Here is a 54,589-nt window from a genome sequence, read left to right as displayed (position 1 = left end):
AGAACAGGGGCTGACCGATCAGGTGCTGGACGATCCGCAACACGCCTATACCCAGCTGCTGGTCTCCTCTGTTTTGCAGGTGTAAGCGATGCTGTTTGCCTTTCGTCCCGAAGCGGGAAAGCTGACCCGACTGGCCGTTGACGCCGATCTGTCGGCGGCGATCTGGATTGATCTTTACCGCCCGCAGCCCGAACAGACCCAAGCGGTCGCGGATCTGGGGCTGGTGGTGCCCTCGCTGGCCGATATGGAAGAGATCGAGCTGTCGAACCGGCTTTATCGCGAGGGCGGGGTCGATTACATGACGGTGGTTTTGCCGGGGCTTTCTGCCACCAAAACCCCGATTTCCGGGCCCGTGTGCTTTATCGTCACGCCAGATCGTCTGCTGACGGTGCGCCACCATGCGCCGCGCCCCTTTGACACCTACCCCGAGCGTGCCGAAAAGGTGGGCGCGGGCTGCGATCGGCCCGAGAAGCTGTTTTTGGGCCTGATCGAGGAAATCACCGGACGCATGGCCGATATCCTTGAAGGCATCGGTCGCGGTCTGGATGAGGTCGCGGCTGGCATCTATCAGGGCGGCGCGCAGGGGCTGGGCGGCGAGATGCTGCAAGAGGCGCTGGCGCGGGTGGGCCGCGAGGGCGATCTGTTGGGGCGGGTGCGCCTTGGCCTGCTGACGGTAGAGCGCGCGCTGAGCTTCTTTGGTCAAACGCTGGCAGACCGCGACAATGCCACAACCCTGCGGCCCTTGGTCAAAGGCCTGATGCGCGATCTGCAAGCGCTTGAGGTGCATGCAGATTTTCTGGCCTCGCGCTTGGCGCTGACCTCTGATGCGACGCTGGGCATGATCAATCTGGCGCAGAATGCCACCGTGCGGATTGTCTCTGTGGTGGCGGCCCTGTTTCTGCCGCCAACGCTGATCGCCAGCATTTACGGCATGAATTTCGTCGCGATGCCAGAACTGCAATCGCCTTGGGGCTATCCTGCGGCGCTTGTCTTGATGCTTGCCTCGGCGGTGGGCACCTATCTTTTCTTCAAATGGAAGCGCTGGCTATGATCGAAATTGGCAATCTTTGCAAAAGCTTTACCCTGCACAACCAAGGCTCGGCGGTTATTCCGGTGATGCAAAACGCCCAGCTTTCGGTGGCGGCTGGCGAATGCGTCGGGCTGATCGGCGCCTCGGGGGCGGGGAAATCGACGCTGATGCGGATGGTTTGGGGCAATTATCTGGCCTCTTCGGGCTTTATTCGGGTTGGCGATCTGGATGTGGCCCAAGCAGCGCCGCGCCAGATCATCGCCCTGCGGCGCGAGACTTTGGGCTATGTCAGCCAGTTTTTGCGGGTGGTGCCACGGGTGGCGACGCTGGATGTGGTGGCAGAACCCTTGCTGGCGCTGGGCGTTTCTGCCGATGCAGCGCGCGCGCGCGCGGCAGAGTTGCTGGCGCGGCTGAACATCCCGCAGCGGCTTTGGGCGCTGTCGCCCACCACTTTTTCGGGCGGCGAGCAGCAGCGCGTCAATATCGCGCGCGGCTTTGCCCATAGCTATCCGGCGCTGTTGCTGGACGAGCCCACCGCCAGCCTTGATGCGGCCAACCGCGAGGTGGTGCTGGCGCTGATCGAAGAGGCCAAGGCGCGCGGTGCTGCGATCTTGGGGATTTTCCACGACGAGGCCGCGCGCGACCGCGTCTGCGACCGCGTTGCCGATGTGCGCGACTTTGCGGTGCAGGCGGCATGACGGGGCAGCTTTTTGTCGTGGTTGGGCCTTCGGGCGCGGGCAAAGACACGCTGATTGCGGGGGCTATGGCTGCCAACCCCGCGCTGCATTGGGCGCGCCGGGTAATCACCCGCCCCGAGTCGGCGGGAGGCGAACCCTTTGAAGGTGTGACAGAAACCGAGTTTGATCAGCGCTTGGCGCGCGGCGATTTTGCGCTGCACTGGCAGGCGCATGGGCTGCACTATGGCGTGCCCTTGGCCGAGCTTGCGCCCTTGCACCACGGGCGGTCTGTGGTGCTGAACGGCTCGCGTGGGGCTTTGGCGCAGGGGCTTGCTGCCTATCCTGACTTGATCGTTTTGCACATCACCGTGCCGCTGCCGCTTTTGGCGCAGCGTCTGGCCGCGCGCGGCCGCGAAAGCCTGGCCGAAATCACCGACCGTCTGGCGCGCGCCGATACTGCGCTGCCGCAGGGGCTGCGGGCAGTCGAGATTGCCAATGACACCACCCCCGAAGCAGGCATCGCGCGGCTGTCTCAGGCGCTTAGGGGATAGCGGTGCAGCAGATGAAACCGCCCCGTGGCATCCTCGCCGCACAGGCACAGATCCTGCACCTCAAAGGGCTGCGGGATCAGGCCCGTGAAGTGGGCGCGCGCGGCAGGGATCAAAGCTTCGGCTTGCGGCGGCGTCAGCGCGCCCGAAAGCGTCAGATGGAACTGAAACTCTTCCATCACAAAGGGATAGCCATAGGTATCGAGCAATTCGCGCTGCCGATGGCTCAGGCTTTCGGGGCGGCGGCGGGCGTATTCGGCGGGCGTCAGTGCGGCGCGGTAAGGCTCGAGCGCGCGCACAACCTCGCTTGCCAGCGCTTGCAACTGATCTTGCGCCCCCAGCGGCGTCAGCGCCAGAAAGCCGTGGCGGTCGCTCAGTTCCAACCCAGCCATTCTCAGTGGCGCCAGTTGCCCCGCAAGCGCGCGCAGACCTTGGGTCAGATCTTGCAACTCCAGCCCCTCGGTCAGCCGAAACGGCGCTTTCAGCGTGCCGTGAAAGCCGTATTTGCGCGGATCGTCGGTCAGCTTGGCCAAAGCGGCGGGCAAAGCCTGCGCAACCTCTTGACCGCGCGGCATGTCCCAGCCCAGCCAAGCCGCGGCGGCCTCGGCAAAAGCGCCCTCGCGCGGGGCGTAATAGATCGCATAGCGTTTCATCTGGTCCATAACCTGCCCTTTAAACCGCTTTTGTCACATTCCTGTGACGCTTCTATGCCCATTTGCGCCGATGCGCGACCACCTCAAGGAAAGCTTCTGACATGACCGAAACCATCCTCGCCAATGCCAAACTGATTTTGCCGACCGAGGTGGTCCATGGCAGTCTGCGCATCCAAGCGGGTGTGATCACCGCGATAGATCAGGGCGCTGGCGTGCCTATCGGCGCGATTGATTGTGAAGGCGATTTCATCAGCCCTGGCCTGATCGAGCTGCACACCGACAATCTGGAACGCCATATCGAGCCGCGCCCCAAGGTCAGCTGGCCCCATGCAAGCGCCATCATCGCCCATGATGCCGAACTTGCAAGTGTCGGGATTACCACGGTTTATGACGCGCTGCGGGTGGGGTCGGTGGTGTCAAACACCAAGGCCAACTACGGCGAATATGCCCGCCTGCTGGCCGATGAGATCTTGGATCTGCGCCACAAAGGCGCGCTGCGCATCAGCCATTTTCTGCATCTGCGCGCCGAGGTCTGCTCGGAAACCCTGACGGCAGAGCTGGCGAAATTTGGCCCCGAAGACCGCATCGGCATCGTCAGCCTGATGGATCACACCCCCGGCCAGCGGCAGTTTCGCGACATGACCCAGCTGCGCGCCTATGTCTGCGGCAAACACGGCCTGTCCGAGCATGAATTCGAAGACCATGTCGCGGGGCAAATCGCGCTGACCCAAAGGCTTGGGGTCGAACACGAGGCCGCAGCCGTGCAAGCGGCGCGCCGCTTTGGTGCGGTGCTGGCCAGCCATGATGACACCACCGCAGAGCACGTCGCAACCTCGGCCCGCCACGGCGCGGGCTTTGCCGAATTCCCCACCAGCCTCGAGGCCGCAAGCGCCTGTCGTGATGCCGGCATCGCTGTGATGATGGGCGCGCCCAACCTGATCCGCGGCGGCTCGCATTCGGGCAATGTCGCGGCTCAAGATTTGGCCAAGGCTGATCTGCTGGATATTGTCTCGTCGGATTATGTGCCCTCGGCGCTGTTGTCGGCGGCGCTGCGCCTGGGCGATATCTGGGGCGATCTGGCGCGGGGGATCCGCACGGTGACGGCGGCACCGGCAGCGGCCACAGGCCTGAGCGACCGCGGTGCGCTTGGTCTTGGCCAACGCGGCGATGTGATCCGCATCAAACCTTTTGCCGACAGCGCCCGCCTGCTGGGCACCTGGGTGCAGGGCCAGCGCGTCGGCTGATGGCAATGCCTGGACCCGCGGGGCTGGTGCTGCCGCCAGAGACGCGTGTCAGCCCTGTGCAAGCCTGTCGCTGATCCTGCCGATCACCTCGTCTTGTTCGGCTTCGCTCATGTCGCTGCCCGAGGGCAAGCACAGCCCCTTGGCAAACAACGCCTCATCCACCCCCGCGCCGTGATAGGGCGCGCCTGCATAAAGCGGTTGCAGGTGCATGGGCTTCCACAGCGGGCGGGTTTCGATCTGATGCGCCAGCAGCATCAGGCGGATGTCTTCGCGGTTAACACCCGTTTGCGCCGGATCAAGCGTCAGCGTCGTCAGCCAGCGGCTTGAGTGCTGGCCCTCTGGCTCGGGCATTAAGCAAAGGCCGGGGCGGGCAAGAGCCGCGTGATAGCGGGTAAAAATCTCGCGCCTGCGGGCGACGCGGGCCTCTAGCACTTGCATCTGCCCCAAGCCGATGGCGGCGCAGATATTGGAGAGGCGGTAGTTATAGCCAAGGCTGGAGTGCTGGTAATGCGGGGCAGGGTCGCGGGCTTGGGTCGCCAGAAAACGCGCTTGCTCGGCCCAAGACCGATGGCGCGTCACCAGCATGCCGCCGCCCGAGGTTGTGATGATTTTATTGCCGTTAAAAGACAGGATCGCTGCATCGCCGCCCGTGCCAGCCTTGCGCCCCGCGCGGTAGCTTGCGCCAAGACTTTCGGCGCTGTCCACGATCACCGGCACGCCATAATCTGCGCCCAGCCGCTCGATCGGGTCAAGATCAACGGATTGGCCGTAAAGATCGGTTGGCACGATCGCCTTGGGCAGGCGATTTTGCCGCGCGGCTGCGGCCAGTTCATCGGCCAAGCGCGAGGTGTCGATGCTCCAGCTGAGGGGATCAAGGTCGAAAAAACGCGGACTTGCGCCAAGGTAGCTGACCGCAAAGATGCCGCCCGCAAAGGTCATCGAGGAAATCCACACCTCATCGCCAGCACCTACCCCTGCGATGCGCAACGCAAGATGCAGCGCGGCAGAGCCCGAGGTAAGCGCCACGCAGTGCAGCTCTGCGCCCGGACTGCCTGACAGATAGGCTGCGACTGCCGCTTCAAAGCCATCCAGCTGCGGGCCAACGGGGGCTATAAACTTCGAGGCGAAAGCCTTGGCCACCTGCTTTTCTTCATGGCCAGACATATGTGGGCGTGATAGAAAAATCCGCATTTTTATATTTTTATCAAGGGTTTGGCGGGGTTTCCTGCCACGGTTTCTCCCGCTGGCACATCGCGCGTCACCACCGCGCCCATGCCAATAATGGCGCCTGCACCAATCGCAATGCCTTGACGCAGCACGGCGCCTGCGCCGATATAGGCCTGATCGCCAATGCTGATATTGCCGTTCACCTTGGCTGCGGGGGCAAGGGTGACATAGTCGCCAAGGTGACAATCATGCTCGACATAGGCGTAAAGATTGGCATGAAAACAGCGGCCGATGCGGATGTTGCTGGTCAGGCTGACAAAGGGCGACAGGCAGGCGCCGACGCCAATCTCGACTGCATCCATCTGCACAACCGAGCCGGCACGGGCCTCGATCAAGCTGATATTGGCTGTGGCAGCCTTTTCCGCCAGCCTTTGCCGCCGCTTTGGCGCGGCGACCGCGATGCTGACAGCTTTCTCGCCCGCCTCTTGTTGCAAAAACGCGGCCCAATTCAGCACCCTATGGCCGTTGATCGTTTGACCACAAAGCGTGTCATCGATGAACACCAAGCGGTCTTTTGGATATTGCGCGCGCAACAAAGGCAGGATGCCGCGGCCACAGCCTGACGCGCCATAGACGCCGATCAGCCGCGTCACGGCGGGTTGCCGGTGAACTTTGCCATCGCAGCCTCGCCCGGGGCCAGGATGCCTTGGCGTTGCACCACCCGCCAGAGCGTCAGTGCAATGATCTTCAGATCCAGCCAGAGGCTGTGATTGTCGATATACCATAGATCGAGCGCAAATTTCTGCGGCCAAGACAGCATATTGCGCCCGTTGATTTGCGCCCAGCCGGTTAGTCCGGGGCGCAGCGCATGGCGGCGGGCCTGTTCGGGAGAATAAAGCGACAAATATTCCATCAGCAGGGGGCGCGGGCCGACAAGACTCATCTCGCCTTTCAGCACGCACCACAGCTCGGGCAACTCATCCAGCGAGCTTGCCCGCAAAAACCGGCCCAAGCCCGTGAGGCGCTGCGCGTCCGGCAGCAGATGTCCGGCAGCATCCACCGCAGTGGTCATACTGCGAAATTTGATAAGCTTGAACGGCTTGCCCATCAGCCCGGGCCTGCTTTGCTGAAACAACACCGGCGATCCCAAGCGCCACCAGATCAGCAAAGCCAAAACCGCCAGCAGCGGTGACAGCAGCAAAAGCCCAAGACCCGCTGCCACACAATCAAACACCCGTTTTCGCACCTGATCCGCTCCTTTGACAGGGCAGAGAGCCCCGCGCTGCGCCAAACTCTGCTCTGCCCTCACGGCTAGTGGCAAAAGGTAAAAAATATCTGCATGGCCGCAAAAAAATTGCCTTAGGTCGTGGGGCTGAAAACAGAATAAATCTTCCCCTGCTGAGGCAGGTTCAGCGGCTTGTCGAGGACTTGCAGGCTGGCGATCGGGTGATTCCCCGCGACAATGGCTTCCAGGAAATCGCTTGGGTTGGCAGCAAGACCGTGTCCAGCTTGGACTTCGCGCGCGATCCGAAGCCGGTCTTTGTCAAAGCGGGATTCTTGGGCAATGGTCTGCCAGAGCGGGATATGCTGCTGTCGCCCAGACGAGCTATATCCACTTTAGGGTCGAACGTCCTGAAGTGGTGTTCTCGGATCGGGCCTAGACCGAAAGCTTCCATATTGGGGTTTATTCGATCACCGGCATCAACAAAGACGCCGGCGCTTTGGTGCGCTGACCGCCCCCGAGCCAAAGGCAGCCGCCGCCCTTTGGCTGTGGCGGCTTTGTGCTGCGATCAGGCTTTGGTAAAGGGTTTAAAACATATCATTCTCGCTATCTAAATATGCATATTTGCCATTTGACGGCCATATTTCGGCATTGCAAAGATAGGCCCACGCTGGCTCGAAACAGGTGGATTTCGGGCAGAGCCGGGATATGAGCCGTCGCTGCTGACGGCACAAAGGGAGGATAAAATATGCAAATTTCTAGACGGGCGCTTTTGGCGCTTGGAACGGCGTCTGTGTTCGCTTCGGCTGTCGGCTCTCCTGTTTTCGCGGGCGAGAAGGGCACCATTGGCATTGCGATGCCGACGCAATCTTCGGCCCGCTGGATCTCGGACGGCGCTTCGATGGTCGAGCAGTTTACCGCCGCGGGCTATGATACCGATCTGCAATATGCCGAGGATGATATTCCTAACCAATTGGCGCAGATCGAGAATATGATCACCAAGGGTGTCAAGGTTCTGGTCATTGCTGCGATCGACGGCACCACGCTGTCCAATGCTTTGGACAATGCTGCGGCTGCGGGCATCAAGGTTATCGCCTATGACCGGCTGATCCGCGAAAGCGGCTCGGTTGATTACTACGCCACCTTTGACAACTTTAAAGTCGGCGTGCAGCAGGCGAATTCGCTGGTTGCCGGTCTGAAGGAACGGTTTGCCGACGCTAAGCCTTGGAATGTCGAGCTGTTTGGCGGCTCGCCAGACGATAATAACGCCTTCTTCTTCTACAACGGTGCGATGTCGGTGCTTCAGCCGATGATCGATTCTGGCGATATCGTGATCCCTTCGGGTCAAATGGGCATGGAAGTGGTTGGTACCCTGCGCTGGGATGGCGCTGTGGCGCAGGCGCGCATGGACAACCTTCTTTCGTCGAACTACGCCGACAAGGCGCTGCACGGCGCACTCTCGCCTTATGACGGGCTGTCGATCGGCATTCTGTCTTCGGTCAAAGGCGTAGGCTATGGCTCGGGCGATCTGAAGATGCCAATCGTGACCGGCCAAGACTGCGAAGTGCCGTCGATCAAATCCATCATTGCGGGCGAGCAATATTCCTCGATCTTCAAGGACACCCGCGAGCTTGCAAAAGTGACCGTGAAGATGGTCGATGCGATCCTTTCGGGCGGCACGCCAGAGATCAATGACACCGCCACCTATGACAATGGCGTTAAGGTTGTGCCCTCGTATCTGCTGGAATCGCAGCCGGTTGATGGCGCAAACTACGAGGCCGTTCTGGTCGGTTCGGGCTATTACAGCGCTGACCAACTGAAGTAAGCGATAGAAAGGCTGCGCCCGTTGCTTCCAAAGCTGGAGGGGCGGGCGCAGTCGTCTTGGGAGGAAAATCATGTCAGCGCTGTTGGAAATGCGGGAGATCAGCAAGGTCTTTCCGGGGGTGCGCGCGCTTGACCGTGTGAATCTGGATGTGAAATCTGGCGAGATCCACGCGATCTGCGGTGAAAATGGCGCTGGAAAGTCAACGCTTATGAAGGTCTTGTCGGGGATTTACCCGCATGGCAGTTACGAGGGTGAGATCATTTTTGACGGCAAGCCGCTGGCCTGCCGTGGCATTCGTGACAGCGAAGATCTGGGCATTATTATCATCCATCAGGAATTGGCTTTGGTGCCGCTGCTTTCGATCGCGGAAAATCTGTTTTTGGGCAATGAAGTGGCCAAGAATGGCGTGATCAACTGGCCGGCCGCCTATCAAAAAACCGAAGATCTGCTGCGCAAGGTCGGTCTGGTCGAAGCTCCGACCACCAAGGTGGAAAAGTTGGGCGTGGGCAAGCAACAGCTGATCGAAATCGCCAAGGCCTTGGCCAAGGATGTGCGATTGTTGATCCTTGACGAGCCAACCGCGGCCTTGCAGGAAAACGATAGCCAAAAGCTATTGGACCTGCTGCTCGAACTGAAAGCGCAGGGCATTACCTCGATACTGATTAGCCATAAGCTGAATGAAATCAGCAAGGTGGCAGATCGTATTACCATTATTCGGGATGGGGCGACGGTCTCGACGCTGACAGCGGAGCAGATCTCGGAAGAGCGGATTATTCGCGATATGGTCGGGCGTGATATGGCGCAGCGCTACCCAGCGCGCAGTCCGCAAATTGGCGAAGTGCTGATGCAAGTTGCCGATTGGAATGTTTGGCACCCCGAGCGCAAAGACCGCCAGATCATCCGAAACGCGGGCTTTACGGTGCGCAGGGGCGAAATTGTCGGCATTGCTGGGCTGATGGGGGCAGGGCGGACCGAACTTGCGATGAGCCTTTTTGGCAAAAGCTATGGTCAGGGCATCACTGGCTCGGTGCAGATCGGTGGCAAGCTTGTCGATGTCTCGACGGTGGATCGGGCAATTGCGGCGGGGCTGGCCTATGTCACCGAAGACCGCAAAACGCTTGGGCTTATTTTGGACGAGCCGATTTCGCGCAACATCACGCTGGCCAATCTGCTGGGGGTATCAAAGCGGGGGGTGCTGAACCATCAACGCGAGCAGCAGGTGGCCGAGGAATACCGCCGCGCTATGAACATTCGCACCCCCAATGTCGCGCAAAGGGTGGTCAACCTTTCGGGTGGCAATCAGCAAAAGGTGGTGCTGTCGAAATGGCTGTTTACAGATCCGCAGGTTTTGATTTTGGACGAGCCAACACGCGGCATTGATGTCGGGGCCAAGTTCGAGATCTACGGCATTATGAACGAGCTTGCCGCGCAGGGGCGTGGGGTGGTGATGATCAGCTCGGAGATGCCCGAGCTATTGGGCATGTGCGACCGGATCTATGTGATGAACGAGGGCAAAATAGTGGGCGAATTGAGCAAGGCCGAGGCCGATCAAGAGCGTATTATGGGGCTTATCCTGAAAAACGAAGGAACATTGCCATGAGCGGCGCAGAGAAAAAGGGCTTGGGCGCGCATCTGGGGGGGCATCTGCGCGAAAACGGCATGTTGATGGCTTTGGTGACCATCGTGCTGTTTTTTGTCGTGGTGGTGCGGGTCTTCGAGGGGGTAGATTTCCTGTCGGCACAAAACATTACCAACCTATTTTTGCAAAACTCCTATGTCATCATCATGGCTTTGGGGATGTTGCTGGTGATTGTGGCCGGCCATATTGACCTCTCGGTAGGCTCGGTCGTGGGTTTTACGGGGGCCGTGGCGGCGGTTTTAACGGTCAATCTGCATTGGCCGGTCTATGCGGTGGTGCCTGCGGTTTTGCTGGTTGGCATGCTGATCGGGGCGGCTCAGGGCTATTGGATCGCCTATTGGCGGGTGCCGTCGTTTATCGTGACGCTGGCGGGGATGCTGGTGTTTCGCGGCCTGACGCTGTGGCTGTTGCGCGGCCAGAACATCGGCCCCTTTCCCAAGGCGTTTCAGTCGCTTTCGACCGGATTTATCCCCGACATCTTTGGCGTCGGCAAACCGAATATGACCGCCTTGGTGCTGGTCTGCATCTCGGCTTTGGCCATTGCGTGGCTGGGCTGGCGGGCGCGGGCGCGGGATGTGGAGTTTGGCGTAACCCCCGAGCCTGTTGTGATTTTCGCTATTCGCAACCTTATTGTCTCGGTTGCGCTGATCTTTGTGGGCTACAAGCTGGCAAGCTTTCGCGGCCTGCCAAATGTGGTGCTGATCCTCACGGTGTTGACGGTGCTTTATGGCTTTTTCACTGAAAACATGACGATGGGCCGGCGGATCTACGCGCTTGGCGGCAATGAAAAAGCGGCCAAGCTGTCTGGGATCAAGACCGAGCGGCTGGTGTTTTTGACCTTTGTGAACATGGGGGTTCTGGCGGCCTTGGCGGGGATGATTGTGGCGGCACGGCTGAACTCGGCCACCCCCAAGGCGGGCGGCGGTTTCGAGCTTGATGTGATCGCGGCGGTTTTTATCGGCGGCGCATCGATGTCAGGGGGCGTGGGCAAGATCTTGGGCGCAGTCGTTGGCGCTTTGATCATGGGCGTGATGAACAATGGCATGTCGATCATGGGGATCGGCATTGATTATCAACAAGTTATCAAAGGTCTTGTGCTGTTGTCGGCAGTGATTTTTGACGTATACAATAAGAACAAGTGAGGAAAACAATGCTGTTGTCGCAAATCATCCGCCCGAATGGCGAGGTTGCTGTGGTCGCGCGTGAAGGCACAGAGGCTGCCATCGTGCGCGGGGCGGCAAGCACCTATGCGCTGGCGCAAGAGGCGGTGATCTCGGGGCGCAGTCTGGCGGCGGTGGTGGCTGAACACGGTTTGGGCGAGGCAGTTGATTTGTTGGCTTTGGCCGCCGCAGGGCAGCTTGCCTTGCCGATCAGCCATCCCGATCCGGCGCATATGCATCTGACCGGCACGGGGCTGACGCATCTGGGTTCGGCCGCGACGCGGGATGCAATGCACACCAAGTTGGATGGCAGCGAAAGTCTGACCGACAGCATGAAGATGTTCCGCATGGGGCTGGAAGCTGGCCGCCCTGCCGCAGGCGAGGTGGGCGTGCAGCCCGAATGGTTCTACAAAGGCAATGGCAGCACCGCCATCGCGCCAGGCAAGCCGCTGACCAGCCCCGGTTTTGCGCTGGATGGTGGCGAAGAGCCTGAACTTGCCGGCATCTATCTGATTGCCCCCGATGGCACGCCCGCACGGGTGGGCTGGGCCTTGGCCAATGAGTTTTCAGACCATGTGACCGAGCGGATCAACTATCTGTATCTGGCGCATTCCAAGCTGCGCGAAGCCTCTTTTGGCCCCGAACTTCTGGTTGGCGATCTGCCGCTGGATGTGCGCGGCAGCTCGCGCATTCGCCGTGGCGATACGGTGATTTTTGAAAAGCCTTTCCTGTCGGGCGAAGCCAATATGTCGCATACTCTGGCCAACCTTGAACATCATCACTTCAAATATGCACTGTTCCGCCAAGCGGGCGATCTGCATGTGCATATGTTTGGTACCGCGACCCTGTCCTTTGCTGATGGCATTGCCGCACAAGCCGGTGATGTCTTTGAAATCGAAGCGGCCCCCTTTGGGCTGCCCCTGAAAAACCCGCTGGCGGTGGCCGTTGCCCAAAAGGGCGCGGTGACGGTTCGGCAATTATAAGAGGTCTGCCATGACATTCAAACCCGCCGCCTGGCCCCGCAAACTGCGCTCGCAAGAGTGGTTTGGCGGCACCAGCAAGGACTCGATTTACCACCGCGGCTGGATGAAGAACCAAGGCTTCCCGCCAGACCTGTTTGATGGTCGCCCCGTGATCGGCATTTTGAACACCTGGTCCGAGCTGACCCCCTGCAACGCGCATCTGCGTGATTTGGCCGAGCGGGTAAAGCATGGCATCTATGAAGCCGGCGGCTTTCCGGTAGAGGTTCCGGTGTTCAGCGCCTCGGAATCGGCGTTCCGTCCGACGGCGATGATGTTTCGCAACCTTGCCGCGATGGCGGTAGAGGAGGCGATGCGCGGCCAGCCGATGGATGGCTGCGTGCTGATGGTGGGCTGTGACAAGACCACCCCGTCGCTGCTGATGGCCGCGGCCTCGACCGATATTCCCTCGATCGTGGTGACGGGCGGGCCGATGCTGAACGGCTATTACAAGAACGAACGCGTCGGCTCTGGCACGCATCTGTGGAAATTCTCGGCAGCGGTGGCGGCGGGCACCATGAGCAAGGAAGAATTTGTTGATGCCGAAGCCTCGATGAGCCGCAGCCCGGGGTCGTGTAACACCATGGGCACGGCCTCGACGATGGCCTCGATGGCCGAAGCCTTGGGCATGGCGCTGTCGGGCAATGCCGCCATTCCTGCGGTGGACAGCCGCCGGCGGGTGATGGCGCAAATGACCGGCCGCCGCATCGTGCAGATGGTGAAGGACGATCTGAAACCCTCTGATATCCTTAAGAAAGAAGCCTTCGAGAACGCGATCCGTACCAATGGCGCGATTGGCGGATCGACCAATGCGGTGATCCATCTGCTGGCGATTGCCGGTCGGGTCGGGGTGGATCTGACGCTGGAGGATTGGGATCGGTGCGGCCGTGATGTGCCCACAATCGTGAACCTGATGCCTTCGGGCAAATATCTGATGGAAGAGTTCTTTTACGCCGGTGGTCTGCCGGTTGTGATCAAGCGGCTGGGCGAGGCGGGGCTGTTGCACAAAGAGGCGCTGACGGTCTCGGGCGAGACGATGTGGGAGCAGGTCAAGGATGTGATCAACCACAATGAAGATGTGATCTTGCCCACCGATAAGGCGCTGACCCAATCGGGCGGGGTCGTGGTGGTCAAGGGCAATCTGGCGCCCAATGGCGCGGTACTGAAGCCTTCGGCAGCAACGCCTGCGCTGATGACCCATCGCGGCCGTGCGGTGGTGTTTGAAGATATTGATGACTACAAGGCCAAGATCAACGACGACGCGCTGGATATTGATGCAAGCTGCGTGATGGTGCTGAAGAACTGCGGCCCCAAAGGCTATCCCGGCATGGCAGAGGTCGGCAATATGGGCCTGCCGCCCAAGCTGTTGAAGCAGGGCGTTACCGATATGGTGCGGATCTCGGATGCGCGGATGTCGGGCACGGCCTATGGCACAGTGGTGCTGCATACCTCGCCCGAAGCGGCGGCGGGGGGGCCATTGGCGGTGGTGCAAAATGGCGATTTCATTGAATTGGATGTGCCAAACCGCCGCTTGCATCTGGATATCTCGGAAGCCGAGCTGGCCGCGCGTCTGGCGAAATGGCAGCCAAGCCATCTTCGGGCTGAAAGCGGCTATGCTTGGCTGCACCAGCAGCATGTGCAGGGGGCCGATACCGGCGCCGACCTTGATTTCCTGAAGGGCTGTCGCGGCAACCCTGTGGGCAAGGATTCGCATTGATGCAGATCGCGCTTGTTGGCATCGGTAAGATCGCGCGGGATCAGCATATCCCCGCGCTGGCGGCCAGCCCGGATTGGCAGCTTGCAGCCACGGTGTCGCAAAGCGGCGCGGGTGTTGACGGCGTGGAAAGCTTTGACGATTTCGCGCAGATGCTGGCACAGCGTCCACAGATCAAGGTGGTGTCCTTGTGCATGCCGCCGGTGCCGCGCTTTGCCTATGCCCAGGCCGCGCTTTTGGCGGGGCGGCATGTGATGTTGGAAAAGCCACCCGGTGCCACTCTGGCAGAGGTGCATGCCTTGCAGGCCTTGGCCGCCGCGCGCGGTCTAAGCCTTTACACCACTTGGCACAGCCGCATGGCGCTGGCTGTGGCGCAGGCCAAGGCTTGGCTGGCGGACAAACAGGTGCTGCGCGGCCATATCTCGTGGCGCGAGGATGTGCGTAAATGGCATCCGGGCCAGGATTGGGTGTTTGAACCGGGCGGCATGGGGGTGTTTGATCCTGGCATCAACGCGCTGTCGATCCTGACAGAGATTTTGCCAAATCCGGTGCATCTGACCGCAGCCACGCTGACCTTTCCCGCCAATCGCCAGACCCCTATTGCGGCGGATCTGTATTTTTCGGGCGGGCTCACCGCCGCATTCGATTGGCGTCAGCTTGGCCCGCAAACTTGGGACATCGAGATCGACACCGATGCGGGGGCGATGGCGCTGCGTTTGGGCGGCAATCGGTTGGAAATCAACGGCGTCGAGGTGGCCGGAGAGGCGTCGATCATGGGCGAATATCCGGCGCTTTACGCAAGGATGGCTGATCTGGTGGCGCGCGGGCAAAGCGATGTCGATCTTGCGCCAATGGTGCATGTGGCGGATGCGATGACACTGGGGCGCCGTCTTGAGACGGAAGCCTTTCATTTCTAAGGATACCTCGATGCTGCATGGCAAACATCTGATCGCCGGAACGTGGGTTTCGGGCAAAACCAGCTTTCTGTCCTCTCCGGCAAGCGGCGAGGCGCAGCGCTTTGCGGTTGGCACGCCGCAAGACGTTGCCGCGGCTTGCGAGGCCGCAGAAGCCGCCTTTCCAGCCTATTGCGCCACATCGCGCGAGGCGCGCGCGGTTTTCCTTGAGCAGATCGCTGAAGAGATCGATGCCCGCGGCGCCGAGATCACCGCGATTGGCGCCGCCGAAACCGGCCTGCCTGCCGCGCGTCTCGAGGGGGAGCGTGGCCGCACCACGGGCCAGTTGCGGCTGTTTGCCAGCCATATTCGCAAGGGGGATTATCTGGACCGCCGGGTCGATGCCGCCTTGCCCGAGCGCAAACCCCTGGTGCGCCCCGAAATCCGCATGATGCAGCGCCCAATCGGGCCGGTGGCGGTGTTTGGGGCCTCGAACTTCCCCTTGGCGTTTTCGGTGGCGGGGGGCGATACGGCCTCGGCGCTGGCGGCGGGCTGTCCGGTGGTGGTCAAGGGCCATTCCGCCCATCCCGGCACGGGCGAGATCGTGGCGCAAGCGATTGATGCGGCGATCAAGGCCTGTGGGATGCCGGCAGGGGTGTTCAGCCTAGTGCAGGGCGGCAATCGCGAGGTCGGCGAGGCGCTGGTGCAGCATCGCTTTATCCGCGCGGTTGGCTTTACCGGCTCTTTGGGCGGTGGTCGGGCGCTGTTTGATCTTTGCACTGCGCGCCCCGATCCGATCCCGTTTTTTGGCGAGTTGGGCTCGGTCAATCCGATGTTTTTGCTGCCCGAAGCCTTGGCCGCACGCGGGGCCGAGATTGCCGCAGGCTGGGCAGCCAGTCTGACCATGGGGGCAGGCCAGTTTTGCACCAATCCAGGCCTTGCGATCGTGATCGAGGGGCCCGAGGCCGATGGCTTTGTCGCAGCGGCCAAAGCCGCAGTGGCGCAGGTGGGGGCGCAGATGATGCTGACTGACGGCATTGCCGCCGCCTATCGGCAGGGGCGCGACCGCATCGCGGCCACCGTCGGCGTGCAAGAGGTGCTGACCTCGGTCTGCGATCAGCGCCATGCCACGCCCTATCTCTTTGCGGTCTCGGGCGCGGATTGGCTGGCCAATCATCAGCTGGGCGAAGAGGTCTTTGGCCCGCTGGGGCTGATCGTCAAGGTGGCTGACGCCGCGCAAATGCTGGCGATTGCGCAAAGCCTTGAAGGGCAGCTGACCTGCACCCTACATCTGGAGGCGGGCGATTATCCGGCGGCTGCGGTTTTGCTGCCGGTGCTAGAGCGCAAGGCCGGACGGCTGCTGGCAAACGGCTTTCCCACCGGCGTCGAGGTCTGTGACGCGATGGTGCATGGCGGGCCCTATCCAGCATCGACCAACTTTGGCGCAACCTCGGTTGGGTCGCTGTCTATCCGGCGCTGGCTGCGGCCGGTGTCTTATCAAAACCTGCCGCTGGGGCTTTTGCCCGAAGATCTGGCGGCGGTTTAGCCCTTTTGCGCCAGCCTTTGGGCAAAGCGGCGGGCTTCTGCGGGGGCTTGGCCCAGACTTGCCGCCTTGATTGCGGCCCAATCCAGACTGGGGGTCTCGGCGCAGGCAAGCGTTGCAAGGCTTTGGCGCTGCGCTGCTGCCTTGGCCAAAAGCGCCTTGACCTGCGCTTCGGCCTGCGGGCGTGGCATCTGGCGGGCCAGCGCAAAGGTCAGCGCCTCGGCCATCAGACTGCCCTGCGAAGTCTCCATCTGCGCCTGCATCGCCTCGGGTTCGGGGCGCAGCGCATTCAGGCAATCTTGTGCCAAACCCAGCATCCGCCCCAGACCAGCGCAGCATTGCGGCAGCGTCAGCCATTCGGTGAACCAAGCCGCACCATCGCGTTGCTGACGGTGCAGTCCCGCGCCTTGCAAGATTGCCGCCTGCCCAATCACCATCCGCGCCAAAGCAACCAGCGCCGAGGCCGCCACGGGGTTTTGCTTTTGTGGCATGGTCGAAGAGCTGCCGCCGCCGCCCAATGACACCTCGGCCAGACCTGACTGACTGAGCAAAATCAGATCCTCGCCAAGCTTGCCTAAACTGCCCGCCAACGATGCCGCAAAGCCCGCCAGCGCCGTAATCCCCGAGCGATCCGCATGCCAGCTGTGGTCTGGGTCGGCAAGGTCTAGGGTTGCGGCCAGACCCGCGCGCACCTCGGGGCCACGCGGCCCCATTGCCGCAAGCGTGCCGGCCGCACCCGAAAGCGAGACTTGCAGCACCAAGGGCCGCAGCTCGGCCAGCCTTGTGCGCGCCGCGATCAGTGGCCAGCCCCAGCCCGCCGCCACCGCGCCAAAGCTGGTGGGCGTGGCGATCTGGCCATAGGTGCGCGCGGCCATCGGCAGCTCGGCATGGGCTTCGGCCAGCTGGGCCAAACGCGCCAGCACCGCCTGTATCCGGCTCTCCCAAAGCGCCAGCAACGGGCGCAGGCGCAGCGCGAGGCCGGTGTCCATGATGTCCTGACTGGTCGCTCCCCAATGCAGATAGTGCATCTGCGCGGGGGCCTGAGCGGTGGCGCGCAGCGCGGCCAGCAGGGCCGGCACCGGCACACCATTGCGCGCGGTCTCGGAGGCCAAAGCGGCCGGGTCAAGTGGTAGGGTTGCGGTTGCCTGCGCGATAAATCCGGCGGCCTCGGCGGGGATCAGACCCAGATTGGCTTGTACCTGCGCCAAAGCGGCTTCGACCTTCAGCATCGCGGCCATTTCGGCGCTGTCGCTGAACAGCGCCTCGATCTCGGGGTCGCCAAACAATTGGCCATAGATCTGCGACTGGGCAAGGCTGAGGGGCACGCTGGATCCTATCGCAATTGCGGCATGGGCAGGCCAAGCAGCGTGCGGGATTGCTGCCATGTGGCCACGGGACGAGACGCGCGGTCGCAAAGATCGACCACCCGCTGTACCAAGGCAGCATTTGAAGGCGCAAGCCGGTCGCGGTCAAGCCTTACGTTATCCTCGAGCCCCGTGCGGGCATGGCCGCCCGCTGCAATCGCCCATTCATTCAGCACAATCTGCGCCGGACCAATGCCCGCCGCACACCAAGGCGCATCGGGTCCAAACAGGCGTTTGACAGTGGCGATATAGATATCGAACACCGCGCGATCGGCGGGCATCGCGTTCTTGACCCCCATGACAAATTGCACATAGGGCAGGGCGCGGATCTGACCTGCCTGCCACATCTGATGCGCTTTCAGAATATGGCTTAGGTCAAAGGCCTCGATCTCGGGTTTGACGTCATAGCGCAGCATCTCGGCCGCCAGCCAATCGACCAAATCTGGCGGATTTTCATAGACCCGCGTCGGGAAATTGTTGGAGCCCACCGACAGGCTGGCCATATCGGGGCGCAACGGCAGCATGCCGCCGCGCGCCTGCCCGGCGCCCGAGCGCCCCCCCGTCGAGAGCTGTACAATCATGCCCGGGCAATGCTGCTCGAGCCCCGCTTTCAAGCGGGCAAAGCGATCAGGGTCCGAGCTGGGCAGCCCCTGATCGTCGCGCACATGGCAATGCGCGATGCTGGCGCCGGCCTCAAAGGCGGCATGGGTGCTTTCGATTTGCTCGGAAATCGTGATCGGAACCGCAGGGTTATTTGCCTTGGTCGGCAAAGATCCGGTGATGGCGACGCAGATGATGCAGGGGGTCATATGTCGATAAACACTGTCTCGGCAGCGCCCTGCAAATGGATGTCAAAGCGGTAGCTGTCTGGTCCTGTGGCCACAGCAATCAGTGTGGCAGCGCGCGCGCGCTGTTCGATGCTGGCCAAGACCGGATCGGTGGCATGGGCGTCTTGATCTTCGGGGAAATACATCCGCGTGTTCAGCCCGATGTTGATCCCGCGTGAGACCAGCCACAGGTTCAAATGCGGTGCCTGCATGCGGCCGGCGCGCCCTGCAACCGCCCCCGGTCTTAGGGTTTCAAAGCAAAATTGGCCGCTGTCAAAATCCGAGATCACCCGCCCCCAGCCGCGAAATCCGGCGGTACATTGTGCAAAACGCGGATCCTCGGGATGTGGATAGATGCCCTGCGGATCGGCCTGCCAAACTTCGATCAAAATATCCTTCACCGGTGCGCCCAAACCGTCATAGACGCAGCCCTCGATCGTCACGCGCGGCCCTGCGACCCCAGCGGGGGCAAGGGCTTGGCCCAGCTCGGTTTCAAAGGTGTGAAAGCCCGCAGCCCCCGGCGCAAGGCCGATGTGAACATAAGGGCCCGCCGTCTGCGAAGCGGTTTCGCGCAAATAGGGCAGATCTTGCACCATCTCAGTTCCCCTCCAGCCGATTTTCAAACAAGGTCGAGCGCCGCCCGCGCAGCACGATGTCAAACTTATAGGCCAGACAATCCATCGGTACCGCGCTGTTTAGATCCAGTGCTGCAATCAGCTGCTGGATCGCGTCAGGGTCGGGAATGGTCTGCACGATGGGGCATTTCGGGATCAAGGGATCGCCTTCAAAATACAGCTGGGTGATCAGACGCTGGCTGAACGAGGTGCCAAAGACCGAAACATGGATATGGGCGGGGCGCCAAGAATTGACGTAATTCAGCCAAGGGTAGGGGCCGGGTTTGATGGTGCGAAACACATAGCGCCCCTCGGCATCGGTCAGGGTGCGTCCGCAGCCGCCAAAGTTGGGGTCCAGGGCCCCTAGATAGGCGTCTTTCTTGTGTCGATAGCGCCCCGAAGCATTGGCCTGCCAAATCTCGACCAATGTATTGGGCACTGGGCGATTGTTTTCATCCAAAACCCGCCCCGACAGCAGGATTCGTTCGCCCACAGGCAGGCCGCCGTGAGCAAAGTTCAGGGTCAGATCATTGTCCAAAGCGTCAATGTCGCCATGGCCAAAGGTCGGTCCAGTGATCTCTGAAACCGTCTGTTGCAGGGTGAGCAAAGCATGGCGCGGAGAGCGTGGCAGGCTGGTCTTATAGCCAGGATGCAGCGCAGGCGGCTGCAAGCTGCGGTCGCGCATATAGAATTCGGCGGGTTTCATGGGGCATCCCTTTCTGCGTCTGCCATTTCAGCAAACACCTGTTTGGCGATGGAAATGGCGTGATTGGCGCGCGGCACGCCGGCATAGATGGCGACATGCAACAGCGCCTCCATCACATCGGCCTCGCTGGCACCCGTGTTGCGGGTGGCGCGCAGATGCAGCGCCAGCTCGTGATCATTGCCAAGCCCTGCCAGCAGCGCGATGGTCAGCATCGAGCGTTCACGCAGGCTTATCGTCTCGCGCGCCCAGACATGGCCCCAGGCGGCATCGGTGATCAGCGCCTGAAACGGCGCGTCAAAAGCCGACTTTGCCGCTTCGGCACGGTCGACATGGGCTTGGCCCAGCACGGTTTTTCGAATGGCCATGCCTTTGGCCGCAGGTTCAGTCATGGCAATGCCTTTGCAAAAAGGGCGAAACAACAGCGGCCCAAGCCTGCGGGGTCTCGACGCAGGGCAGGTGGCCAGCATCGGGCAAAAGCTGATACTCTGCCCCCGATATCAATGCGGCGGTGGCCTGCACCAGATCGGGCGGGCTTGCGCCATCCTGCGCGCCTGCGATCACAAGGCAGGGCAAAGCTAACTTGGCCGTGGCCGCGGTTTGATCAGCACCTGCCAGCGCGCGGGCTGCGGCAATATAGCCCTCGGGGGGGGTGCGCAGCAGCATGTTGCGCCAAAGTGCCAGCTCGGGCTTGGCCAGAAAGGCTGGCGCAAACCAGCGCTGCATCACGCCCTCGGCCAAGGCCTCAAGCCCTTGGCTTTGCACCGCCTCGATCCGCGCCTGCCAGCTTTCAGCGGTTCCAAGCCGTGCGGCCGTGTTCGATAACACCAGTCCGCGCAGCAAATCTGGCCGCTTGCTGGCAAGCCTTTGCCCGATCAGCCCGCCAATCGACAGGCCTACAAAAACCACCGGCCCGCAGTTCAGCGCTTCGATCAGCGCAATCGCATCCTCGGCGTGATCGTCAATCTGATTGCCCCCGCCCAGATCGGACAGCCCATGCCCGCGCTTGTCATAGCGCGCAAAACGCAGCCCCTGCGGCAGCAAGGGCAAGACCTGATCCCAAAGCCGCAGGTCCGTGCCAAGCGAATTGGCAAAGACCACCGTCGGCGTGGTGTTGGGTCCGTCAATCTGGACATGAAGTTGGCCAAACGGCCGCGTCAGGCTTTGCATGAAATTCTCTCCTGTCCATAAGATATGCGATAGGTTTTCAGCTGTAAAATGCATAAACCGCGCGAGATTATACCGATAAGATTATGAATTCAGCAGGTTTGGCGCCTAACTTTGCCTAGCCGCCCTTCAAAAGACCCAATTTGGTGAGCCGGTAATCCAGCTTTGCCCGACTAAGCCCAAGCGCGCGGGCGGCGGCCGAGATATTGCCATTGGCCGTGGCGAGGGCGGCGCGATAAGTGTCGCTTTCCAGCTCGTCAAAGCTGCGGGGGGGCAAGGAGGCCGAGCGCCCGTCTTGCGCGCGACGCCGCACGATCCGCCCCGAGGCATGCAGCCCATCGACAAATTCCGGCATCTGTTCCATCCCGGTGAACATATGCGAGATCTCGAGATCGCCCCCCGGTTCGGCATAGATCACGCCGCGCTCGATCATATTGGACAATTCGCGGACATTGCCGGGGAAGTCATAGCGCATCAGCAGATCACGGGCCGCAACCGTGACATGGCGCAGGGGTTTACGGTGGGTGGTGCTGTGCAGATGCAAAAAGTGGTCAATCAGCATCGGCAGATCGTCGCGCCGGTCCCGCAGCGCGGGGATCACGATCGGCAAAAGCGAGAGGCGGAAGTAAAGATCGGCGCGAAAGGCGCCCTTGGCCACTCCGGCATCCGGTGTGGTGCTGGTGGCCGACATTACCCGAATGGCGTTGGGGCCTTTTGTTGCGTTGCCCAGATAGGTGGCTAGCTGCGATTGCAATGCGCGCGGCAGGCTGAACAGATCGTTCAGAAACAGCGTGCCGCCCTGCGCGCGCTCGATCGCGCCGTCGCTGCCAAACAGTGCCAAATCCGAGCCGCCAGTGGCATAGGCATCGCAGTTCACTGTGACAAAGGCGGCTTTTGGGGTGCGGCCGATCTCGTGCAGGCGGCGGGCAAAGAACTCTTTGCCGGTGCCCGGCTCGCCCAGAAAAATCACCGGCTCGTCATAGCCTGCAACCCTCTCTAGCAGCCGTCTGGCCCGCTCGATGCCAAGGGTCTTGCCGATGATTGCCAGCGGCACTTCTGGCTTGCGCGGGCGCGGCTCGGTGCTGGCGGGGGACCAAGGCTTGCTGCGTGGGCGTGGCGCGGCGCTGGTGAATTCGTGCAGCTCTGGCACATCGCTGCCCCAAGCGGCGGCGTTGCGCCCGATTACCACGCAGCGCTCGGCCCCCATGCCCATGCATTCCACCTCCCGAAAGATCACCGGCTGACCCAAAAGCGCCGTGGTGAAGCCCGCAGGCACGCCGACTTGCATCCAGCAGGTCGGGCAATCCGAGACGCCAAAGGCGCGCAGATGCTCGACCGCTTCGGTGCTGTCGTGCCAGTGAAATTCGCCGTGATAATGCCCACGCTTGATGTCAAATTCAAAGCGCTTGGTGGTGACTTTAACAAAACCCTGCATCGTGTGCAGCCGTGGCCCTGCGGCCAATGCAGCGGTAAGGTCGTCTTGCTGAAAGCGTTTGGTGACCAGATCGGCATAAAGTTTACCCTGTTGCCAGCCGGTGCGATAGAACATGCTACGCGCGGTATCGATGCCGACGGTCTTGATCAGATCGCTGCGCAACCGGCCCAAAACCTGCGTCTGCATCATCACCATGCGCGCTTCACTAAGCCAGATGCGGCCATCGCCAAGCGCGAATTGCAGCGCACCAGCCAGATCAGCCAGCGTTGGGGCGGCCCCCTCTTCCAATAGGGCGCTGTCCCCCCGCGCCGTGATTCGTGGCGCTCTGCGCGAGGCCTCGGTCAATGAGATGCGTTCGACCATTTTTCACCATTTCATGAAGCATCAACCCTGTTTCATCTGTTTCATGAAATTGGTGTTTTGGCAAGTACTTCAGTGTAAATATCTGTTATATATTAGTTTTTTGCTTAATATGAGTAATTTATAATTATTTATTGCCAAGCATATTTTTTGAACATTTACATAGTTCAAAGCGCTCGAGGAGGAGTGTTTCCGATCGCAAAGCTTGCGTTGCAACAGATGCGGATCGGATCAAGTTTGGTGATATTGGGAGGTTTGCATGGACGGAGCGGCACCGGTTTTTCTTGCACAAGAGGCTTGGGCAGGGATGATTTTCTCGAGTGGTTGGGGCAAGGCCGCAGGCGGGGCCTATGAGGTCACAGCCCCAGCTGACGGTAGCCTTGTGGGCTTGGTTGGCAATGGCAATGCGGCAGATGTTGCGCTTGCCGCAGCCGTCGCCGCCGCCGCCCAGCCCGCTTGGGAGGCAACCGCCCCCGAGCGCCGCGCCGCGATCTTAAGCCTTGCGGCAGATGCTTTGGAGCAGCATCGCGAAGAGCTGATCCCCTGGATCATCCGCGAGTCTGGTTCGATCTATCCCAAGGCCGCAATCGAAATCGAACATTCAGCGGGGTTTTTGCGCGCAGCAGCCGAGGCCGCGATGGAGCCAACCCGCCGCCTTGTCGCCTCACTTGACGGGCGCGATGAAGAGGTGATCCGCGTTGCGCATGGGGTTGTTGGCGTGATCTCGCCGTTTAACTTTCCGCTGATCCTGTCTATCCGCGCAATTGCAGCGGCCTTGGCCACCGGCAATGCGGTGGTCCACAAGCCCGACCCGCGCACCCCGATCAGTGGCGGCATCATCATCGCCCGCATCTTCGAAGCAGCGGGTCTGCCCGAGGGCATTTTGCACATCATCCCGGGTGGGGCCGAGGCGGGCACGGCGCTGTGCGAAGATCGCAATATCGCTATGGTGTCCTTTACAGGATCGCCCAATGTCGGGGCCAAAGTGGGTGAGATTTGCGGCCGTAACCTGAAAAAGGTGCAGCTGGAGCTTGGTGGCAAGAATGCGCTTATCATCCAAGACGATGCCGATTTCGCGCTGGCTGCGGCCAATGCGGCTTGGGGCACTTGGCTGCATCAGGGCCAGATTTGCATGGCGACGGGGCTGATCCTTGCGCCAGCTGCAACCGCTGAGGCCTTTGCAGCCGAGCTTGCCGTTAAGGCCGCGCGTCTGCCGGTGGGCAACCCTGCCACCGAGCAATGCGCGCTGGGGCCGCTGATTTCTGACGGTCAAGTGGCGCTGGTCAAAGCAATTGTTGATGAGGCCGTGGCCAAGGGTGCCAAGCTTTTGGCAGGCGGCACGCCGGTGGGACGGATGTTTCCGGCAACGGTGCTTTCGGGGGTCAAACCCAGCATGCGCGCCTTTGAGGAAGAGATCTTTGGCCCTGTTGCGGTGGTGGTGGCCTATGACAGCGACGATCACGCGGTCGAACTGGCCAATATGACCGAATTTGGTCTGGCCGCTGGCATCATCGCCAAAGACATCGAACGGGCGCGCAAACTTGGCATGCGTTTGAAGGTTGGTCATCTGCATATCAACGATCAAACGGTTATGGCCAGCCCCAACGCGCCCTTTGGCGGGCGTGGTAAATCGGGCAATGGCAGCCGGATCTCGGGGCCTGCGATTTGGGAAGAGTTCAGCCAATGGGTCTGGATTACCTCGCGCCCCGATGCCGTGATGTACCCGTTCTAATCTGATCCCCCTCACTTGTAAGCGATGCTGCCGCCCCTTTGGGGGTGTTGGCGACTTGCAAACTAAAACTGGAATAAAAACATGGACTTGTACGGAAAAACACTTGCAATCACTGGGGCATCTTCGGGCATCAGCGCCGAGATTGCACGGCTTGCGCGGTTCAAAGGGGCGCAGGTGATCGGCTTGGATCGCAATGATCCGATGATCACGCTGGATGGCTTTATCAAGATCGATATGGGCGATACCGCGGCAATTGATGCCGCCGTGCAGGCGCTGCCGGCTGGCATTGACGCTCTGGTAAATGCAGCGGGCGTTTCTGGGATGCTTGACCGCGAGATTGTGGCGCGCGTCAACTATCTGGGTTTGCGGCATCTGACCGAAGCGGCGGTTCCCAAGATCGTCAAGGGCGGGGCTGTGGTGAACATTACCTCGATTTTGGGCGTGGAATGGCCCAAGCGTGTCGATCAGCACAAAGCGCTGGCTGCGACCAAAAGCTTTGCCGAGGGCGCGGCTTGGCTTGCGAAAAACCCTGTGCCGCAAGCAACATGCTATCAATACTTCAAAGAGGCTTTGGTAGTTTGGACCAAAAAGCGCGGCTATGATCTTTTCATGCAAAATGACATCCGCATGAATGCGGTCGCCCCGGGGCCGGTGTCCACGCCGATTTTGGGCGAGTTTGTGCAGATGCTGGGCGAAGATCGTGTTGCCGCTGACGCTGCAAATATTAAGCGCCCTGCAATTGCCGATGAAATTGCGCCGCCCGTGCTGTTTTTGTGTTCGGACGCGGCGCGCTGGATCACCGGGATCAATCTGCCTGTCGATGGTGGCATCGACGCACTTTACGTTTAACCCAAAATCCTTTGCAAAAACTGCCACCAATTTGGTGGCAGGCCAAAGTCAAAAGCTCTGAGGAAGGCCCTCTGATGATGCCTATATTTGTCATTGCTGCCAGTTTAGCCTTGTCGCTGGCTTTAGGCACCGCAGAGGCCCGCGAGCCAAGCACACCCGCTGCGATGCCTGGTGGCGCCACAATCGGCGTGCCCGTCGGCGCAAACCTACCGCGCGGTCTGTGTTTTGCCAGCCGCTCCAAGCTTTTTTATGGCGACATCTATGACGGTGCGGGCACCAATCTGCCGGTGCCGCTGGATGTGTTTTGGATGCTTCAGGCCAACAGCTTTGAAGCGGGCAGTGAAATCTTGGTCAACACGACGGCGCTGAAGGCCGTCGCCAATAACCAAAGCATTGGTGTGGTTGGCTATTATCGCCAACAACTGACCAAGGACAAGCTGGCAGGCGCGGTCTTTGGCACGGGCAATAGATCGCAAGCTTTTGCGCTGGGGATTGGCTATTCGAAACGCTTCAGGCCATCCGAGGTGAACATCAACGCAATGCACGATGTTTCGGCCATGAATGAAGCTGGCGGCGCCAAGGCACAGAGCAACTTTTTTACACCGATCAAAGTTTAAGCACCCTGACTGCCGCCATGCCTCTGCGCAGTGGCAGTCCTGTCAAACAACGGGAGGACAATATGAATAATAGTTCCAAGGCCATACCCGCAGCGAACCTCACGCGGCGTCAGTTCAATCGCCTGATCGGCGGGTCCGCCCTTGCGGCACCGTTGATCGGTAGCCGGGCTTTTGGTCAAGACGCAGCCACCTTCAAGATCGGCTACATCGGCCCGCAATCGGGGCCTTTGGGCATCTTTGGTGCGGCCGACAGCTATCTGATCGACACCATCCGCGCCAATCTGGCAGGCGGCATTGATGTCAACGGCAGCAAGATGATGGTCGAGATCATCACCGCCGACACCCAATCCGACCCGGTGCGCGCCAGCCAGATCACCCGCGACATGATCAACTCGGCAGCCCCCGACTTGATCTTGACCCATTCAGCCCCCGAGACCGTCAACCCTGTCTCGGACGCCTGCGAAGCTGGCGCCACGCCCTGCCTGTCAACTGTCGCCCCTTGGGAGGCATTTTACTTTGGCCGTGGCGGCAAACCAGAGGCGCAGTCGTTCAAATGGACCTTTCATTACTCCTTTGGCTCGCAGAATTTCTTGAACCTTTACAACGGACAATGGAGCCTTCTTGAGACAAATAAGAAGGTTGGCGCGCTGGTGCCTTCGGATGCTGACGGCAATGCAATCCGCGCGGGCCTGTTGCCCGCACTTGCTGCCGCCGGCTGGGATGTGGTCGATCCGGGCCCTTACGAGAATATGACGCAGGACTTCAGCACCCATATCAATGCCTTTAAAGCGGCAGGGGTCGAGATTGTGGTCTGCTTCCCCTTCCCACCAGATTTTCCGGTGTTCTGGCGTCAAGCTGCACAGCAGGGGCTGGCCCAGCAGTTGAAGATCATGCAGATGGCCAAAGCGGGGCTTTTTGCCGCCGAAATGGAAGGTCTGGGCGATCTGGGGCAAAGCCTTTGCACCGGGGTTTATTGGCACCCTGCCTTCCCCTTTGCCTCGGCCGCCGCAGGATTGAGCAGCGCCGATCTGGCCGCAGGTTACGAGGCCGCAACCGGCGCGCAATGGGCGCAGGCGCTGGGGGCTTCGGCCTCGTTGTTTGATGCGGCCTTGGCATTGGCCGTGCAGGCTGGCAGCCCCAAGGACAAAGAGGCGATGGCGGCTGCATTGCCAAAGCTGAAGGCAGATACGGCCGTTGGCACGGTCGATTTTGGCAACGGCCCGATGCACAATTGCGCCGTCAGCGGTCTAGCAGGCGGTCAGTGGAACAAGGCCAGCGATGGGCCGTTCCAGTTCCAGCTGGATCTGGTCTCGAATGCCGATTTCCCCGGTCTGCCGCTGACTTCGGCGTTAAAGCCTCTGGCCTTTGGCTAAGGCATGCCGGTGGCGGGCGCGCAGCCCGCCGCCAGTTTTTCGCGGGGCAAAAGGGAACAAAGGGCATGATGATGCAAGCCATGACGGCAGAGCCTATGCTGCGCGCAAGCGGGGTGAATAAATCTTACGGCGCGCTGAAAGTGTTGTTTGATGTGGATTTTCACGCCATGCCTGGCGAGGCGGTTGGCATTGTGGGGCCCAATGGCGCGGGCAAGACCACGCTTTTTGGTGCGCTTGCGGGGTCGTTTCCGGTCAGCTCGGGCAGCATTCATCTGGCGGGGGAAAACCTGTCGGGCACCTCTGCTGCCGAGCGCTGCCGCCTAGGGCTTGCACGCACGCATCAGGTGCCGCGGCCGTTTTTGGGCATGTCGGTGTTTGAAAATGTGCATGTGGCCGCGCGGTCGGGTGCGGGGATGGATCAGGCCACCGCCACGGATGAGGCGGCAGAGATCTTGCGCCGCACGGACCTTTTGGCTTTGGCCAACCGCTCGGCGGCCTCTTTGGGCCTGCTTGATCGCAAACGGCTGGAGGTGGCGCGTGCTTTGGCCACGCGGCCGTCGGTGATTTTGCTGGATGAAATCGGCGGCGGGCTGACCGAGGCCGAATTGGGCGCGCTGATTGATCTGATCCGCAGCCTTCAGGCCGATGGCATGACTGTGGTCTGGATCGAGCATATTTTGCACGCGCTGTTGCGGGTGGTGACGCGGCTGGTCTGCATGGCCGAGGGCCGGATTTTGGCGCAGGGCGATCCCCGCGATGTGATGGCCCATCCGCAAGTGCAGCGCGCCTATTTGGGGAGCAGCCCAGAATGACCGATGCCCTAACGCTTACAAATCTTAGCGGCCGCCATGGCCAGTTGCAGGCGGTCAAAGGCGTGTCGCTGCGCCTTGCCGCCAAAGAGGTGCTGGCGGTGATCGGCGCCAATGGGGCCGGAAAAACCACCCTGATGCGGATGATCTCGGGGCTGCACCCGGCAGCTGAGGGCGAGATTTTGCTGCATGGTGCGCCTGTCACCAGCTTGCCCGCCCATGCGCGGCTTAAGGCCGGCATTGCGCTTTCGCCCGAGGGGCGGCGGCTGTTTGGCGATATGACGGTGGCGGAAAACTTGCAGATTGCAGCCGAAAATGGCCGCAAGGGCGATTGGAGCATGGCCACGGTTTGTGACGCGCTGCCGCAGCTGACCGCTTTGTTGCATCGGCCTGCTGGCGGGCTTTCGGGCGGGCAGCGTCAAGCAGTGGCAATTGCGCGCGCGCTGATCTCGAACCCCAGTGTGATGCTGCTTGATGAGGTGTCTTTGGGCCTCTCGCCTGCGGCGGTCGAGGGGCTTTATCAGTCTTTGGAAACCCTGCGCGGCCATGTCACGCTGATCTTGGTCGAACAGGATCTGACCCGCGCCATGGCGTTTTGCAGCCGTCTGATCTGCATGGCCGAGGGCAAACTGGAACTGGATGGCCCCCCTGCGACTCTGACCCGTCAACAGATCACCGATGCCTATTTCGGCATCCATAAGGCCAAGGAGCCAAGCCATGCTTGACAGTCTGATCCAAGGCATCCTGCTTGGGGGCTATTACGCGGTTTTGGCTGCTGGGCTGTCGCTGATGTTTGGCGTGGTGCGCTTTATCAATCTGGCGCATGGCGACATGGCGATGCTGGGCGCACTTTCGGCACTGTGGCTGGTGCAAAGCCTGGGGCTTGGCGTGCCTTTGGCGATTGTGATCACGCTTTTGGGCATGGCGGCGCTGGGCTGGCTGATGCAGCGTTTTATCTTCGAGCGCGCCTTGGCGGGCGGGTTTTTGGTGCCGATCCTGACCACCATTGGCCTTGGGGCGGCGCTGCAAAACGGCATGTTCGCGGTGTTTGGGTCAAATACCAAATCCTTGGGCGCGCATATCGGCTCGCTGTCTTGGGCAAGCTGGCAACTGCCCGGCGGGATCTATGTCGGCCAACTGCCGGTCTATATGTTTGTCACCGCCGTGCTGGTTTTGGGGGCGCTGCATCTGACCCTGACGCGCACCGCCTTTGGCCGCGCGCTGCGCGCCACCTCAAGCGATGCCGAGGCTGCCAGCCTGTGCGGGGTTGATCCGCGCCGCGTGCAGCGCGGGGCAGCGGCGATTGCTGTGGCGCTTGCGGGGCTGGCTGGGATCTTTCTGGCCATGCGGGCGCAAGTGACACCCTTTTCGGGCCCGATAATGCTGATCTTTGCCTTCGAGGCGGTGGTGATCGGCGGCATCGGCTCGCTGCGTGGCACGCTGATTGGCGGCATCATTCTGGGTGTGGTGCAATCGCTGGGGGCGCTGCTGTCGCCGCAGATCTCGATCCTTGCGGGGCATCTGGTGTTTCTGGCCGTGCTGGGCTGGCGTCTGAGCCAGCTTGCCGCTGCCGAGCGCGGAGGCTGGCGGCTGGCGCTGCGAGCGCTGACCCATAAACCTGATGTGACAGGGAGAAAAGCATGACCCCCGCCCAAGTTTTGCCGATGAATACCAAGGACCGCAGACTGGTCGGGCTGGCCTGCCTTGCGGTGCTTGGCCTTGCTACCCTGCCTTGGCTGGGCTCGGCGCTGATCGTGGACAAGCTGATCTATCTCTTCATTCTGGTGATGTTTGCGGTGATGTGGAACTTGCTTGCAGGCTATGCAGGCTTGGTTTCGGTGGGCCAGCAGGCTTTCATCGGGCTGGGAGGCTATGCGCTGATCCGGCTGGTGGATGCGGGCTTGCCACCCTTTCTGATGATCTTTGTGGCAGCGATCTTGACAGGAGCGGTGGCATGGCTGCTGTCGTGGTTCGTGTTGCGGATGAAGGCGGGCGAGTTCGCGATTGCCACCTGGGTGATTGCCGAAACCATCCGGTCCCTTGTGATGTTTGACCCGATCGTGCAGGGCGAAACAGGCACATCGCTTTTGGCGCTGAACGCTTATGACCCTGATCTACGCCGTCTGGTGCTGTATCTTTTGGCCCTTGCCAGCATGGTGGTGATGGTCTGGGGCACTTGGGTGCTGTTGCAGCGCCGCATCGGGGCGGAAAGTCAGGCCATCCGCGATGACGAAGACGCCGCCGCCTCGGTCGGGATATCAACCTTTCGGGTCAAGCAGCGGATTTATGTCATCGCCGCCATTGGCTGTGCGCTGGCGGGGGCGCTGTGGCTGGCCTCGGCGATCACATTTCAGCCGCGCACCTCTTTTGGGGTGCAGTGGTCGGTGTTCATGTTGTTTATGGTGTTGGTCGGCGGCATTGGCACCTTTATTGGGCCGATCCTTGGCGCGCTGGTGTTCTTTGGCCTGCAAGAGCTGTTTGGCGATTTTGGGGCCTGGTATCTGGCGGGCGTGGGGGGGCTTGCGATCTTTTTTGCCCTGTATCTGCCCAATGGCATCGTTGGGCTTTGGCTGGATCGTGGCAAGGACGAACCCTTGTCGCTGCGCAAACGTCTAAGGATGTGACGCATGCAAGACCTTTGGCTTACGATTGACGGCTGTGCGATACGCTACCGCGATACGGGCGGTGCGGGCGTTGCCGTGCTGTTCAGCCATGGGATCGCAGCCTCGCTGGAAATGTGGGATCTGCAAATGACGAAAGGCTTGTCGCATCTGCGTCTGATTGCATGGGATTTTCCCAATCATGGTCTGTCGGATATGACGGGCAAGACCGAGGATTTCGACAGCTATGCGCTTTGGGCGCAAAAGTTTGCGCAAGCACTCAACCTGGATCGGTTTATCGCTGTAGGCAATTCTATGGGGGCTGCGGTGTCGTTACGCCTGGCCACCCAGCTGCGCCTGCGGGGGGTGGTTTTGGCAAATGCTGCCGCGCTTGGGCCAGAGGTTACACCGGTGTTTCGCCTGTTCAGCCTGCCCTTTGTTGGCGAGGCGCTGAACAAGCCCAGCGAAAAGACTGTTGCCTTGCAGATCAAGGCGATTGTCAAAGATCCAAACGTTGTAACGCCCGGACAGCGCGCCGCAATTGCCCGCAATGTGGCCAAACAAGGCGGCACCGCGGCGTTCTTGGCGACCCTACGTGCGACCCTTACTTTGCGCGGGCAAAACAAGGAGGTTTGGCAGAAAAGCCATGGCATCCTGTCTGCACTGGACTGCCCCGCCTTGGTGATCCACGGCAAAGACGATGCTGTTTTACCACATAAACACAGCGCCATTGCCGCCGGACTTGCAGCGCAGTCTCAGCTGCTGATCGTGCATGCCTGCGGACACACACCGCAAGTCGAAAAGCCCGAGCTGTTCAATCAGGCCTTGGCCGATTTCGCAAGATCCTTGGGTTAAGACGTCATCGGTGAGATGCGACTGGCTTGGAAACTATCGGCCAAGCGTGTCAGATCAACCCGCGCGATCACGCCGCCCTGTGCAAAGGGGTCGCCTTGGGCAAAGGCGCGGGCGGCGGCCTCATCTGCGGCCTCCAGAATACCAAAATTGCCCATGCCTTGGCCCGCATCATCCCAAAGCGCAGAGCCGGTCAGCACCTTTGCCAAACCGGCGCCACCCGAGGCCACCCAAGCGCGGTGCTGCGGGCGCAAGGCATCGCGCAAAGCCGCAATCTGGGGGCCTTGGTGATGCGGGCAGATCATGAGAAAATACATTACAGATTCTCCAACAAAACCATGCCGGCGCCGGTCATCGAGGCCGGAGCAAAATAGTGGCGAAACAAGGTCTTGACTTGGATATCCATCGCGCCGCGCATCACCAGCCACATGATCAGCTCTGCCCCCTCCGAGCCAAAAACCTCGACATAGTCTTCGCGCGTCATATCGCGGTAGCGTGCGGGGTTTGGACCAATATCGGCGATCCATTTGCGGTCTTCGGCGGGGTTGATATAGCCCGCTCGCGCGCCCTGCAATTGATGTGAGAGGCCGCCCGTGCCCAGCACAACCACTTTTTCATCCGTGGGCCAGCTTTCAATCGCTGCGCGCAGCACGCGGCCCAACTCCCACATCCGTTGCGGGGTGGGGATCGGATATTGGATGGTATTGACCAAGATCGGCACCACCTTGACTGGCCAAGCCGCTGGCCTGCCAAAGATCAATTCCATTGGCACCTGCATGCCATGATCCACCTGCAATTCGCGGCAAATCAGCGGATCAAAATGCCGCGCCACCATCTGATCGGCCAAATGCCAAGCAAAATCCGCAGCCCCCTGAAAAGACGGCACTGCGCGCGGCCCCCAGCCTTCATCGATGGGATCATAGCTTTCGGCCACGCCCAAAGCCAAGGTCGGCACGCGGTCCAAAAAGAACGCATTGCCGTGATCGTTAAAGATCACCACGGCGATGTCAGGCGCTGCGGCCGCTGCCCAGTCTTGCGCCGGGATATAGCCGTCAAAAAACGGCTTCCATTCGTCGGTGTTGCGCAGACCCTTATCCAGCGCCGCCGCAATCGAGGGCACATGGCTGGTCCCGATGCCGCCAATCAACCTAGCCATTTGTGACCTTTCCCAGTCTTGTGTCGAGAAATGCATCCAAACTCATCCCCGCTTGCGCCGCGCCAATGGCGCGGATCGGGGTTGGGTCCACGGCAGAAATCTTCAGGATATAAAAAAGGTTCCCCCCCAGCCGCACCATCTCGGCCCAATCGCGGCGCGCGACTGCTGCGCGCTGTTCCTCGCTCAGCTCAAAGCGGTTCAGATAGGCGGCTTCATCGGCCAAAAAGGCCGCGCGCCCCTCAGGGCTTGACAGGCTCATCGCCATTTTGTTCAGCGCATAGCCCAAGTTGGCACGGGGGCGGTCAAACAGCGGCGTGTCGGGAATACGGTCTTGGCCAGCATCGCGGTCTGCCACGCCCTGCGCCCAATCGGCTAGCAGTCTTGCCACACTGTCAGGCTGCTCTACCGGCGCAAAATGGCCGGCATCCTCGATGATTTCCAGCCGAGCCTGCGGGCAAATTCTGGCAATGTCCTGATGTTGGGCAATCGGGCTCCAGATATCCTGGCGACCAACGACCAGCAGCATCGGCCCCTGATAGTCCAGCGTCGCCGCCGCATCTGGCCGCGCCAGCAAAGCGCGCAACTGGCGCTCGTGGATTTCGGGCGTCATGCGGCAGACCATCGCCGTCAGATTGGCGATCACCTGCGGATCAGGCACGGCTTCGGCATTCATCATGCCCGGCACCCACTGGGCGGCCAGCGCCGCCATGCCGTCGCGGTTGCACAGATCAATCATCGCTTGGCGCTTGGCCTCTTCGCCCTCCCGTTTGGGATGTGTGCCGGTGTTCAGCAGCGCCATCCCCGCGATCCGCCCGGGCGCCATCCGCGCCATCTCAAGCGCCACGCGCCCGCCCAGCGAATGGCCCGCTAAAATCAGCCTGCCTGAGTGGCGCGTCAAAAGATCCCGTGCCATTTCGGGGATGCTGGCTTGTTGCGTGATGCAGGCCACCACGGCAGGCCGCAGCGTTTGCAATGACCTCCAGACAAAGTCATCCGACACAAGTCCCGGAATCAAAAGCAAAGTTGTCATGCCCCACCCCACCGTAAAAAAGGGCCGCCCCGAAAGCAGGGACGGCCCGCTGCCTTAGCTTCTGCTGCGCCAGCTGTCGGCGTAATTCGTCCGCGCCTCGGCTGCATAGGGGGTGGCTGCGACCCGAACCCGAATTTCCGTCTGACGGTGCGGCTCGGTCGAAGTTTTGCCGGTGGTTTCCGGCTCGCCCCACTTCAGTGTCAGGATGTCATTTTCCTGCACCTCTTGCGAGACAACGCCCAAAGACAGCATGCAGCGCTCATTATAGGAATAGCCGTTAAACATGCTCATCCCGACCATTTTATCGCCCAACATCACCATATCGGCGCTAGAGGAGGCGTAATTAGGCTGCGGAAAGTCGATCCATTTGAACGGCACGCCAGATTCAAAATTAGAGGCGATCACCTTCATCACATCCTCGCGGTTCCATTCGAAAGTGACTTTTTTGCGGTTTGATGCGCTACCTTTCATTGCGGCTAAGGCGGATTTGCCGATGAAATCCTCTTTTTTCCAGCCAATGTAGAAATCATAGCCCAGCTCAAACGGATTAACGTAATAATCCTCGATATTGTCGCTGACAAAGCTGCCACCAATCGCGCCGGCGGACTCGTAGCTGTCAGCACCCAGCCAATCGCGATAGTCTTTCAGCATGCCGTCACCGGTATAGATGCCTGGCAAGGGCGAAGGAATCCAGCCTGATTCCAGAGTGTTGGTCGAATAGGCGCGGCTGCCACATTGCACCAGATTGACGCCCGCATCGCGCGCGGCTTGCAAGATGGTGGACTGGATGTAATCCTTATCCTTATAGGGGCCCCAAATTTCTAGCCCAGGTGCGCCGGACATGCCGTGGCGCAGGGCCTGCACCTTTTTGCTGCCGATATTGATCCAATCGACATGGAAAAACTTAATATCCGGCACGGGGCCGCCATTCATCTTTTCAAAGATTTTAGGCGCATCCGGTCCTTGGATTTGAAAACGGTAATGCTCGCGCAAAACCCTTTCGCCTTCGGGGCGGCTGGGGCTGCGTGGATCGTATTTAAGCCGCACGTTCCATTTGCCATAAGCGGCGCAGAACATCAGCCAATTCGAGGTGGGCGCGCGGCCAACAAGGATATATTTATCCTCACGCTCGCGGAAAATAATATGGTCGCCGATGACATGGCCATTTGGCGTCACGGGCACGAAATGTTTGGCGCGGTTTAGATCAAAATTGGCAAAAGAATTCACGCCGTGATGCGACAAAAACGCTGTGGCATCGGGGCCTTCGACGATCAGCTCGTCCATGTGATGTGATTGGTCAAACAGCACAGCGGTTTGGCGCCAAGCGACCTGTTCGTTGCGCCAGTTCTGAAATTCGGGGGCCACCACGGGATAGACATACATCCCGGCTTTTGAATTGCGCAGCATCGTGACGGGATCGCCCGCGGCTGCGATTGCGGTTGTCAGGCTTTGTGACATCAAACTTGCTCCCTGCTTGTGTGTATACACTAGGCCGCAGTTCGGATTGAAAATCAAGAGTTGCGCAGCGGTTTGACTGCGGAATTCCCCCAAAATGTATACATAGATCTTCTAGGAGCTAAGGATGGCCAAGCTTTGCACGCCTTCGCGCAGCGCAGCCTCATGTGAGAGCAGGAATTCGACGTTGCGTCTTGCGGCGCGGGCGTGTTCGCGGGCCAGTGATTCGGCGCGAAACCCCTCGCGGGCTTCGATTGCCTCGATGAGGGCGCGGTGCTGACCCTGCGCTGCCGAAAGGGTTTTGACCAGCTCGGCCTGCCGTGATTGGTCGTCAAGAAAGGCCGAGGGCGAGGCAAAGGGCAGGGCGGTGATGCGGTCAATTTCCCGGATCAAAACCGCACTTTGCGACAGCTGCGCCAAGAGGTGGTGGAACTGGGTGTTAAAATTTGAATATGCCTCCATATCAAAGGATTGCACTAAGAACAATGCGTCGATCTGATGCAGAATGCTGCGGGCTTGGGCTAGGTGATCGGCTGAAACGCCGCGCTCTGCGGCCAAACGGGCGGCGGTGCCCTCGAGTACGCCGCGCAGCTCGATGGTGTCGACCACATCGCGCACCGCAAAGCCGCGCACCACAAATCCGCCAGCCGGCGCGCGGTCAAGCAGCCCTTCGGCGCCCAGCCGTTGCAGCGCATCGCGCACCGGCGTGCGCGAAATACCCAGATCTTCGGCCAGCGCCACTTCGAACAGGCGGGTTCCGCCCGGGTAAGCGCCGCCCAAAATGCGTTTGCGCAGTGTGATCAAGGCCCGCTGCGCATGGGTAGAGGTTCGTTCCAAGCCTGCCATCTTTGTCCTCATGTATACAAGTCAAGGCTAGCAGGGTGCGCGCGCCCTGTATACATGCAGAGATTACATCTTCAGGATACGGCGCGCATTTTCTTTCAAGATCAGTGGGCGCACATCGTCTTTGATCGGCAGGTCAGCGAAATCGGCCAGCCAGCGGTCTGGCGTGATTGCCGGCCAATCCGAGCCAAACAGCATCTTTTTCTTAAGGATGGTATTGGCGTAATGCACAAAGATTTGCGGGAAATATTTTGGCGACCAGCCCGACATATCAATATAAACATTGGGTTTGTGCTGGGCCACGGCAAGCCCCTCTTCGGTCCAAGGGAAGGAGGGGTGCGCCAGCACGATGGTCATATCGGGGAAATCTACCGCGACATCGTCAATGTGTATGGGGTTCGAGTATTTCAGCCGCATCCCCATGCCGCCCCGCATCCCCGAGCCAACACCGGTTTGGCCGGTGTGAAACAATGCAATCGCGCCTTCTTCGGCAATCGCCTCATAAAGCGGATATGCCATGCGGTCATTGGGGAAAAACCCCTGCATGGTGGGGTGAAACTTGAAGCCCTTCACGCCAAAGTCGCGCACCAATCGCCGCGCCTCACGCGCGCCAAGCTTGCCCTTGGCGGGGTCGATGCTGGCAAAGGGGATCAGAATATCGCTGTTTTCCGCTGCAAGCCGCGCGATTTCTTCGTTGTTGTGGCGGTGAAAGCCGGTTTCGCGTTCGGCATCGACGCCAAAGATCACCGCCGCGATCTTACGCGCGCGGTAATAGGCGGCGGTTTGCGGCACGGTGGGCAACATGCCATCTGCGCCGGCGGGGTTTTTGAAATAGGCCGCCATACCGGCCTGAAAGTCATTATAGCCGTCGTCGCGGTGGCAATTGCACGGCTCTTCGGCATGGGTGTGAAAGTCGATGGCGATGATGTCGTCAAGGTTCATGGCGCGGCCTTATTCCGTGGGCGCTGCAAGTTTGGCGGTGCGCTTTTCCAAAAACGCGCGCAGCCGCTCGGTGGCCTCGGGGGTCACTGACGTCAGGGCCGACATCAGGCTTTCGACGAAAAGACCATCTTCAGAGGACATATCGCGGATGCGGGGCAGGGCGTTAATGATGGCGTAATTCGACATCGGTGCGTTTTGCGCGGTGGCTTTGGCCAGGGTGATGGCGCGCTCCAGCGCTTGGCCTGCTGGCACAACATAGCTGACGCCGCCCCATTGCTCCATCTGCACGGGCGAGACGGTACGACCGGTCAACATCATATCGCCCATGCGCTGGGTGCCGATCAGCCGCGCGATCCGTACCGAACCGCCGCCGCCGACGAAAATGCCGCGCGTGCCTTCGGGCAGGCCAAAGAAGGCGGTTTCATCTGCCACGCGCACATGCGCTGCGGCGGCAAGTTCAAAGCCGCCACCAACGACCGCGCCTTGCAGGGCCACCACAAAGGGGATGCCGCCGCGCTCGATGCCGTCAAAGATCCGATGCCAGCGCCGCGAGCCCTGCACCGCTGCGATCAGCGGCTTTTCGGAATGCTCTGCCAAGTCAAGACCAGCGCAGAAATGCGTCCCCTCGCCATGAATAACAGCTGCCTTCGCTTCGAGTTGAGCGCGCTCAATCGCAAGGTTCAGCGCCTCGACGACGCGATCTGAGACCGCATTTCGCTTGGCCGGACGGTTCAACCCGATCAGCGCGATTTCGTCGCGCAGCTCGTAGGTTACCAACTGATCCATGCTTCCGTCCATGCTGCACCTCTGATTTCGGCCTCCAAAGAGGCGTTCCGCTTGTTCTCATTATTAGTTATATAATATAAATATTATGCTGTAAACATCTGTTGCAAAGATCTTTCGGGTTCATTACTGTTATGATTGATAACTAAATGCTGCCGCAGGGTGGGGCGCTGTGTTTCTTGGGGGATGTTATGCAAAGTGAGTTGGTGCAAGCAAAAGCTTTCGAGGGGGGACAGCTGGTAAGCGAGACCCGTGCGGATGGGTCGGTGCTGATCTGGCAGCGCGAGGCTTTGCCCGATTGGCCGCGTTGCATGACCGCGCGGTTTTTGCATTGGGCTGATATTGATCCCGAGCGGATCTGGATGGCCGAGCGGGATGCCCAGGGCGAATGGCAGCGTGTCAGCTATGGGCAGGGCGCGCGCGCGATCCGCGCTATTGGCGCGGCATTGCTTGCGCAGGGGCTTTCGGTCGAGCGGCCCTTGCTGATCTTGTCGGGCAACAGTCTTGCACATGCTTTGATGGCGCTTGGCGCGCAGCATGTCGGTATTCCCTCGGCAGCGCTATCGCCAGCCTATGCGCTTTCGGGTGAGGATCGCGGCAAGCTGTCGACAGTGGTCGCCCAGCTGACCCCCGGGATGGTCTTTGCCGATCATGCAGCCAAATTCCTGCCCGCAATCGAGGCAGTTCTGGGCTTGGATGTGGCGCTGGTCAGCCTGACGGGGACCAGCGAAAAGCGCGTGTCGCTGTCGTACCAAGATCTGCTGCAAACCCCGCCCTCGGCCGAGATGGAGGCCGCCCATGCAGCCGTTGGCCCTGATACAGTTGCCAAATTCCTGTTCACTTCGGGCACGACTGGCAGCCCCAAGGCCGTGATCCAGACCCAGCGGATGCTGTGTTCCAATCAGGCAATGGTGGCCAAAGCCTATCCGTTTCTGGCCGACGAGCCGCCGGTTTTGGTGGATTGGGCGCCTTGGAACCACACTGCCAGCGGCAATAAGGTCTTCAATATGGCGATTTATCACGGCGGCACCTATTACATCGACGATGGCCGCCCCACCGCTGATGGGATCGCCCGCACCATCCGCACCCTGCGCGAGGTTGCGCCGACTTGGTATTTCAACGTGCCGGTCGGCTATCAATTTCTGCTGGATGCGATGGAGCAGGATGCGACTTTGGTCAGCACCTTTTTTTCGCGGCTTAAGATGATGATGTATGCGGGCGCAGGTATGAGCCAACCGATCTGGGATCGCCTAACCGCAGTGGCTGCGCGCCAAATTGGCGGGGGCGTGCCGATTGTCTCGGGTCTGGGGGCGACCGAGACTGGCCCTTTTGCGCTTTATTATAGCGAGAAAAAAGACCGCCCCGGCAATATTGGCGCGCCGGCCTTGGGGGTGACATTAAAGCTGGTGCCAAAAGAAGGCAAGCTTGAGGCGCGGGTCAAAAGCCCCTCGATCACGCCGGGCTATTGGCGCAACCCCGAGCTTACCGCGGCGGCTTTTGACGAGGATGGCTTTTACATCTTTGGCGATGCGCTGCGCTATGCGGTTGAGGGTGAGCCTGCGGCGGGCTTTATCTTTGATGGCCGTTTGGCCGAGAATTTCAAGCTTTCCACCGGCACTTGGGTGGCGGTGGGCGCGTTGCGGGCGGGCTTGGTTGATGCGATGGCGGGCTTGATTTCGGATGCGGTGATTGCGGGCGAGAATAAAGACGATCTGCGCGCGCTTTTGCTGCCCAACCACGCCGCTTTGGCCCAGATTGCGGGCGGGGAAGAGCCTGTGTTCAGCCATCCCGCTGTGATTGCTGCGCTGCGCGACCGTCTGAGCGCACATGCGCGTGCCGCGACGGGCAGTGCGGCGCGGGTGGTGGCGGCCTTAGTGGTGCAACAGCCGCTGAGTTTTGACAGGGGCGAGGTCACCGACAAAGGCTCGGTCAATCAGCGCGCGGTGTTGCGCGAAAGGGCGGATCTGGTGGCGTCGCTGTGGTCAGAAGATCCCGCCTTGCTGCTGGCCGACTGGAAGCGGAGGCCGTGATGCAGATCGCTCAGACACATATTGCCGTCACCGGTGGCGGCTCGGGCTTGGGCGAGGCGGTCGTGCGCGCGCTGGCAGGGCGTGGCGTGCAGGTGACGGTGATTGACCGCAACGCCGAGGCCGCGCATCGGGTGGCGGCATCGGTTGGCGGCCATGGCTTGGCGCTTGATGTCACCGACGAGGCGGCGGGCGCGGCGCTTGATGGTGCGATTGCGGCGAAGGGGCCTCTGCGCGGGCTGGTCAATTGCGCAGGCATTGGCGGCGCCAGCCGGATTGTGGGCCGCGAGGGGCCGATGCCGCTTGCCGATTTTGCCCGCACCATTCAGGTCAATTTGATTGGCACCTTTAATATGATGCGCCTTGCGGCGGCGCGGATGCAAACCAATGCGCCCGACGCCGATGGTGCGCGCGGTGCGATCGTCAACACGGCTTCGGTTGCGGCCTTTGATGGCCAAATCGGGCAGGCGGCTTATGCGGCCTCGAAAGGGGGGATCGTCTCTTTGGCGCTGCCAGCGGCGCGCGAGCTGGCGCGCTTTGGCATTCGCGTCAATACAGTGGCCCCTGGCATCTTTCTGACGCCCTTGCTGGCAGAGCTGCCCGCCGAGGTGCAAGCCGGTATTGCGGCCTCGATCCCCTTTCCAAACCGGCTGGGCGCTGCCAGCGAATTTGCCGATGTGGTGCTTTTGTGCCTGACCAACAGTTATCTGAACGCCGAAGTGATCCGGCTGGATGGTGGCGTGCGGCTGCCGCCAAGATAGTGGGCTTGCGGCGGTTTTTGCCGCAGCCGCAAGTCTGTTTCTATAAAATAGGTCTGTTTTACCTTTTTTGGCACTGAGAATGATGATACTATAGAACTGATATGCTTTAACATTTTGGAGCAGGGGCAAGATGGACACGAATGTGGCGAAAACTGGCGATGAAGTCGAACAGCTTGGGGTAGATCGGCGGTTGTCGGGCTTTATCGGCTATACGATGAAACGCGCGCTTTCGATTGTTCACGCCGATTTCTCGCGCACTTTGGCCGAATATGATCTGCGCGCGGTATCATTTTCTGCGCTGACGATCATCGTGGGCGAACCCGGTCTGACCCAGACCCAATTGGCCGATAGCTTGCAGATTGAACGCTCGAACCTTGTCACGATTATTGACGAGCTGGCAGGGCGCAATCTGATCCTGCGTGCGCCGGTCGCTCAAGATCGCAGGCGACATGCTTTGATGCCAACCACCGCTGGAAAGCAGCTGGCTGCGGCCGCCTATGACCGCGTAGCCGAGCATGAGCGCCAGCTTTTTGCTTGCCTATCCCCGACCGAGTGCCAAGAGTTGCAGCGCATTTTGCGCAAGTTTCGCAAGGCCACAATGCCCGCCTAATCGGACGCGATTTCGGCAACCGCGGCGCGTAGGGCTGCGATCATATCGTTTTGCGCCCGCGTCGGATGCCAGTCGCGCCGTGTGGTCAGCCCAATCGGGCGCAAAGTGCCTTGGGCGGTCTGATAGGGCAGGCGCAGCAGCCTGCCATTGGCGATGTCGCGTCTGGCTTGCAGGGCCGAGACAAAGCCCAGATGATCCGTCCGCCCCAGCACATCGCACAGCAGTGTCATCGAGCCGGTTTCCACCAAGCGCGTCGGGCAGGGCAGCTGGGCTGCGGCGAACATCGCGGTGAAATGATCGCGCGCAGGTGTACCCATGCCCGCCACCACCCAGGGCCAGCGCGTCAGTTCGACCGCAGGCGCGGTGATGCGCGCCAAAGGGTGATCGGGGCGCGCGACGATTGCCATTGCATCTTGCAACAAGATCTCTTGGTTGAAATCGGGCAGGGGGGGGCGCAAAGCCCCCACCAGCATATCCACCTCGCCGCGCAGCAAGCTTTCGGCCAAATCGTCGTAGTGCCCCTCGGTGATGCGGATCGGCAGCGCGCTCCAGTGGCCGCGAAACCGCGCGATGGCCGGACCTAGAAGCAGCGAGCGCGAAAGCGGCATGGCGCCAATCACCACCCGCCCCACCTCGCGGCCTGACAGATCCGCGACATCGGCCTCGGCTTGCTCTAGCTCGGTCAGGGCCAGACGGGTGGCGGTGGCCAGTTGGCGCACTGCGCGGCTTGCGGTCATGCCTTTGGCGCTGCGCTCGAACAGGCTGCGTCCGGCTGCCGCCTCGAATTGGCGCAGAGCGCGATGCACGCTGGGTTGTGCCAGCCCCAAGTGGCGGGCGGCAGCGGCAAAGCTTTCGCATTCGGTGACAGCGATCAGCGCGGTCAGCTGCGCCAGCGTCGCGGTCCGCTTCAGCTGCGGGTTAAGGTCACAAAGCGCCGGGTCCAAAAGACCCAGCGCGCGCCGCAGCCGCAAGGCAACCGCCGCACCCGCCGGCGTCAGGATCAAGCCCTTGGGCCGGCGGTCAAAAAGCGCGGTGCCAAGCGCGGTCTCAATGCCCTGTAAGGCCGCTGAAACTGCGGGCTGCGTGACATGCAGCTGCGCTGCGGCCAGAGTGACCGAGCCTGTCTCGATCAGGGCCAGCAAAAGCCGCAGATGGCGCAGGCTGGCTTTCATCATTTGCCCGCGGCGCGGGTGCATGCGGCCGCGTTATAGTCAAGAAGCCTCCTGTTTTTCATCGCGGCCTCACTTGTTTGCAACGGTGCAAGGCTGCCAAAGCCTGCGCAGTAATGCAACTGTCTATAGCAAAAACTTATGGCAATGCGCGTGGTTCTGAATTGGCAAAGGCCGGAATGCGCGCGCATCTTTGTCGGCATATCAGCCAAGGAGACTGCCATGAGCCCTGTGCCAAAGACCGCCCTTATCATCTCGGCTCATGCCGCAGATTTCGTCTGGCGCTGTGGCGGGGCCATCGCGCTGCATGCAGCAATGGGCTACCATGTCACCGTAGTTTGCCTGTCATTTGGGGAACGCGGCGAAAGCGCCAAGCTGTGGAAAAAGCCTGATATGACGCTTGACCGCGTCAAGGCTGCCCGCCGTGCCGAGGCCGAGGCCGCCGCCCGCGCGCTGGGGGTTCAGGCGCTGATCTGCATGGATCTGGGCGATTATCCCTTGCGGCTGTCCGAGGCCGACAAGCTGCGGCTGGTCGATATTATCCGCGACGTCCAGCCGGATTTTATGATGAGCCACAGCGCCTTTGACCCCTATAACACCGATCACATGTATGCGACGCAAGTGGCGCTGGAATGCCGGATGATCGCGCAGGCTTGGGGGCATAATCCGGGGCAAAAGGTGTTGGGCGCGCCGCAATTATACCTGTTCGAGCCGCATCAGACTGAGCAGATGGGCTGGAAACCGGATGTGTTTCTGGATGTCACGCCGGTCTGGGACAAAAAGCGCGCTGCCATCGAATGTATGGAAGGCCAAGAGCATCTGTGGGAGTTCTACACCCGCGTCGCGCAAAATCGCGCCAACCATTTTCAGCGCAATTCAGGTGGCCAGTCAGGCGGGCGCGCGGCGCTTTATGCCGAGGGCTTTCAGTCGATGTTCCCGCGCGCGGTGGATGTGCTGTGAGCGGCGCGGTTGCGCATCTGGGTCATGTCGAGCTTTATACCGATCGCTTTGATGAAAGCCTTGATTTCTTTACCCGGGTCTATGGCCTGAAACTTTCGGCGCGCAGTGCCGACAGCGCCTATTTGCGTGCTTGGGATGATTACGAGCTTCACAGCCTAAAGCTGACCCGTCACCACAGCACTGGCGTGGGTCATATCGGCTATCGTGCGGCCTCGGCGCAGGCGCTGGCCGATCAGGTCGCGGTGATCGAGGCCTCGGACTATCTCTGCCACGGTTGGGTCGAGGGCGATCTGGGTCATGGCCGCGCCTTTCGCTTTGAAGACCCCTTTGGCCATGTGTTCGAGCTTTATTGGGACAGCGTCAAGTATCGTGCCACGGGCGAGGATAGGCCTGCGCTGAAGAACATGGCCAGCCGCTACACCGGCCAAGGTGCGGCGCCGCGCCGGATTGATCATCTGAACCTTCTGGCCGCGGATGTCGCCGAATTCAGGCGGTTCATGCAGCTGTGCCTTGGCTCGCGCGTGACCGAGATGATCCAACTGGACAATGGCCGCACCGGGGGCTGTTGGTTTACGGTGAACAACAAAACCTATGATCTTGCCTGCACCGAAGATCACAGCGGCGGTGTCGCGCGGCTGCATCATATCACCTATGCCACCGACAGCCGTGAAGACATTCTGCGCGCCGCAGATCTGTTCTTGGAAAACGGTGTCCACATCGAGACAGGGCCGCATAAGCACGCCATCCAAGGCACTTTCTTTTTATATGTCTGGGAGCCAGCGGGAAATCGGGTCGAACTTGCCAATGCCGGCGCGCGGCTGATCCTTGCACCCGATTGGGAGCCAGTGGTCTGGACTGAAGCCGAGCGCAAACGTGGCCAGGCTTGGGGCCTAAAGACGATCGAGACTTTTCACACCCATGGCACCCCGCCAGCCGCAAAGGAGTAATGCATGGCTCAAAGTTGCTGTTTGCCCCAAACGTCACCCCAGACGTCAACCCAGACCTTTCCTTTGTTCCCTCCGCTGGCCAAGGCTGCGCAAAGCGGCGGCGGTGCGGCATGAGCGTTGTGGTACAATCCATTCCCCGCGCGCCGCGCGCTGTGATCGAGGGGCTGGCGCGCGCCGGCGTTGCCACCGTCCACGAGGCGCAGGGCCGCAAGGGCTGTTTGCACAGCACGCTGCGCCCGATCTATGCCGGCGCCCAGATCGCCGGCAGCGCCGTGACCATCAGCGCCCCCCCCGGCGATAACTGGATGCTGCATGTGGCGATTGAGCAACTGCAAGCCGGCGACATTCTGGTGCTGGCGCCGACAAGCCCTTGTGATAACGGCTATTTCGGCGATCTTTTGGCCACCTCGGCCATGGCGCGGGGCTGTCGGGGTTTGGTGATTGAGGCTGGCGTGCGCGATGTGCGCGATTTGACCGCGCTGGGGTTTCCAGTTTGGTCGCGGGCGATCAGCGCGCAGGGCACGGTCAAACAGACCCTCGGTTCGGTCAATGTGCCCATTGTTTGTGCGGGGCAGGCGATTGCAGCGGGGGATGTGATTGTCGCGGATGATGACGGCGTGGTGGTGGTGCGCTTGGATGAGGCCGAGGCGGTGCTGGCCGCGGCCAACAGCCGGCTTGCGGCCGAAGAGGCCAAGCGCGCCAAACTTGCGACCGGGGTGCTGGGGCTGGATTTATACGACATGCGGCCCGCGCTTGCGGCCAAGGGTTTGACCTATGTCTGACACCGAAGCGGGCATCCCTTGCCTTTGGATGCGGGGAGGGACATCGAAGGCTGCGGTGTTTTTGGCAAGCGATCTGCCTGCCGCAGCTGCCGCGCGCGACGCGCTGTTGCTGCGGTTGTTGGGCAGCCCTGATCCTCGACAAATTGACGGCATTGGCGGCGGCGATCCTTTGTGTTCGAAGGTGGCGATCCTTGCTGCCTCAAGCCGGTCTGATGCCGATGTGGACTATCTGTTCTTGCAGGTCTTTGTCGATCAGGCCTTGGTCAGCACCGCCCAGCCCTGTGGCAATATTCTGGCTGCGGTTGGACCAGCCGCGTTGGAGCGCGGTCTGCTTGCGGCGCAAGAGGGGGTGACGCCGGTGCGCATCCATATGCTGAACACCGGTGAGGTGGCGGTGGCGCGGGTGGCCACGCCAAAGCGCCGCGTCAGCTATCAGGGGGGCGCGCAGATTGACGGTGTGCCCGGCCATCACGCCCCCGTGCCGCTGCTGTTTACCGGCATTGCAGGTGCGCTTTGTGGCGCGATGCTGCCAACGGGACAAGAGGTTGACCAGATCGAGGGTCTGGACTGCACGCTGATCGACAATGGCATGCCGATCGTGGTGATGGCGGCGGCAGACTTTGGACTGACCGGTCAAGAGCCGCTTGATCTGCTGGAGGCAGACACCGCGCTGCGCGCAAGGATCGAGGCCATTCGCTTGCAGGCAGGACCGCTGATGCGGCTGGGCGATGTTGCCGCGCAATCGGTGCCAAAGATGGTTTTGGTTTCGCCGCCGATCCGAGGTGGGGCGATCCACACCCGCAGCCTCATCCCGCATCGGCTGCACGCGGGGATCGGGGTTTTGGCGGCGGTCAGCCTTGCCTCGGCCTGCCTTTTAGGCAAGGGGCCGGCCGCGGCGCTGGCAAAGCTGCCGCAAGACGGACGCTTTGCGGTCGAGCATCCCAGCGGTGCGGCAGAGGTCTTTTTGGAGGTGCAGGCGGGCAAGATTGTGGCGGCGGGCACCCTGCGCACGGCGCGCAAGCTGTTTGAGGGGGTGGTTTTTCCTGCTCCGCTGCCGGTTTAGCGGCAGGCGGCCGGGGCGCTGCCCCGGACCCCGGGATATTTAGAGACAGATGAAAGCGGTTAAGGGGGCAGCATGCGGTCGGCTGAGGCCGCGAACAGGCTGCGGGCATAGGCGGTTGTCATCTGGCCCGAGGCGAGGGCTTGGCGGCTGAGGCTTTCGACGCTGCGGCCATGTTGCATCACCAGAATGCGGTCACACATATGGTCGATCACCGCCAGGTCATGCGAGACCATCAGGAAGGTCAGGCCGCGTTCGGCGCGCAGCCGCGACAGCAGGTTCAGGGTTTCGGCCTGCACGCTGGCATCGAGCGCCGAGGTGGGCTCGTCGAGCAGCAGGATTTTGGGTTCCAGCATCAGCGCGCGGGCGATGGCAACGCGTTGACGCTGGCCGCCTGAGAGTTGGTGGGGGTAGCGAAAGCGGAAATTGGCTGGAAGGCCGACATCGGTGAGGGCTTGTTGGATGCGGCTTTCGCTGAGCGGGAGGCCGTGGATGGCCAGCGGTTCAGAGAGGGTGCGGTCGATGCTATGGCGCGGGTGCAGGCTGGCGTAGGGGTCTTGGAACACCATTTGCACCTGACGCGAGAAGGCGCGGTCGTGTCGGATCGTTTCACCTGCGATGCGGATCGAGCCGCCCGAGATTGGCGCAAGGCCGCAGATGGCGCGCAAGATGGTGGATTTGCCAGAGCCGCTTTCGCCAACCAGGCCAAAGGCGCTTTTGGCGGCCACGGCGAAGGAGACCTCTTGCACAGCGCGCAGGGGCTTGCCCTGTGCGGTGAAGGTGACAGAGAGGTTTTCGATTTCGATCAACATTTTAGCCCGCCCATGATGCATCGCGTTCAAGGCTGGGAAGCATGCTGCGCGGCCCGCCGATGCGGGGCAGGCAGTTCAGCAGGCCTTGGGTATAGGGGTGTTTGGCTTGCAGCAGGTCTTTTGCTGCCAGCTCTTCGACGATCTTGCCTTTATACATCACCAGCACCCGATCACAAAACCGCGCGACAAGGCGCAGATCGTGGCTGATAAAGATCAGCCCCATGCCACGGGCGCGGACCAGATCATCAAGGATCTTGAGCACCTCTGCCTGTACGGTGACATCGAGTGCGGAGGTAGGTTCGTCTGCGATCAGCAAATCTGGATTGGGGATCAGCATCATCGCGATCATCACGCGCTGGCCCATGCCACCGGACAGTTCATGCGGATAGGCCTGCATCACGCGCTCGGGGTCGCGGATTTGCACCGCGATCAGGGCCTCTAGCGCCTTGGCGTAGGCGGCGGGTTTGGACAGCCTGTCGCGCAGCCGCAGGCCTTCGGTCAGCTGTGCGCCGACCCGCATCACTGGGTTAAGCGAGTATTTCGGGTCTTGCATCACCATGGAAATGCGCGGGCCGCGCAGGCTGCGCATGGTCTTTTCCGAGGCTTGCAGCAGGTCAATGCCGTCAAAGCGCATCTCATCAGCCGCAATCTGCCCCGGCGGGCGGATCAGACGCAGCAGGGCGCGGCCGGTCATGGTCTTGCCCGAGCCGGATTCGCCAACAATGCCAAGCCGTTCACGCCCCAAACTGAAGGAGACGCCGCGCACCGCTTCGACACGGCCGGCTTCGGTGTCAAAGCTTACGCGCAGGTTTTTCACGCTAAGAAGGCTCATTTGCTGGCACTCTTGGGGTCAAGGACATCGCGCAGGCCGTCGCCTAGCAGGTTGAAGCCCAAGGAAACGATAAAGATCGCAAGGCCGGGCATGGTGGCGACCCACCATTGCTCGAACAGATATTTGCGCCCGGCCGAGATCATCAGGCCCCATTCGGGCAGCGGTGGTTGCACGCCCAGCCCCAGAAATCCCAAGCCCGCAGCCGTCAGGATCACTCCGGCCATATCCAAGGTGACGCGGATGATCACCGAAGGCAGGCACATCGGGATGATATGGCCCCAGATCACCCGGATCGGGCCTGCGCCTTGCAGCTTGACCGCGGCGATGTAATCCGAGCTGCGCACGGTCAGCGTCTCGGCGCGGGCGACGCGGGCATAGGGCGGCCAAGCCGTCAGTGCAATCGCCAGCACTGCGTTTTCGATGCCGGGCCCCAGCACCGCCACCAGCGCAAGCGCGAGGATCAGCTTTGGGAAGGCCAGAAAGATATCGGTCAGCCGCATCAAGGCAATGTCGGTCCAGCCGCCGAAATAGCCTGCAACCGTGCCAATGATCAGCCCCGCCACCGGCGCAGTCAGGATCACCAGCAGCACGATATAAAGCGTGGTGCGCGAGCCATAGAGGATGCGCGATAGGATATCGCGGCCAAAGTCATCAGTGCCCAGCAGGTTTCCGGCAGTCAGCGGCGGCAGCAGTCTGCGGCCAAGGTCTTGGGTGATCGGATCATGCGGGGCCAGCAGCGGCGCAAACAGTGCCGCAAACAGCAGCACCAAAGTAATGCAAAGCCCAATCATCGCCAGCGGATTGCGGCGCAGGCGCAGCCAGTTCAGATAGCTTTGCCCCAGACGCGATTGCATCCGCGAGCCGGGGTTGGGGTCGCGCAGCCATGTGATCAGCCCGCTCATACCCGCGCCCTCGGATCCACCAGCCGGTACAGCAGGTCTGACAGCATGTTCAGCCCGATATAGGCCGCCCCCACCACCACGGTGCCGCCCAGAACTGCGGGCATATCGGCCACCATCAGCGCATCGGTGATATAGCTGCCAAGGCCGGGCCAAGCAAAGATGGTCTCGGTCAACACAGCGCCTTCCAGCAGATAGGCATAAGACAGCGCTACCACTGTGATCAGCGGCACCATGACGTTTTTCAGGGCATGCACCCAGATCACCCGATACTCGGGCATACCTTTTACCCGTGCGGTGGTGATATATTCCTGTCCCAATTCGTTCATCATAAAGCTGCGCGTCATCCGCGAGATATAGGCCATCGAGATATAGGCCAGCAGCCCCGCTGGCAGGATGATATGGGAAAAGGCATTGGCGAACATATCCCAGCGCCCGTTCAGGGCTGTGTCTAGCAATATCATGCCGCTATAGGGGGTGATGTCGAAATCGTAACTCATCTGATAGACCGCATCCAGCCGCCCCGGGCCTCCAACCCAGCCCAGATGGCCGTAAAACAGCAAAAGCCCCATCAGCCCCAGCCAGAAGATCGGCATCGAATAGCCCATCAGCCCGATCAGGCGGGTGATCTGGTCAAACCAGCTTCCCGGTTTGGTCGCCGCAATCACCCCTGCGGGCACGCCCAGCAAAACCCCCAAAACCGTCGCCAAAGTCGCCAGCTCAAGCGTGGCGGGAAAGCGGCGCGCTACCTCTTGCAGCACGGGTTCTCGGGTGCGGATCGAGGTGCCCAGATCGCCCGTCAGCGTATCGCCCAGATAGATCGCAAATTGCTGCCATAGCGGATCGTTCAGCCCCAAAGCCTCGCGGGTTTGCTCGATCTGCGCATTGGTGGCGCGCTCGCCCAAAATCGAGGTCACAGGATCAATCGGCACGACACGGCTGATGATGAAGGTCACGGCCAAAAGGCCGATAAAGGTCACCAAAAGCGTCACAGCCGTATTGCCGATCTGGCGCAGAACCGAGAGCAGGGGCGAGCGGGGGAGGGGCGATGAATACTCTGTCATTGTTTTTATAAAAAAAAGGCGCGCGCAAAGCGGAGTTTGCGCGCGCGGATTTCTTATTTCGACACCAGCCAATAGGCGACGGAATCGGTCGCTCCACCGGTGTAGAAGTCTTTGACTGTCGCGCGCATGCCAGTCTGATAGCCGATCTGGAACATCACGATAAACGGCGAGGTTTCGCGCGATGTCTTTTGCAGCTCTTCATACATCGCCACCCGCTTGGCTGGGTCTTTTTCCAAGACCGCCGCTTGCGAGAGCGCCGTCATTGCGCCCGGATCATAGGCATTGCGCCAAGCCAGATAGCCGGTGTTCTTACCCTCGTCAGAATTGTCGGGATTTTCGGCAAAGGTCGAAGAGTTGGTGTTCGGATCAGGATAATCCGGCCCCCAGCTTTGCAGCGTCGCTTGATGTTGGCGCGCCCGATATTCCTTCAGCTGTTCAGCGCCTTCGCCAACGTTCAGCTCGACCGTGATGCCGATCTGACCAAAAGTGTTCTGGATGGACTGCGCCATATCCATGCGGTCTGCGGCATTGCGCACCGAGAGTTTGATGGTGGTGTCGGTGATGCCAGAGGCTGCCAGTTCGGCCTTGGCCTTCTCGACGTCAAGACTATAGGGCGTGTCGGTCAGCGCACCCAGATAGCCGCTTGGCAAGAACGATTGATGCACGACCTCGGTGCCCTTCAAGAAGGTATCAACCATGCCTTGATAATCCACTGCCCAGCGCATCGCGTTCAGGAAGTGTTCGTTCTTAAAGCGTTCGTCCTTTTGGTTGAAGGCAAGATAAAAAATCTGGCCGCCGACATCTTGCTGCACTGTAATATCGGCATTGCCCGCCATGCCTTCGATATCGGTGGGCGTCAGTTCGCGCGCGATGTCGATATCGCCTTTTTCAAGCTGCAAACGCTGGGTCGCGGCTTCGGGGATATGCTGCATGAACACACGCTTCAGCTTGGCATCCCCGCGCCAATAGCCGCTGCGCGCCTCCAGCACATAGCCCTCATTCGGTTTGAAAGATTTCAGCACATAGGCGCCGGTGCCGGCCGAATTGGACTTGAGCCATTCGGTGCCCAGATCGCCGTCGACCTCATGCGATTTGACGGTCTCTTCATCGACAATCGAGGCCACGCCTGCCGTCAGACAGTTGTACAGGAAGGTTGGCGCGAAAGGCTTATCGACCTTGATCGTCACCGTGTCGCCATCGGCGGTGATCATGCTGTCGACGGTGTCTTTGGTCCAGCCAAACTGGTTCAAGATAAAGGCAGGCGATTTGTCCAGCTTGACCGCGCGCTGCAAGGAGTAGGCCGCATCCTGTGCCCGCACCGGATTGCCCGAAGAGAAGGTCAGCCCCGCTTTCATTTTAAAGCTATAGGTCAAGCCGTCATCGGCCACCGACCAGCTTTCGGCAAGACCTGCCACCAGTTCGCCCGGTTTGGTCGGGTCCAGCTCGATCAGGCCGTCATAGGTGTTGTTGATTACATCAAGGCCAGAAAACTCATAGGCCTCATGCGGATCAAGGCTTACGATGTCGTCAATCGCATCTGCGATCACCAAAGTGTCGGCGGGTGTGGCGGCAAACAGTGCCGAAGGCGCAGCCCCCAGCATCAAAGCCGCAACGACAAGCGCCCCAGCGCGACGAATGGTCGGGTCAAACAGCATTCTAAACTCCCTCGTTGTTGGTATGTTTTTGCTATGGTCCTGAAGACAGACTCTGATTTTTACCGATTGGGCAATTTTTAAGGTGGCATGTCAACAAGTGCTTTCGCTGGGCGCGCGGGCAGGCTTGACGCAGGGGCGGGTGCTGCCTAACGATAGAGCAGCGGTGGCGGCCTTGCCGCAAAAGCCCCGTCCCCTATCCGCAGCGGAGTGCGCGATGACCCCCGACCCAATGGCGCTGACCGCGTGGAAAGCCGACCGACTGCGCGCTCTGACGGCCGAAGACGGCTGGCTTAATCTGTGTGATCGCGTCGAGATCCCGCCAGGCCCGCAAAGCGTCGGGTCTGGCGCGCAAAATGGCGTGGTGATTGCAACCGGCCCCAAGGTTCTGGGCGTGATTGATGCCGCGGCGCAAAGCTTTACGCTGCCCGATGGCACAAGGCTTGATTTTGCGGCCTCGGCCGGGGGATTTGCGCAGCTACGGGTCGCGCCGTTTTTGCTGGAACTGCATGTCGTAGGGGCGCAAACTGCGCTGCGGCTGCGCGATTTGCGGCTGCCACGCCAGGCCGATTTGCAGTATTTTCCCTATCGGCCCGAGTGGGTTATTCGTGCCGACTGGCAGGCTTTGCCGCAGCCGCAGACCAAATCCATCGGCCAGAAAGGTGGCGCGGAGACCGAGGTGCAGCTGACCCATTTTGCCGCCTTTCAGCATCTTGGTCAGCCTGTCACCCTGCTTGCCACCCATTGGAAGGGCGACAAGCCGATGTTTGTGATCCGCGATCAGACCAGCGGCACCGAGACCTATGCCGCCTCGCGCTTTTTGATCGGAGAAGAGATCACGCAGGGCGCAATCACGCTGGATTTCAACCGCGCCTTTCATCCGCCCTGTTCTTTCACCGATTTCGCGATCTGCCCGCTGCCGCCGCGCGAAAACATCTTGCCGTTTCGCATCGAGGCGGGTGAGCGGTTTTGAACCCTAAGCGCTACAGCCCCTGCAAGCGCGGGTCAAAGGGATAGCGGGTCAGGTTTTCGCAGCCGGTTTCGGTGATCAGCACCTGATCCTCGATCTTGATCGAAAAATCTCCCCCCTCGGGTGAGACCAGCGCCTCGACACAAAGCGTCATGCCCGGTTGCAGCACATAATCAAAAGAGCCTTCGACATAACCGTCGGGGTAGGCGACATAGGGCCATTCATCGCACAGCCCGACGCCGTGCATTTTGCAGGAATATTTCTGTTTCCAGTATTGGGCGTCAAGCTGATGCCCGCCCATCACCAGCTCGCGGATCGAAACACCCGGTTTCAGCCGCGCTTGGTGGTCGTTGATATGATCGCGGGCATGGCCAAAGGCAGAGATCATCGCAGAAGTTGGCGCGCGCTCGCCCACCCACCAGGTGCGGCTGATGTCGATACAGATGCCATAAGCGCCGATCAGATCGGTATCAAAGGCGACAATCTCGTTGTTTTGCACCAAACGCGGGCCGCATTCCTGAAACCAAGGATTGGTGCGCGGACCCGAGGCCAAAAGCCGCGTCTCGATCCATTCGCCGCCGCGCCGGATATTGCCTGCGTGCAGCTCGGCCCAGATTGCATCCTCTGACACCCCACCCAGCGGCACCTTGGCGCGGGTAAAAGCCTCCATCTCGGCAATTGCGCTTTCGCAGGCGTGATGAGCGCAGCGCATCGCCAAAATCTCATCTGCGCCCTTGATCGCGCGGGTGTGTTCGGTGATCTCTTCGCCTTCCTCGACCTGAAAGCCTTGGCGTTCCAGCGCGCGCAGACCGGCAACCATGATCTTATCCACCGCGAGCCTGCGGTTGAGGCCCGCATGGGCGCGCATCACCTCGTCGACCTGTGCGGCAAAGCTGCCCGCCGCGGCATCACCCTTATCGCCGGTGATCGAATAAAAGAACGATGCCCCCGCGCGCAACTCGGCCACCAAAGGGTTGAACCCCACAAGGAAAGGCGCGTTCTTATATTCCCACATCACCATATGGCCGTCGGCACACAGCAGGCAGGCGCGAAACGGGTTATGGCTGTTCCAAAGCTGCATATTGGTGGTGTCGGTGGCATAGCGGATGTTCATCGGGTCAAACATCAGCAATCCGCCGATGTCACGATCCACCAAGGCCTGCGTCAGCCGCGCCCAGCGATACTGCCGCATCGCCTGCAAATTCGGCAAAGTCAGCCCCGCGCTTGCCCATTCGGCAAAGGCCAGTTGCGTCGGGCCAATTTCGACACGGTCGTTGTCATTGGGCGAACCATCGCCCAGCGTCGCACCACGGCTGGGGTCGATCTTGCGGCGGTCGGCATAATGATCGGTCATGGCGCGCTCCCTTTGCCGCCAGCATGGGGCCGGCACACCACCAAGCATTGCCGCCCGCGACATCGGGTGTCGGAAAGCGGACGTTCGGTGCAAGTGCGAGATCGCAAGAGTAGTGTGAAGCAAGCGGTCGCTCAGGGCATCAGCCCGTTTTTTGCGATGTCCAAACGCAACGAAGGTCTGCAGGGAGCCGTTGTTGACAAACGCTGCAAGGTCAACGAAGTTTTGCGAGGGCGTGCACCAAAAACCTTCAACAACGACTTGAGTTTTGATCCGGGTATTTGGCGGACGAAAACAAGGTATTTTCAGCTATGCCAAAATTGAGGGTTTTAGGGACATTTCTTAGGAGTTTTTATCGTGGACATACTTTCACTTTTTACCGCTTTTGGGCTTGGCTCTATCATATCCGTGTTCGTCCAGTCTTATCTGGCACGAAAGTCGGAAAATAGTGAGAGAAGTTTCCGAGAGCGGCAGGCAGCGTATATCGGCTTGCTAGAAGCCTATCATCGGGCCGCAATAGACAATAACGACACAGCCGCCAAGCACTTCGGTCTTTGGCAAATGCGTTGTGATCTGGTAGCGCCCAAAGCAGTCAGAAGTGCTATTGAACAAATCGTTCAAACCAACGACGACCGAGAGGCGCGAGTAAAAGCACATGACAAATTGAAAGCCGCATTGCGCACCGATCTAGGCATTGCGAAATGATCGCAACTACCAATTAAGGTTGCCATTACTAGGCCAGCATGGGGCGCCCCAAAACCACCGTTTGTTGAACGGTTCACAAGCTCGGTCATTTGCACTGCAACAGCGAAGGTCGGAAAAATCCCTACACCGACGTTTCAGCCAAC

General features: G+C 60.6%; 56 protein-coding genes (1 of these 56 cut by a window edge). 31 read left to right on the top strand and 25 right to left on the bottom strand.

Going from position 1 to position 54,589, the window contains the following annotated elements:
• The 4 genes in view from phnK to phnN are tightly spaced (at most 3 nt apart) and all read left to right on the top strand, a layout consistent with a single transcriptional unit that may run on beyond the window.
• A protein-coding gene (phnK, locus tag V7Q10_RS08515) for a phosphonate C-P lyase system protein PhnK (protein ID WP_442885845.1) crosses the window boundary here: on the top strand, positions 1 to 85 show its 3' portion. It extends 707 nt beyond the left edge of the window; 85 of the gene's 792 nt are visible here — the last part of the coding sequence; its start codon lies beyond the left edge, outside the window; the stop codon is at positions 83 to 85.
• Between the two features lie 3 nt (positions 86 to 88).
• Positions 89 to 1,051 carry a magnesium transporter CorA family protein gene (locus tag V7Q10_RS08510; protein ID WP_333868651.1) on the top strand — a complete coding sequence of 321 codons (963 nt, stop codon included), beginning with the start codon at positions 89 to 91 and terminating at the stop codon, positions 1,049 to 1,051.
• On the top strand, positions 1,048 to 1,728 hold the full coding sequence (gene phnL, locus V7Q10_RS08505) for a phosphonate C-P lyase system protein PhnL (RefSeq protein WP_333868650.1): 681 nt from the start codon (positions 1,048 to 1,050) through the stop codon (positions 1,726 to 1,728). The genes V7Q10_RS08510 and phnL overlap by 4 nt, the downstream gene beginning before the upstream one ends.
• Positions 1,725 to 2,258 carry a phosphonate metabolism protein/1,5-bisphosphokinase (PRPP-forming) PhnN gene (gene phnN / locus V7Q10_RS08500; protein WP_333868649.1) on the top strand — a complete coding sequence of 178 codons (534 nt, stop codon included), beginning with the start codon at positions 1,725 to 1,727 and terminating at the stop codon, positions 2,256 to 2,258. The genes phnL and phnN overlap by 4 nt, the downstream gene beginning before the upstream one ends.
• On the opposite strand, the gene V7Q10_RS08495 is transcribed toward phnN, so the two are convergent.
• The gene (locus tag V7Q10_RS08495) at positions 2,240 to 2,917 is read right to left on the bottom strand and encodes a DUF1045 domain-containing protein (RefSeq protein ID WP_333868648.1); all 678 of its coding nucleotides are present in this window, start codon (positions 2,915 to 2,917) and stop codon (positions 2,240 to 2,242) included. The genes phnN and V7Q10_RS08495 overlap by 19 nt on opposite strands.
• Positions 2,918 to 3,009: 92 nt before the next feature.
• Between V7Q10_RS08495 and V7Q10_RS08490 the strand changes: the two genes are divergently transcribed.
• Complete coding sequence (locus V7Q10_RS08490) at positions 3,010 to 4,152, top strand: alpha-D-ribose 1-methylphosphonate 5-triphosphate diphosphatase (RefSeq protein ID WP_333868647.1); 1,143 nt, start codon at positions 3,010 to 3,012, stop codon at positions 4,150 to 4,152.
• Positions 4,153 to 4,200: 48 nt separating this feature from the next.
• On the opposite strand, the gene V7Q10_RS08485 is transcribed toward V7Q10_RS08490, so the two are convergent.
• From V7Q10_RS08485 to V7Q10_RS08475, 3 genes are read right to left on the bottom strand one after another with little or no spacing between them, the layout of a single operon-like run.
• Positions 4,201 to 5,343, bottom strand: a complete 1,143-nt coding sequence (locus V7Q10_RS08485; RefSeq protein ID WP_333868646.1) for a DegT/DnrJ/EryC1/StrS family aminotransferase — start codon at positions 5,341 to 5,343, stop codon at positions 4,201 to 4,203.
• Positions 5,344 to 5,345: 2 nt separating this feature from the next.
• Positions 5,346 to 5,972 carry a NeuD/PglB/VioB family sugar acetyltransferase gene (locus tag V7Q10_RS08480; RefSeq protein WP_333868645.1) on the bottom strand — a complete coding sequence of 209 codons (627 nt, stop codon included), beginning with the start codon at positions 5,970 to 5,972 and terminating at the stop codon, positions 5,346 to 5,348.
• The gene (locus V7Q10_RS08475) at positions 5,969 to 6,565 is read right to left on the bottom strand and encodes a sugar transferase (RefSeq protein ID WP_333868644.1); all 597 of its coding nucleotides are present in this window, start codon (positions 6,563 to 6,565) and stop codon (positions 5,969 to 5,971) included. Before V7Q10_RS08475 ends, V7Q10_RS08480 begins: the two co-directional genes overlap by 4 nt.
• 68 nt (positions 6,566 to 6,633) lie before the next feature.
• Here V7Q10_RS08475 and V7Q10_RS15625 point away from each other — a divergent pair, with 68 nt between their 5' ends.
• The 8 genes from V7Q10_RS15625 (at position 6,634) to V7Q10_RS08440 (ending at position 16,337) form a co-directional block, all read left to right on the top strand.
• Positions 6,634 to 7,155 carry a Hint domain-containing protein gene (locus V7Q10_RS15625; protein WP_442885844.1) on the top strand — a complete coding sequence of 174 codons (522 nt, stop codon included), beginning with the start codon at positions 6,634 to 6,636 and terminating at the stop codon, positions 7,153 to 7,155.
• Positions 7,156 to 7,289: 134 nt separating this feature from the next.
• Positions 7,290 to 8,366: a multiple monosaccharide ABC transporter substrate-binding protein gene (chvE, locus tag V7Q10_RS08470; RefSeq protein WP_333868643.1), complete on the top strand. Its 1,077-nt coding sequence runs from the start codon at positions 7,290 to 7,292 to the stop codon at positions 8,364 to 8,366.
• A gap of 70 nt (positions 8,367 to 8,436) precedes the next feature.
• Positions 8,437 to 9,966, top strand: coding sequence for a multiple monosaccharide ABC transporter ATP-binding protein (mmsA, locus tag V7Q10_RS08465; RefSeq protein ID WP_333868642.1), 1,530 nt, complete (start codon positions 8,437 to 8,439; stop codon positions 9,964 to 9,966).
• The gene (gene mmsB, locus V7Q10_RS08460; protein ID WP_333868641.1) at positions 9,963 to 11,147 is read left to right on the top strand and encodes a multiple monosaccharide ABC transporter permease; all 1,185 of its coding nucleotides are present in this window, start codon (positions 9,963 to 9,965) and stop codon (positions 11,145 to 11,147) included. Before mmsA ends, mmsB begins: the two co-directional genes overlap by 4 nt.
• Positions 11,148 to 11,155: 8 nt before the next feature.
• On the top strand, positions 11,156 to 12,148 hold the full coding sequence (gene araD1, locus V7Q10_RS08455) for an AraD1 family protein (protein ID WP_333868640.1): 993 nt from the start codon (positions 11,156 to 11,158) through the stop codon (positions 12,146 to 12,148).
• Between the two features lie 10 nt (positions 12,149 to 12,158).
• A complete protein-coding gene (araD, locus tag V7Q10_RS08450; RefSeq protein ID WP_333868639.1) occupies positions 12,159 to 13,901 on the top strand; it encodes an L-arabinonate dehydratase in 1,743 nt (580 codons plus the stop codon).
• Complete coding sequence (locus tag V7Q10_RS08445) at positions 13,901 to 14,815, top strand: Gfo/Idh/MocA family protein (RefSeq protein WP_333868638.1); 915 nt, start codon at positions 13,901 to 13,903, stop codon at positions 14,813 to 14,815. Before araD ends, V7Q10_RS08445 begins: the two co-directional genes overlap by 1 nt.
• A 10-nt stretch (positions 14,816 to 14,825) precedes the next feature.
• On the top strand, positions 14,826 to 16,337 hold the full coding sequence (locus V7Q10_RS08440) for an aldehyde dehydrogenase (NADP(+)) (RefSeq protein WP_333868637.1): 1,512 nt from the start codon (positions 14,826 to 14,828) through the stop codon (positions 16,335 to 16,337).
• Here the strand turns inward: V7Q10_RS08440 and V7Q10_RS08435 are convergent.
• The 7 genes from V7Q10_RS08435 to V7Q10_RS08405 all read right to left on the bottom strand — a co-directional run bounded on the left by V7Q10_RS08435 (position 16,334) and on the right by V7Q10_RS08405 (position 22,807).
• A complete protein-coding gene (locus V7Q10_RS08435; RefSeq protein ID WP_333868636.1) occupies positions 16,334 to 17,659 on the bottom strand; it encodes a lyase family protein in 1,326 nt (441 codons plus the stop codon). The genes V7Q10_RS08440 and V7Q10_RS08435 overlap by 4 nt on opposite strands.
• Before the next feature lie 8 nt (positions 17,660 to 17,667).
• Positions 17,668 to 18,507 (bottom strand): 3-keto-5-aminohexanoate cleavage protein, encoded by an 840-nt coding sequence (locus V7Q10_RS08430; RefSeq protein ID WP_333868635.1) that lies wholly within the window; start codon positions 18,505 to 18,507, stop codon positions 17,668 to 17,670.
• On the bottom strand, positions 18,504 to 19,121 hold the full coding sequence (gene pcaG, locus V7Q10_RS08425; RefSeq protein WP_333868634.1) for a protocatechuate 3,4-dioxygenase subunit alpha: 618 nt from the start codon (positions 19,119 to 19,121) through the stop codon (positions 18,504 to 18,506). The genes V7Q10_RS08430 and pcaG overlap by 4 nt, the downstream gene beginning before the upstream one ends.
• Before the next feature lies 1 nt (position 19,122).
• Positions 19,123 to 19,845, bottom strand: a complete 723-nt coding sequence (pcaH, locus tag V7Q10_RS08420; protein ID WP_333868633.1) for a protocatechuate 3,4-dioxygenase subunit beta — start codon at positions 19,843 to 19,845, stop codon at positions 19,123 to 19,125.
• Entirely contained in the window at positions 19,842 to 20,234 is a 393-nt protein-coding gene (pcaC, locus tag V7Q10_RS08415) for a 4-carboxymuconolactone decarboxylase (RefSeq protein WP_333868632.1), read from the bottom strand. Before pcaC ends, pcaH begins: the two co-directional genes overlap by 4 nt.
• The gene (gene pcaD, locus V7Q10_RS08410) at positions 20,227 to 21,012 is read right to left on the bottom strand and encodes a 3-oxoadipate enol-lactonase (RefSeq protein WP_333868631.1); all 786 of its coding nucleotides are present in this window, start codon (positions 21,010 to 21,012) and stop codon (positions 20,227 to 20,229) included. The genes pcaC and pcaD overlap by 8 nt, the downstream gene beginning before the upstream one ends.
• Before the next feature lie 115 nt (positions 21,013 to 21,127).
• Positions 21,128 to 22,807 carry a sigma-54-dependent Fis family transcriptional regulator gene (locus V7Q10_RS08405; protein ID WP_333868630.1) on the bottom strand — a complete coding sequence of 560 codons (1,680 nt, stop codon included), beginning with the start codon at positions 22,805 to 22,807 and terminating at the stop codon, positions 21,128 to 21,130.
• A 256-nt stretch (positions 22,808 to 23,063) separates the two neighbouring features.
• Between V7Q10_RS08405 and V7Q10_RS08400 the strand changes: the two genes are divergently transcribed.
• From V7Q10_RS08400 to V7Q10_RS08360, 9 genes are all read left to right on the top strand, one after another.
• The gene (locus V7Q10_RS08400) at positions 23,064 to 24,536 is read left to right on the top strand and encodes an aldehyde dehydrogenase family protein (RefSeq protein ID WP_333868629.1); all 1,473 of its coding nucleotides are present in this window, start codon (positions 23,064 to 23,066) and stop codon (positions 24,534 to 24,536) included.
• An 81-nt stretch (positions 24,537 to 24,617) separates the two neighbouring features.
• On the top strand, positions 24,618 to 25,385 hold the full coding sequence (locus tag V7Q10_RS08395) for a coniferyl-alcohol dehydrogenase (RefSeq protein WP_333868628.1): 768 nt from the start codon (positions 24,618 to 24,620) through the stop codon (positions 25,383 to 25,385).
• Between the two features lie 74 nt (positions 25,386 to 25,459).
• Complete coding sequence (locus tag V7Q10_RS08390) at positions 25,460 to 26,002, top strand: transporter (protein ID WP_333868627.1); 543 nt, start codon at positions 25,460 to 25,462, stop codon at positions 26,000 to 26,002.
• A gap of 62 nt (positions 26,003 to 26,064) precedes the next feature.
• Complete coding sequence (locus V7Q10_RS08385; protein ID WP_333868626.1) at positions 26,065 to 27,375, top strand: ABC transporter substrate-binding protein; 1,311 nt, start codon at positions 26,065 to 26,067, stop codon at positions 27,373 to 27,375.
• A gap of 65 nt (positions 27,376 to 27,440) precedes the next feature.
• The gene (locus tag V7Q10_RS08380; RefSeq protein ID WP_333868625.1) at positions 27,441 to 28,187 is read left to right on the top strand and encodes an ABC transporter ATP-binding protein; all 747 of its coding nucleotides are present in this window, start codon (positions 27,441 to 27,443) and stop codon (positions 28,185 to 28,187) included.
• Positions 28,184 to 28,909, top strand: coding sequence for a branched-chain amino acid ABC transporter ATP-binding protein (locus tag V7Q10_RS08375; RefSeq protein ID WP_333868624.1), 726 nt, complete (start codon positions 28,184 to 28,186; stop codon positions 28,907 to 28,909). The genes V7Q10_RS08380 and V7Q10_RS08375 overlap by 4 nt, the downstream gene beginning before the upstream one ends.
• Positions 28,902 to 29,828: a branched-chain amino acid ABC transporter permease gene (locus V7Q10_RS08370; protein ID WP_333868623.1), complete on the top strand. Its 927-nt coding sequence runs from the start codon at positions 28,902 to 28,904 to the stop codon at positions 29,826 to 29,828. The genes V7Q10_RS08375 and V7Q10_RS08370 overlap by 8 nt, the downstream gene beginning before the upstream one ends.
• On the top strand, positions 29,825 to 30,808 hold the full coding sequence (locus V7Q10_RS08365; RefSeq protein ID WP_333868622.1) for a branched-chain amino acid ABC transporter permease: 984 nt from the start codon (positions 29,825 to 29,827) through the stop codon (positions 30,806 to 30,808). Before V7Q10_RS08370 ends, V7Q10_RS08365 begins: the two co-directional genes overlap by 4 nt.
• 3 nt (positions 30,809 to 30,811) lie before the next feature.
• Complete coding sequence (locus V7Q10_RS08360; protein WP_333868621.1) at positions 30,812 to 31,639, top strand: alpha/beta fold hydrolase; 828 nt, start codon at positions 30,812 to 30,814, stop codon at positions 31,637 to 31,639.
• On the opposite strand, the gene V7Q10_RS08355 is transcribed toward V7Q10_RS08360, so the two are convergent.
• The 7 genes from V7Q10_RS08355 to V7Q10_RS08325 form a co-directional block, all read right to left on the bottom strand.
• On the bottom strand, positions 31,636 to 31,953 hold the full coding sequence (locus tag V7Q10_RS08355; protein WP_333868620.1) for a YciI family protein: 318 nt from the start codon (positions 31,951 to 31,953) through the stop codon (positions 31,636 to 31,638). The genes V7Q10_RS08360 and V7Q10_RS08355 overlap by 4 nt on opposite strands.
• A complete protein-coding gene (locus tag V7Q10_RS08350; RefSeq protein ID WP_333868619.1) occupies positions 31,953 to 32,792 on the bottom strand; it encodes a class III extradiol dioxygenase family protein in 840 nt (279 codons plus the stop codon). The genes V7Q10_RS08355 and V7Q10_RS08350 overlap by 1 nt, the downstream gene beginning before the upstream one ends.
• Complete coding sequence (locus V7Q10_RS08345) at positions 32,785 to 33,822, bottom strand: alpha/beta fold hydrolase (protein ID WP_333868618.1); 1,038 nt, start codon at positions 33,820 to 33,822, stop codon at positions 32,785 to 32,787. Before V7Q10_RS08345 ends, V7Q10_RS08350 begins: the two co-directional genes overlap by 8 nt.
• A 54-nt stretch (positions 33,823 to 33,876) precedes the next feature.
• Positions 33,877 to 35,280 carry a vanillate/3-O-methylgallate O-demethylase gene (gene ligM / locus V7Q10_RS08340; RefSeq protein WP_333868617.1) on the bottom strand — a complete coding sequence of 468 codons (1,404 nt, stop codon included), beginning with the start codon at positions 35,278 to 35,280 and terminating at the stop codon, positions 33,877 to 33,879.
• Positions 35,281 to 35,391: 111 nt separating this feature from the next.
• Positions 35,392 to 36,123 carry a GntR family transcriptional regulator gene (locus V7Q10_RS08335; protein ID WP_394972886.1) on the bottom strand — a complete coding sequence of 244 codons (732 nt, stop codon included), beginning with the start codon at positions 36,121 to 36,123 and terminating at the stop codon, positions 35,392 to 35,394.
• Between the two features lie 63 nt (positions 36,124 to 36,186).
• The gene (locus V7Q10_RS08330) at positions 36,187 to 37,062 is read right to left on the bottom strand and encodes an amidohydrolase family protein (protein WP_333868615.1); all 876 of its coding nucleotides are present in this window, start codon (positions 37,060 to 37,062) and stop codon (positions 36,187 to 36,189) included.
• Between the two features lie 9 nt (positions 37,063 to 37,071).
• Positions 37,072 to 37,848, bottom strand: a complete 777-nt coding sequence (locus V7Q10_RS08325) for a crotonase/enoyl-CoA hydratase family protein (protein ID WP_333868614.1) — start codon at positions 37,846 to 37,848, stop codon at positions 37,072 to 37,074.
• Positions 37,849 to 38,036: 188 nt separating this feature from the next.
• On the opposite strand from V7Q10_RS08325, the gene V7Q10_RS08320 reads away from it, so the two are divergent.
• The 3 genes from V7Q10_RS08320 (at position 38,037) to V7Q10_RS08310 (ending at position 41,243) form a co-directional block, all read left to right on the top strand.
• The gene (locus V7Q10_RS08320) at positions 38,037 to 39,875 is read left to right on the top strand and encodes a feruloyl-CoA synthase (RefSeq protein WP_333868613.1); all 1,839 of its coding nucleotides are present in this window, start codon (positions 38,037 to 38,039) and stop codon (positions 39,873 to 39,875) included.
• On the top strand, positions 39,875 to 40,633 hold the full coding sequence (locus tag V7Q10_RS08315) for an SDR family NAD(P)-dependent oxidoreductase (protein WP_333868612.1): 759 nt from the start codon (positions 39,875 to 39,877) through the stop codon (positions 40,631 to 40,633). The genes V7Q10_RS08320 and V7Q10_RS08315 overlap by 1 nt, the downstream gene beginning before the upstream one ends.
• Positions 40,634 to 40,763: 130 nt before the next feature.
• Positions 40,764 to 41,243 (top strand): MarR family winged helix-turn-helix transcriptional regulator, encoded by a 480-nt coding sequence (locus tag V7Q10_RS08310; protein WP_333868611.1) that lies wholly within the window; start codon positions 40,764 to 40,766, stop codon positions 41,241 to 41,243.
• On the opposite strand, the gene V7Q10_RS08305 is transcribed toward V7Q10_RS08310, so the two are convergent.
• Positions 41,240 to 42,439 (bottom strand): LysR family transcriptional regulator, encoded by a 1,200-nt coding sequence (locus tag V7Q10_RS08305; RefSeq protein WP_333868610.1) that lies wholly within the window; start codon positions 42,437 to 42,439, stop codon positions 41,240 to 41,242. The genes V7Q10_RS08310 and V7Q10_RS08305 overlap by 4 nt on opposite strands.
• Before the next feature lie 195 nt (positions 42,440 to 42,634).
• Here V7Q10_RS08305 and V7Q10_RS08300 point away from each other — a divergent pair, with 195 nt between their 5' ends.
• From V7Q10_RS08300 to V7Q10_RS08285, 4 genes are all read left to right on the top strand, one after another.
• Positions 42,635 to 43,372: a PIG-L deacetylase family protein gene (locus V7Q10_RS08300; RefSeq protein WP_333868609.1), complete on the top strand. Its 738-nt coding sequence runs from the start codon at positions 42,635 to 42,637 to the stop codon at positions 43,370 to 43,372.
• Complete coding sequence (locus V7Q10_RS08295) at positions 43,369 to 44,319, top strand: VOC family protein (protein ID WP_333868608.1); 951 nt, start codon at positions 43,369 to 43,371, stop codon at positions 44,317 to 44,319. Before V7Q10_RS08300 ends, V7Q10_RS08295 begins: the two co-directional genes overlap by 4 nt.
• 110 nt (positions 44,320 to 44,429) lie before the next feature.
• Positions 44,430 to 45,101, top strand: a complete 672-nt coding sequence (locus V7Q10_RS08290; RefSeq protein WP_333868607.1) for a 4-carboxy-4-hydroxy-2-oxoadipate aldolase/oxaloacetate decarboxylase — start codon at positions 44,430 to 44,432, stop codon at positions 45,099 to 45,101.
• The gene (locus tag V7Q10_RS08285) at positions 45,094 to 46,164 is read left to right on the top strand and encodes a 4-oxalomesaconate tautomerase (protein ID WP_333868606.1); all 1,071 of its coding nucleotides are present in this window, start codon (positions 45,094 to 45,096) and stop codon (positions 46,162 to 46,164) included. Before V7Q10_RS08290 ends, V7Q10_RS08285 begins: the two co-directional genes overlap by 8 nt.
• 59 nt (positions 46,165 to 46,223) lie before the next feature.
• On the opposite strand, the gene V7Q10_RS08280 is transcribed toward V7Q10_RS08285, so the two are convergent.
• From V7Q10_RS08280 to V7Q10_RS08260, 5 genes are read right to left on the bottom strand one after another with little or no spacing between them, the layout of a single operon-like run.
• Positions 46,224 to 46,973 carry an ABC transporter ATP-binding protein gene (locus V7Q10_RS08280; RefSeq protein WP_333868605.1) on the bottom strand — a complete coding sequence of 250 codons (750 nt, stop codon included), beginning with the start codon at positions 46,971 to 46,973 and terminating at the stop codon, positions 46,224 to 46,226.
• Position 46,974: 1 nt separating this feature from the next.
• On the bottom strand, positions 46,975 to 47,805 hold the full coding sequence (locus V7Q10_RS08275) for an ABC transporter ATP-binding protein (RefSeq protein WP_333868604.1): 831 nt from the start codon (positions 47,803 to 47,805) through the stop codon (positions 46,975 to 46,977).
• Entirely contained in the window at positions 47,802 to 48,707 is a 906-nt protein-coding gene (locus V7Q10_RS08270; RefSeq protein ID WP_333868603.1) for an ABC transporter permease, read from the bottom strand. Before V7Q10_RS08270 ends, V7Q10_RS08275 begins: the two co-directional genes overlap by 4 nt.
• Entirely contained in the window at positions 48,704 to 49,768 is a 1,065-nt protein-coding gene (locus V7Q10_RS08265; RefSeq protein WP_333868602.1) for an ABC transporter permease, read from the bottom strand. The genes V7Q10_RS08270 and V7Q10_RS08265 overlap by 4 nt, the downstream gene beginning before the upstream one ends.
• Positions 49,769 to 49,821: 53 nt before the next feature.
• Positions 49,822 to 51,423: an ABC transporter substrate-binding protein gene (locus V7Q10_RS08260; protein WP_333868601.1), complete on the bottom strand. Its 1,602-nt coding sequence runs from the start codon at positions 51,421 to 51,423 to the stop codon at positions 49,822 to 49,824.
• A 214-nt stretch (positions 51,424 to 51,637) separates the two neighbouring features.
• Between V7Q10_RS08260 and V7Q10_RS08255 the strand changes: the two genes are divergently transcribed.
• A complete protein-coding gene (locus V7Q10_RS08255) occupies positions 51,638 to 52,393 on the top strand; it encodes a DUF1684 domain-containing protein (protein WP_333868600.1) in 756 nt (251 codons plus the stop codon).
• Positions 52,394 to 52,403: 10 nt separating this feature from the next.
• Here the strand turns inward: V7Q10_RS08255 and dddP are convergent, their stop codons facing one another.
• Positions 52,404 to 53,744, bottom strand: a complete 1,341-nt coding sequence (gene dddP / locus V7Q10_RS08250) for a dimethylsulfonioproprionate lyase DddP (RefSeq protein ID WP_333868599.1) — start codon at positions 53,742 to 53,744, stop codon at positions 52,404 to 52,406.
• 354 nt (positions 53,745 to 54,098) lie between these two features.
• Between dddP and V7Q10_RS08245 the strand changes: the two genes are divergently transcribed.
• Entirely contained in the window at positions 54,099 to 54,446 is a 348-nt protein-coding gene (locus V7Q10_RS08245; protein ID WP_333868598.1) for a hypothetical protein, read from the top strand.
• Positions 54,447 to 54,589 lie beyond the last annotated feature (143 nt).

It is taken from the genome of Cypionkella sp., assembly GCF_036782355.1.
Lineage (GTDB): Bacteria > Pseudomonadota > Alphaproteobacteria > Rhodobacterales > Rhodobacteraceae > Cypionkella.
Note: the sequence above shows the minus strand (reverse complement) of the source record. Positions and strands in the feature narration are given on the sequence as shown.

What these genes read in the sequence shown, in the direction of transcription:
- V7Q10_RS08510 (WP_333868651.1), top strand. Translation starts at nt 89, where the DNA reads ATGCTGTTTGCCTTTCGTCCCGAAGCGGGAAAGCTGACCCGACTGGCC.
- phnL (WP_333868650.1), top strand. Translation starts at nt 1,048, where the DNA reads ATGATCGAAATTGGCAATCTTTGCAAAAGCTTTACCCTGCACAACCAA.
- phnN (WP_333868649.1), top strand. Translation starts at nt 1,725, where the DNA reads ATGACGGGGCAGCTTTTTGTCGTGGTTGGGCCTTCGGGCGCGGGCAAA.
- V7Q10_RS08495 (WP_333868648.1), bottom strand. Translation starts at nt 2,917, where the DNA reads ATGGACCAGATGAAACGCTATGCGATCTATTACGCCCCGCGCGAGGGC.
- V7Q10_RS08490 (WP_333868647.1), top strand. Translation starts at nt 3,010, where the DNA reads ATGACCGAAACCATCCTCGCCAATGCCAAACTGATTTTGCCGACCGAG.
- V7Q10_RS08485 (WP_333868646.1), bottom strand. Translation starts at nt 5,343, where the DNA reads ATGCGGATTTTTCTATCACGCCCACATATGTCTGGCCATGAAGAAAAG.
- chvE (WP_333868643.1), top strand. Translation starts at nt 7,290, where the DNA reads ATGCAAATTTCTAGACGGGCGCTTTTGGCGCTTGGAACGGCGTCTGTG.
- mmsA (WP_333868642.1), top strand. Translation starts at nt 8,437, where the DNA reads ATGTCAGCGCTGTTGGAAATGCGGGAGATCAGCAAGGTCTTTCCGGGG.
- mmsB (WP_333868641.1), top strand. Translation starts at nt 9,963, where the DNA reads ATGAGCGGCGCAGAGAAAAAGGGCTTGGGCGCGCATCTGGGGGGGCAT.
- araD1 (WP_333868640.1), top strand. Translation starts at nt 11,156, where the DNA reads ATGCTGTTGTCGCAAATCATCCGCCCGAATGGCGAGGTTGCTGTGGTC.
- araD (WP_333868639.1), top strand. Translation starts at nt 12,159, where the DNA reads ATGACATTCAAACCCGCCGCCTGGCCCCGCAAACTGCGCTCGCAAGAG.
- V7Q10_RS08445 (WP_333868638.1), top strand. Translation starts at nt 13,901, where the DNA reads ATGCAGATCGCGCTTGTTGGCATCGGTAAGATCGCGCGGGATCAGCAT.
- V7Q10_RS08440 (WP_333868637.1), top strand. Translation starts at nt 14,826, where the DNA reads ATGCTGCATGGCAAACATCTGATCGCCGGAACGTGGGTTTCGGGCAAA.
- V7Q10_RS08430 (WP_333868635.1), bottom strand. Translation starts at nt 18,507, where the DNA reads ATGACCCCCTGCATCATCTGCGTCGCCATCACCGGATCTTTGCCGACC.
- pcaG (WP_333868634.1), bottom strand. Translation starts at nt 19,121, where the DNA reads ATGGTGCAAGATCTGCCCTATTTGCGCGAAACCGCTTCGCAGACGGCG.
- pcaH (WP_333868633.1), bottom strand. Translation starts at nt 19,845, where the DNA reads ATGAAACCCGCCGAATTCTATATGCGCGACCGCAGCTTGCAGCCGCCT.
- pcaC (WP_333868632.1), bottom strand. Translation starts at nt 20,234, where the DNA reads ATGACTGAACCTGCGGCCAAAGGCATGGCCATTCGAAAAACCGTGCTG.
- pcaD (WP_333868631.1), bottom strand. Translation starts at nt 21,012, where the DNA reads ATGCAAAGCCTGACGCGGCCGTTTGGCCAACTTCATGTCCAGATTGAC.
- V7Q10_RS08405 (WP_333868630.1), bottom strand. Translation starts at nt 22,807, where the DNA reads ATGGTCGAACGCATCTCATTGACCGAGGCCTCGCGCAGAGCGCCACGA.
- V7Q10_RS08400 (WP_333868629.1), top strand. Translation starts at nt 23,064, where the DNA reads ATGGACGGAGCGGCACCGGTTTTTCTTGCACAAGAGGCTTGGGCAGGG.
- V7Q10_RS08395 (WP_333868628.1), top strand. Translation starts at nt 24,618, where the DNA reads ATGGACTTGTACGGAAAAACACTTGCAATCACTGGGGCATCTTCGGGC.
- V7Q10_RS08390 (WP_333868627.1), top strand. Translation starts at nt 25,460, where the DNA reads ATGATGCCTATATTTGTCATTGCTGCCAGTTTAGCCTTGTCGCTGGCT.
- V7Q10_RS08385 (WP_333868626.1), top strand. Translation starts at nt 26,065, where the DNA reads ATGAATAATAGTTCCAAGGCCATACCCGCAGCGAACCTCACGCGGCGT.
- V7Q10_RS08380 (WP_333868625.1), top strand. Translation starts at nt 27,441, where the DNA reads ATGATGATGCAAGCCATGACGGCAGAGCCTATGCTGCGCGCAAGCGGG.
- V7Q10_RS08375 (WP_333868624.1), top strand. Translation starts at nt 28,184, where the DNA reads ATGACCGATGCCCTAACGCTTACAAATCTTAGCGGCCGCCATGGCCAG.
- V7Q10_RS08370 (WP_333868623.1), top strand. Translation starts at nt 28,902, where the DNA reads ATGCTTGACAGTCTGATCCAAGGCATCCTGCTTGGGGGCTATTACGCG.
- V7Q10_RS08365 (WP_333868622.1), top strand. Translation starts at nt 29,825, where the DNA reads ATGACCCCCGCCCAAGTTTTGCCGATGAATACCAAGGACCGCAGACTG.
- V7Q10_RS08360 (WP_333868621.1), top strand. Translation starts at nt 30,812, where the DNA reads ATGCAAGACCTTTGGCTTACGATTGACGGCTGTGCGATACGCTACCGC.
- V7Q10_RS08355 (WP_333868620.1), bottom strand. Translation starts at nt 31,953, where the DNA reads ATGTATTTTCTCATGATCTGCCCGCATCACCAAGGCCCCCAGATTGCG.
- V7Q10_RS08350 (WP_333868619.1), bottom strand. Translation starts at nt 32,792, where the DNA reads ATGGCTAGGTTGATTGGCGGCATCGGGACCAGCCATGTGCCCTCGATT.
- V7Q10_RS08345 (WP_333868618.1), bottom strand. Translation starts at nt 33,822, where the DNA reads ATGACAACTTTGCTTTTGATTCCGGGACTTGTGTCGGATGACTTTGTC.
- ligM (WP_333868617.1), bottom strand. Translation starts at nt 35,280, where the DNA reads ATGTCACAAAGCCTGACAACCGCAATCGCAGCCGCGGGCGATCCCGTC.
- V7Q10_RS08335 (WP_394972886.1), bottom strand. Translation starts at nt 36,123, where the DNA reads ATGGCAGGCTTGGAACGAACCTCTACCCATGCGCAGCGGGCCTTGATC.
- V7Q10_RS08330 (WP_333868615.1), bottom strand. Translation starts at nt 37,062, where the DNA reads ATGAACCTTGACGACATCATCGCCATCGACTTTCACACCCATGCCGAA.
- V7Q10_RS08325 (WP_333868614.1), bottom strand. Translation starts at nt 37,848, where the DNA reads ATGGATCAGTTGGTAACCTACGAGCTGCGCGACGAAATCGCGCTGATC.
- V7Q10_RS08320 (WP_333868613.1), top strand. Translation starts at nt 38,037, where the DNA reads ATGCAAAGTGAGTTGGTGCAAGCAAAAGCTTTCGAGGGGGGACAGCTG.
- V7Q10_RS08315 (WP_333868612.1), top strand. Translation starts at nt 39,875, where the DNA reads ATGCAGATCGCTCAGACACATATTGCCGTCACCGGTGGCGGCTCGGGC.
- V7Q10_RS08310 (WP_333868611.1), top strand. Translation starts at nt 40,764, where the DNA reads ATGGACACGAATGTGGCGAAAACTGGCGATGAAGTCGAACAGCTTGGG.
- V7Q10_RS08305 (WP_333868610.1), bottom strand. Translation starts at nt 42,439, where the DNA reads ATGCACCCGCGCCGCGGGCAAATGATGAAAGCCAGCCTGCGCCATCTG.
- V7Q10_RS08300 (WP_333868609.1), top strand. Translation starts at nt 42,635, where the DNA reads ATGAGCCCTGTGCCAAAGACCGCCCTTATCATCTCGGCTCATGCCGCA.
- V7Q10_RS08290 (WP_333868607.1), top strand. Translation starts at nt 44,430, where the DNA reads ATGAGCGTTGTGGTACAATCCATTCCCCGCGCGCCGCGCGCTGTGATC.
- V7Q10_RS08285 (WP_333868606.1), top strand. Translation starts at nt 45,094, where the DNA reads ATGTCTGACACCGAAGCGGGCATCCCTTGCCTTTGGATGCGGGGAGGG.
- V7Q10_RS08280 (WP_333868605.1), bottom strand. Translation starts at nt 46,973, where the DNA reads ATGTTGATCGAAATCGAAAACCTCTCTGTCACCTTCACCGCACAGGGC.
- V7Q10_RS08275 (WP_333868604.1), bottom strand. Translation starts at nt 47,805, where the DNA reads ATGAGCCTTCTTAGCGTGAAAAACCTGCGCGTAAGCTTTGACACCGAA.
- V7Q10_RS08270 (WP_333868603.1), bottom strand. Translation starts at nt 48,707, where the DNA reads ATGAGCGGGCTGATCACATGGCTGCGCGACCCCAACCCCGGCTCGCGG.
- V7Q10_RS08265 (WP_333868602.1), bottom strand. Translation starts at nt 49,768, where the DNA reads ATGACAGAGTATTCATCGCCCCTCCCCCGCTCGCCCCTGCTCTCGGTT.
- V7Q10_RS08260 (WP_333868601.1), bottom strand. Translation starts at nt 51,423, where the DNA reads ATGCTGTTTGACCCGACCATTCGTCGCGCTGGGGCGCTTGTCGTTGCG.
- V7Q10_RS08255 (WP_333868600.1), top strand. Translation starts at nt 51,638, where the DNA reads ATGACCCCCGACCCAATGGCGCTGACCGCGTGGAAAGCCGACCGACTG.
- dddP (WP_333868599.1), bottom strand. Translation starts at nt 53,744, where the DNA reads ATGACCGATCATTATGCCGACCGCCGCAAGATCGACCCCAGCCGTGGT.